Source organism: Streptomyces sp. NP-1717 (genome assembly GCF_022695985.1).
Taxonomy (GTDB): Bacteria; Actinomycetota; Actinomycetes; order Streptomycetales; family Streptomycetaceae; genus Streptomyces.
This window is the reverse complement of record NZ_JAAPBF010000036.1, coordinates 1-47,267: the sequence shown is the minus strand read 5'-3', so window position 1 is coordinate 47,267 and position 47,267 is coordinate 1. Positions and strand designations below refer to the sequence as shown.

General features: G+C 71.0%; 50 protein-coding genes and 1 riboswitch. Of the genes, 23 read left to right on the top strand and 27 right to left on the bottom strand.

Annotation, left to right across the window (positions count from 1 at the left end):
• Positions 1-295: helix-turn-helix transcriptional regulator (locus GXP76_RS11100; RefSeq protein WP_242571305.1), on the bottom strand; the 295-nt coding region annotated here is incomplete at its 3' end.
• A gap of 5 nt (positions 296-300) precedes the next feature.
• A complete protein-coding gene (locus GXP76_RS11095) occupies positions 301-747 on the bottom strand; it encodes an SRPBCC domain-containing protein (RefSeq protein WP_242571300.1) in 447 nt (148 codons plus the stop codon).
• A 142-nt stretch (positions 748-889) separates the two neighbouring features.
• Between GXP76_RS11095 and GXP76_RS11090 the strand changes: the two genes are divergently transcribed.
• Positions 890-1,690 carry an SAM-dependent methyltransferase gene (locus tag GXP76_RS11090; RefSeq protein ID WP_242571299.1) on the top strand — a complete coding sequence of 267 codons (801 nt, stop codon included), beginning with the start codon at positions 890-892 and terminating at the stop codon, positions 1,688-1,690.
• 110 nt (positions 1,691-1,800) lie between these two features.
• On the opposite strand, the gene GXP76_RS11085 is transcribed toward GXP76_RS11090, so the two are convergent.
• The 3 genes from GXP76_RS11085 to GXP76_RS11075 form a co-directional block, all read right to left on the bottom strand.
• Complete coding sequence (locus GXP76_RS11085) at positions 1,801-2,367, bottom strand: snapalysin family zinc-dependent metalloprotease (RefSeq protein ID WP_242571298.1); 567 nt, start codon at positions 2,365-2,367, stop codon at positions 1,801-1,803.
• Positions 2,368-2,503: 136 nt separating this feature from the next.
• On the bottom strand, positions 2,504-3,160 hold the full coding sequence (locus GXP76_RS11080; protein ID WP_242571297.1) for a maleylpyruvate isomerase N-terminal domain-containing protein: 657 nt from the start codon (positions 3,158-3,160) through the stop codon (positions 2,504-2,506).
• Positions 3,161-3,428: 268 nt separating this feature from the next.
• Positions 3,429-4,295 (bottom strand): N-acetyltransferase, encoded by an 867-nt coding sequence (locus GXP76_RS11075; protein ID WP_242571296.1) that lies wholly within the window; start codon positions 4,293-4,295, stop codon positions 3,429-3,431.
• A 190-nt stretch (positions 4,296-4,485) separates the two neighbouring features.
• Between GXP76_RS11075 and GXP76_RS11070 the strand changes: the two genes are divergently transcribed.
• Together GXP76_RS11070 and GXP76_RS11065 are read left to right on the top strand one after the other, a co-directional pair.
• Positions 4,486-5,778 (top strand): glucarate dehydratase family protein, encoded by a 1,293-nt coding sequence (locus GXP76_RS11070; protein WP_242571295.1) that lies wholly within the window; start codon positions 4,486-4,488, stop codon positions 5,776-5,778.
• A gap of 43 nt (positions 5,779-5,821) precedes the next feature.
• On the top strand, positions 5,822-6,808 hold the full coding sequence (locus tag GXP76_RS11065) for a 2-hydroxyacid dehydrogenase (RefSeq protein WP_242571294.1): 987 nt from the start codon (positions 5,822-5,824) through the stop codon (positions 6,806-6,808).
• Between the two features lie 30 nt (positions 6,809-6,838).
• Here the strand turns inward: GXP76_RS11065 and GXP76_RS11060 are convergent, their stop codons facing one another.
• Genes GXP76_RS11060 through GXP76_RS11040 form a run of 5 tightly spaced genes read right to left on the bottom strand, consistent with a single transcriptional unit; the run spans position 6,839 to position 13,285 of the window.
• Entirely contained in the window at positions 6,839-7,552 is a 714-nt protein-coding gene (locus GXP76_RS11060; RefSeq protein ID WP_242571293.1) for a sulfite exporter TauE/SafE family protein, read from the bottom strand.
• Positions 7,549-8,670 carry an ABC transporter ATP-binding protein gene (locus tag GXP76_RS11055; RefSeq protein WP_242571292.1) on the bottom strand — a complete coding sequence of 374 codons (1,122 nt, stop codon included), beginning with the start codon at positions 8,668-8,670 and terminating at the stop codon, positions 7,549-7,551. Before GXP76_RS11055 ends, GXP76_RS11060 begins: the two co-directional genes overlap by 4 nt.
• Positions 8,663-10,693, bottom strand: coding sequence for a dipeptide/oligopeptide/nickel ABC transporter permease/ATP-binding protein (locus GXP76_RS11050; protein WP_242571291.1), 2,031 nt, complete (start codon positions 10,691-10,693; stop codon positions 8,663-8,665). The genes GXP76_RS11055 and GXP76_RS11050 overlap by 8 nt, the downstream gene beginning before the upstream one ends.
• 14 nt (positions 10,694-10,707) lie before the next feature.
• Positions 10,708-11,637: an ABC transporter permease gene (locus GXP76_RS11045; protein WP_242571290.1), complete on the bottom strand. Its 930-nt coding sequence runs from the start codon at positions 11,635-11,637 to the stop codon at positions 10,708-10,710.
• Between the two features lies 1 nt (position 11,638).
• Entirely contained in the window at positions 11,639-13,285 is a 1,647-nt protein-coding gene (locus GXP76_RS11040) for an ABC transporter substrate-binding protein (protein WP_242571289.1), read from the bottom strand.
• 407 nt (positions 13,286-13,692) lie between these two features.
• On the opposite strand from GXP76_RS11040, the gene kdgD reads away from it, so the two are divergent.
• Together kdgD and GXP76_RS11030 are read left to right on the top strand one after the other, a co-directional pair.
• Positions 13,693-14,613 (top strand): 5-dehydro-4-deoxyglucarate dehydratase, encoded by a 921-nt coding sequence (kdgD, locus tag GXP76_RS11035; RefSeq protein ID WP_242571288.1) that lies wholly within the window; start codon positions 13,693-13,695, stop codon positions 14,611-14,613.
• Positions 14,610-15,587, top strand: coding sequence for a 2-hydroxyacid dehydrogenase (locus GXP76_RS11030; protein WP_242571287.1), 978 nt, complete (start codon positions 14,610-14,612; stop codon positions 15,585-15,587). The genes kdgD and GXP76_RS11030 overlap by 4 nt, the downstream gene beginning before the upstream one ends.
• A 55-nt stretch (positions 15,588-15,642) precedes the next feature.
• On the opposite strand, the gene GXP76_RS11025 is transcribed toward GXP76_RS11030, so the two are convergent.
• Positions 15,643-16,149, bottom strand: coding sequence for a potassium channel family protein (locus GXP76_RS11025; protein WP_242571286.1), 507 nt, complete (start codon positions 16,147-16,149; stop codon positions 15,643-15,645).
• Positions 16,150-16,278: 129 nt separating this feature from the next.
• Positions 16,279-17,187 (bottom strand): aminoglycoside phosphotransferase family protein, encoded by a 909-nt coding sequence (locus tag GXP76_RS11020; RefSeq protein WP_242571285.1) that lies wholly within the window; start codon positions 17,185-17,187, stop codon positions 16,279-16,281.
• 173 nt (positions 17,188-17,360) lie between these two features.
• On the opposite strand from GXP76_RS11020, the gene GXP76_RS11015 reads away from it, so the two are divergent.
• Positions 17,361-17,660, top strand: a complete 300-nt coding sequence (locus GXP76_RS11015) for a hypothetical protein (protein ID WP_242571284.1) — start codon at positions 17,361-17,363, stop codon at positions 17,658-17,660.
• 8 nt (positions 17,661-17,668) lie between these two features.
• Here GXP76_RS11015 and GXP76_RS11010 read toward each other — a convergent pair whose 3' ends face one another.
• Entirely contained in the window at positions 17,669-18,211 is a 543-nt protein-coding gene (locus GXP76_RS11010) for an EF-hand domain-containing protein (RefSeq protein ID WP_242571283.1), read from the bottom strand.
• A gap of 188 nt (positions 18,212-18,399) precedes the next feature.
• Positions 18,400-18,876, bottom strand: a complete 477-nt coding sequence (locus tag GXP76_RS11005; protein ID WP_242571282.1) for an Rrf2 family transcriptional regulator — start codon at positions 18,874-18,876, stop codon at positions 18,400-18,402.
• Between the two features lie 150 nt (positions 18,877-19,026).
• Here GXP76_RS11005 and GXP76_RS11000 point away from each other — a divergent pair, with 150 nt between their 5' ends.
• On the top strand, positions 19,027-19,767 hold the full coding sequence (locus GXP76_RS11000; RefSeq protein ID WP_242571281.1) for an SDR family oxidoreductase: 741 nt from the start codon (positions 19,027-19,029) through the stop codon (positions 19,765-19,767).
• A 145-nt stretch (positions 19,768-19,912) separates the two neighbouring features.
• On the opposite strand, the gene GXP76_RS10995 is transcribed toward GXP76_RS11000, so the two are convergent.
• Complete coding sequence (locus GXP76_RS10995; RefSeq protein ID WP_242571280.1) at positions 19,913-20,239, bottom strand: plasmid stabilization protein; 327 nt, start codon at positions 20,237-20,239, stop codon at positions 19,913-19,915.
• 140 nt (positions 20,240-20,379) lie between these two features.
• Positions 20,380-20,748 (bottom strand): low affinity iron permease family protein, encoded by a 369-nt coding sequence (locus GXP76_RS10990; RefSeq protein ID WP_242571279.1) that lies wholly within the window; start codon positions 20,746-20,748, stop codon positions 20,380-20,382.
• A 184-nt stretch (positions 20,749-20,932) separates the two neighbouring features.
• Between GXP76_RS10990 and GXP76_RS10985 the strand changes: the two genes are divergently transcribed.
• The 11 genes from GXP76_RS10985 (at position 20,933) to GXP76_RS10935 (ending at position 27,161) form a co-directional block, all read left to right on the top strand.
• Entirely contained in the window at positions 20,933-21,229 is a 297-nt protein-coding gene (locus tag GXP76_RS10985; RefSeq protein WP_242571278.1) for a gas vesicle protein, read from the top strand.
• 63 nt (positions 21,230-21,292) lie between these two features.
• The gene (locus GXP76_RS10980) at positions 21,293-21,769 is read left to right on the top strand and encodes a gas vesicle structural protein GvpA (RefSeq protein WP_242571277.1); all 477 of its coding nucleotides are present in this window, start codon (positions 21,293-21,295) and stop codon (positions 21,767-21,769) included.
• Positions 21,770-21,772: 3 nt separating this feature from the next.
• Positions 21,773-22,486, top strand: coding sequence for a GvpL/GvpF family gas vesicle protein (locus tag GXP76_RS10975; protein WP_242571276.1), 714 nt, complete (start codon positions 21,773-21,775; stop codon positions 22,484-22,486).
• 43 nt (positions 22,487-22,529) lie between these two features.
• A complete protein-coding gene (locus GXP76_RS10970) occupies positions 22,530-22,787 on the top strand; it encodes a gas vesicle protein GvpG (protein ID WP_078073807.1) in 258 nt (85 codons plus the stop codon).
• Between the two features lie 26 nt (positions 22,788-22,813).
• Positions 22,814-23,410 (top strand): hypothetical protein, encoded by a 597-nt coding sequence (locus tag GXP76_RS10965; RefSeq protein WP_242571275.1) that lies wholly within the window; start codon positions 22,814-22,816, stop codon positions 23,408-23,410.
• Positions 23,403-24,572, top strand: coding sequence for an SRPBCC family protein (locus tag GXP76_RS10960; protein ID WP_242571274.1), 1,170 nt, complete (start codon positions 23,403-23,405; stop codon positions 24,570-24,572). The genes GXP76_RS10965 and GXP76_RS10960 overlap by 8 nt, the downstream gene beginning before the upstream one ends.
• Before the next feature lie 36 nt (positions 24,573-24,608).
• Positions 24,609-25,040 (top strand): gas vesicle protein, encoded by a 432-nt coding sequence (locus GXP76_RS10955; RefSeq protein WP_374360545.1) that lies wholly within the window; start codon positions 24,609-24,611, stop codon positions 25,038-25,040.
• Positions 25,037-25,903: a GvpL/GvpF family gas vesicle protein gene (locus GXP76_RS10950; RefSeq protein ID WP_242571273.1), complete on the top strand. Its 867-nt coding sequence runs from the start codon at positions 25,037-25,039 to the stop codon at positions 25,901-25,903. The genes GXP76_RS10955 and GXP76_RS10950 overlap by 4 nt, the downstream gene beginning before the upstream one ends.
• A gap of 125 nt (positions 25,904-26,028) precedes the next feature.
• Positions 26,029-26,172, top strand: coding sequence for a gas vesicle protein (locus GXP76_RS10945; RefSeq protein ID WP_242571303.1), 144 nt, complete (start codon positions 26,029-26,031; stop codon positions 26,170-26,172).
• Positions 26,173-26,214: 42 nt separating this feature from the next.
• Entirely contained in the window at positions 26,215-26,604 is a 390-nt protein-coding gene (locus GXP76_RS10940) for a gas vesicle protein K (RefSeq protein WP_242571272.1), read from the top strand.
• Between the two features lie 47 nt (positions 26,605-26,651).
• Positions 26,652-27,161, top strand: a complete 510-nt coding sequence (locus tag GXP76_RS10935) for a hypothetical protein (RefSeq protein ID WP_242571271.1) — start codon at positions 26,652-26,654, stop codon at positions 27,159-27,161.
• Positions 27,162-27,185: 24 nt separating this feature from the next.
• On the opposite strand, the gene GXP76_RS10930 is transcribed toward GXP76_RS10935, so the two are convergent.
• Entirely contained in the window at positions 27,186-27,626 is a 441-nt protein-coding gene (locus GXP76_RS10930) for an Asp23/Gls24 family envelope stress response protein (RefSeq protein ID WP_374360567.1), read from the bottom strand.
• A 136-nt stretch (positions 27,627-27,762) separates the two neighbouring features.
• A complete protein-coding gene (locus GXP76_RS10925; protein ID WP_242571270.1) occupies positions 27,763-28,692 on the bottom strand; it encodes a hypothetical protein in 930 nt (309 codons plus the stop codon).
• Positions 28,693-28,848: 156 nt separating this feature from the next.
• On the opposite strand from GXP76_RS10925, the gene GXP76_RS10920 reads away from it, so the two are divergent.
• Complete coding sequence (locus tag GXP76_RS10920) at positions 28,849-29,052, top strand: CDGSH iron-sulfur domain-containing protein (RefSeq protein WP_242571269.1); 204 nt, start codon at positions 28,849-28,851, stop codon at positions 29,050-29,052.
• The gene (locus GXP76_RS10915) at positions 29,049-30,062 is read left to right on the top strand and encodes an iron-containing redox enzyme family protein (protein ID WP_374360564.1); all 1,014 of its coding nucleotides are present in this window, start codon (positions 29,049-29,051) and stop codon (positions 30,060-30,062) included. The genes GXP76_RS10920 and GXP76_RS10915 overlap by 4 nt, the downstream gene beginning before the upstream one ends.
• A 69-nt stretch (positions 30,063-30,131) precedes the next feature.
• On the opposite strand, the gene metE is transcribed toward GXP76_RS10915, so the two are convergent.
• From metE to GXP76_RS10895, 4 genes are all read right to left on the bottom strand, one after another.
• The gene (metE, locus tag GXP76_RS10910; protein ID WP_242571267.1) at positions 30,132-32,456 is read right to left on the bottom strand and encodes a 5-methyltetrahydropteroyltriglutamate--homocysteine S-methyltransferase; all 2,325 of its coding nucleotides are present in this window, start codon (positions 32,454-32,456) and stop codon (positions 30,132-30,134) included.
• 158 nt (positions 32,457-32,614) lie between these two features.
• Positions 32,615-32,818: riboswitch (cobalamin riboswitch) on the bottom strand.
• Between the two features lie 160 nt (positions 32,819-32,978).
• Positions 32,979-33,545: a 3'-5' exonuclease gene (locus GXP76_RS10905; RefSeq protein WP_242571266.1), complete on the bottom strand. Its 567-nt coding sequence runs from the start codon at positions 33,543-33,545 to the stop codon at positions 32,979-32,981.
• Between the two features lie 42 nt (positions 33,546-33,587).
• Entirely contained in the window at positions 33,588-34,361 is a 774-nt protein-coding gene (locus GXP76_RS10900) for a hypothetical protein (RefSeq protein ID WP_242571265.1), read from the bottom strand.
• Between the two features lie 2 nt (positions 34,362-34,363).
• Positions 34,364-34,978 (bottom strand): sigma-70 family RNA polymerase sigma factor, encoded by a 615-nt coding sequence (locus GXP76_RS10895; protein WP_242571264.1) that lies wholly within the window; start codon positions 34,976-34,978, stop codon positions 34,364-34,366.
• Between the two features lie 554 nt (positions 34,979-35,532).
• Between GXP76_RS10895 and GXP76_RS10890 the strand changes: the two genes are divergently transcribed.
• The gene (locus GXP76_RS10890; RefSeq protein WP_242571263.1) at positions 35,533-36,351 is read left to right on the top strand and encodes an SAM-dependent methyltransferase; all 819 of its coding nucleotides are present in this window, start codon (positions 35,533-35,535) and stop codon (positions 36,349-36,351) included.
• Between the two features lie 125 nt (positions 36,352-36,476).
• Positions 36,477-37,340, top strand: coding sequence for an acetylglutamate kinase (gene argB / locus GXP76_RS10885; protein ID WP_242571262.1), 864 nt, complete (start codon positions 36,477-36,479; stop codon positions 37,338-37,340).
• Positions 37,341-37,487: 147 nt separating this feature from the next.
• On the opposite strand, the gene GXP76_RS10880 is transcribed toward argB, so the two are convergent.
• The 3 genes from GXP76_RS10880 to GXP76_RS10870 form a co-directional block, all read right to left on the bottom strand.
• A complete protein-coding gene (locus GXP76_RS10880) occupies positions 37,488-38,030 on the bottom strand; it encodes a GNAT family N-acetyltransferase (RefSeq protein ID WP_374360536.1) in 543 nt (180 codons plus the stop codon).
• A gap of 130 nt (positions 38,031-38,160) precedes the next feature.
• Positions 38,161-39,756 (bottom strand): amidohydrolase, encoded by a 1,596-nt coding sequence (locus GXP76_RS10875; protein ID WP_242571261.1) that lies wholly within the window; start codon positions 39,754-39,756, stop codon positions 38,161-38,163.
• Positions 39,757-39,782: 26 nt separating this feature from the next.
• Positions 39,783-39,995 carry an MbtH family NRPS accessory protein gene (locus GXP76_RS10870; RefSeq protein WP_242571260.1) on the bottom strand — a complete coding sequence of 71 codons (213 nt, stop codon included), beginning with the start codon at positions 39,993-39,995 and terminating at the stop codon, positions 39,783-39,785.
• A 107-nt stretch (positions 39,996-40,102) separates the two neighbouring features.
• Here GXP76_RS10870 and GXP76_RS10865 point away from each other — a divergent pair, with 107 nt between their 5' ends.
• Positions 40,103-41,209, top strand: coding sequence for an alpha/beta hydrolase-fold protein (locus GXP76_RS10865; RefSeq protein WP_242571259.1), 1,107 nt, complete (start codon positions 40,103-40,105; stop codon positions 41,207-41,209).
• 82 nt (positions 41,210-41,291) lie between these two features.
• On the opposite strand, the gene GXP76_RS10860 is transcribed toward GXP76_RS10865, so the two are convergent.
• Both GXP76_RS10860 and GXP76_RS10855 read right to left on the bottom strand, forming a co-directional pair.
• Positions 41,292-42,995 carry an ABC transporter ATP-binding protein gene (locus tag GXP76_RS10860; RefSeq protein WP_242571258.1) on the bottom strand — a complete coding sequence of 568 codons (1,704 nt, stop codon included), beginning with the start codon at positions 42,993-42,995 and terminating at the stop codon, positions 41,292-41,294.
• Positions 42,979-47,267: amino acid adenylation domain-containing protein (locus tag GXP76_RS10855; RefSeq protein ID WP_242571257.1), on the bottom strand; the 4,289-nt coding region annotated here is incomplete at its 5' end. The genes GXP76_RS10855 and GXP76_RS10860, both read right to left, overlap by 17 nt.

Sequence of the window (47,267 nt, the reverse complement as noted above, 5' to 3'; positions counted from 1 at the left end):
GCCGCCGGTCCCAGTCGACCGCGAGCGCGGCCATCCACCGCGCGGTCGCGTCCAGCGCGGCCGGCCGTACCGCGTACCGCACTTCGCGTCCGACCCGGCCGCCCGAGACCAGCCCGGCGGCGTCCAGGACCGCGAGGTGCTTGACCACCGCCTGCCGCGAGACGGGAAGCTGCGCGGCGAGGGTGGTCGCGGTGACCTCGCCCTGCGCGGCGAGCAGTTCGAGCAGCTGACGCCGCGTCGGGTCGGCGAGGGCCACGAGCACGCTGTCGACGGACTCGCCGGCGTCCCGGTGCATGTCCGTCACGCCGACGGCTGTTCCGCACGCGCCTTGAGCGCGGCGAGTTCCTGGGGCCAGCCGACGGTGTTGTCCTTCACCGCCCGACCGCGCAGTTCCTCGGATCCGCTCAGCGCCGCGAATCCGCTCTCGACGACCCGCAGCCGCGTCCCGTCGCCTTCCGGGGCCAGTGTGAATTCCACCAGGGTGCTGTTGTTCTCGCGCAGTTCCTCGCCGGGGAACGCGCTGGCCCAGCGGTACGCGAGGTACGTCGGCGGCTCTACCTTCTCCACCCGTACCGGGTAGTCGCCGTACTCGGCGCTCTTCGCCACCATCGATTCGCCTTCCCTCGCCACGGTGCCGGGCAGGCTCGCCTTGTCGGCCACCCAGAAACCGGGTTGGGCCACCAGCGACCAGACCCGCTCCAGGGGTGCCGCGATCAGGGTTTCGCGTTCGATCCGGTCGTCGCTCATGAGGTCCTCCATCGCCGCCATTGAGTGCAACTCCAGAGTTGCACATCACCCCGCCAGGTGCAACCCGAGAGTTGCACCTGATGCCGGGTCCGGCGCAGTACTGTCTGCCGTGAAGCCGTGAGCGGTCAGGAGTGGAGTGGCGATGCGGAACCCTGCGGACCGGACAGACACCACGCGAGCGCACGCGGCGCGCGTGTACGACTACATCCTGGGCGGCGAGGACCACTATCCGGTCGACGCCGAAGCCGGTGACGCGATGTGCAGGCACTGGCCGGCGCTGCCCGTACACATGCGGGAGAACCGCCGCTTCATGCACCGCGCCGGTGACTTCCTCGCCCGCGAGAAGGGTGTACGGCAGTTCCTCGACATCGGTGCGGGACTGCCCACCTCGCCGAATCTGCACGAGGTCGTCCAGGGCGTCGCACCCGAGTCCCGTGTGGTCTACGTCGACAACGACCCCGTCGTCCTCGCGCACGCCGACGCGCTGCTGGACAGCTCGCCCGAAGGCGCCACCGCCTATGTCGACGCCGACATACGAAACCCGGACGCCGTCACGCGGAACCCGGGAGTGCGGGAACTGCTCGATCTGGACGAGCCGGTGGGGCTCATGGTCATCGGCGTCATCCACTTCATCAGGCCGCCCGAGGACCTGCCGCTCGTCCGGCGGCTGCTGGAGCCGCTCCCGTCAGGCAGCTATCTGGCGATGACGATCGGTACCGGCGACTTCGCCCCCGAGGAGGTCGGCCGCGTCGCCGAGGAGTACGAGCGGCAGAACATGCCGATGGTGCTGCGCGACCTCCCCACCGCCACCTCCTTCTTCGACGGCATGCACCTGGTCGAGCCGGGCGTCACCCAGGCGCACAAGTGGCGCCCCGGCGCCGGTCAACTGGACGTCGACGACCGGGACGTCGCCATGTACGGCGCGGTCGCGTACAAGCCCTGAGCGGAGTCCGGCGGCGGAGCGGCGTCGCGCCGCCGGACGGCGTACGCCCCGGGGCGCGATGCGCGCTCCGGGGCGTACGGTCACCTCCGCCCGGCGTCCCGGGCGATACGTCAGTCCACGATCATGGTGTTGAGCGGCACCGCTCCGGCCTTCGGCGCGAACCGTCCGCCGAAGTTACCCTCGACCTCGGCCTTTTCGGCCGTGTTCGGGTAGGCGTTCGTGCAGGAGGTTCCCGCGCTGGAACCGGACATCAGGCTGGTGCAGGGGCCGGGCTTGCGGTCCGGCAGCCCCAGGATGTGGCCCAGTTCGTGCGACGAGATGCGGATCGTGTTGTGCCCCTCGATCACCGCCTGACGGCCTATCCAGACGGTTCCGTTACCCAGTGACGTGGTGAGCGCGCGGGGCCAGCCGTTGTCCGCCAGGACTCGTATGTTGGCGGACTGACCGGACGCGACGGGCCGCAGTTCGACCGCGTCGACGCTCTCGTTCCAGATCGCGGCGCCCCGATCGACCGCGGACCTGAACTCCGCGGAACCGCTGGCGTCGTAGGTGACCACACGCGCGGCCAGGGCTCCGTCCGCGTCCGTGGTGGGAGCGGCCACGGCCTGGCCACCCAGCAGGGAAGCGGTCACGGCCAGGGCGGCGGCGAGCGCGCCGGTCAACTTACGGACGTACATGGTCGACCTCCTTACATCAGAGACAGTCGTGCACATGACATTTCCACTGCTCACTGCCCAACGGCGACTGACACCAATCCGTCAATCCGGCACACCGCGCCGACGGGCCGCCGGGAGGAGGCCCGGACACGGGTGTTCAGCCGAGGACGAGCGGGATCTCCCGGGCCAGTGGGCCCAGTTGGGCCTTCTCCGGGTCGGTCGGCGCGCGCCGTCCGGTGCCGATCAGCAGCGCGTCCTCGTCGGAGAACGACGCGGGGAACGCCGTCCCCGCGATCGCCTCCAGCGTTTCGCGCGTCCGGGCGAGCCCTTCCGCCGGCGGCCCCGCCGCGTGGGGCAGGTGGGCGACCAGGTCGAGGTGGTGCAGCGTCCACTCCAGGACGTACGCGCGGAGGTAGTCGCCCGCGGTGAGGACCATGTCCTGGGTGGCGACCCGCAGCCCCGGGTCGGCGAGTTCGGCGGCGCGGCCCGCGGCGGAACCGACGTCGTCGAGGTGGAACTTGAGCAGCGCGGGGTCCTCGTACGCCGCGGCCAGCCGGACGATCAGCGCGTCGAGCGGGTCGTCGCCGGTGGGCGGGGTCGGGGTGACGTGCCAGTACGTCACGGCGTCGTGGGTCGGTTCCGTGCCGGCGGGGGTCACGAGGGTGATCAGGACGTCTTGGGCGTCGATGACCAGATGGCACACCAGATCCCGTACGAGCCAGCCGGCGCAGCCGGACGGCTGTGCGAAGTCCTCGTCGGCGAGTTCGGCGACCGCCGTGCGCAAGGCCGCCCAGGAGCGCGAGAATTGATCCACGCCCGCAAGGTAGTGCGGTGCCGCGACGCCGTACAAGCGAACTCGAACGGCGCGCGCCGTGACGCGCGACGCCGTGGGGGGCCGCCCCGTGTGGCGGCCGAGCCGCCAGCGTCCGCCGGACAGCCTGGGCCGTATCTGACACGGCGGCTGGTGCGGTGCGTCGCGAGACGGAGGGTCGTCCTCGTACGGGGCGTATTCGGGAGATCCGACAACGCGGCGAGGTGCCGTCGCTGTCGTCGCGTGCCCGCCGGGGATTACGGGACAGCCCTCAGGCGTCCCGGTACCGGTCCCTGACCTCGGGGCGGCGTTGGAAGCCGGCCGACCTGTAGGTGGCGACGGCCCCGGTGTTGGAGCTCGGGGTGCAGACGATCGCGCTCGACGAGCCGAGGTCGCGCAGTGCCGCCGCCGCGGCGACGGTGATCGCCCGGCCGTAACCGTGACCGCGGTGTTCCCGGTGCACACCCATCGGTTCGAGCAACCCGGGCCGTCCGGGACCGGCCGACCACACCGTCACCGCCGCCACCGCGTCGCCGTCGTCGTCGTGCGCGACCAGGCACCGGGCGTCGGCGTACGGCGATCCGGCCGCCATCGCGTGCCAGCCCTCGTCCGTGAACCTCGACCCCTCGAACGCCGCCCGGTGCACGGCGACATACGCGTGCGCCCGCCGCGGCCCGACCACCTCGATCCGCACGCCCGGGTCCTCCACCGGCTCCGTGAGATCGCGGCGCAGCGGTGTCCACGGCTCGTCGGTGTTCCAGCCGTCCTCGCGCAGCAGTTCCTGGACCCGCGCGTCCATCGGCGCCTCGATGTTCACCCTCCCCCCGGGGAGCACGCCACGCTCCGGACCGGTCACGTCCTCGACCAGCCGCCGCGCCAGTTCCTCCTCCTGGTGGGCGTCCGGCGCGATCGTCAGCCGCAGCAGCCCGGGGCCGTCCAGCAGCCCGACCGCGAGGATCCGTCCTTCCCGGCTCCAGGTCCTGACCGCCGCGGCGGTCGCTTCCGCACCCGACCGCCAGAACCAGCCCAGGTCCCCCGGATGGAGCTGCGTCGGCGCCCCGTCGTCCTGCCACTCGCGCAGTACGCCCACCGCCTCGCCCAGCCCGTCGACTCCCGGCACGCCCAGCACAATCGCCATGCGCCCGATCACACACCACCGCCCCGCTGGTGCGCACCTGGTTTCCGAACGGCCGGGACCCGGGCTCCAGGCGGATCGCGTTTTCATTTGTGGGTGCTGTCTACACATGTGGACGGAAGAGGGTTAGGGTGCGGTGACAGCCCATGCACGCCGACGGCTACCGCCCGTCGTATCCACCGGAGGTCCCAGGGTGCGCGACCCACAGAACAACGAGCCGCACCGGATCAAGGACATACGTGTCACGCCCGTCGCGTTCCGTGATCCGCCACTGCTCAACACCGTCGGCGTCCATGAACCGTTCGCACTGCGGGCCGTCGTCGAGGTCGTCACCGAATCCGGGCTGCTCGGGCTCGGCGAGACGTACGGCGACCTGGCCCACCTCGAGCGGCTGCGGCTCGCGGCCGCCGAGCTGACCGGGGTAGACGTCTGGCACGTCCAGGAGATCGCCCGCCGTATCGCGGTGGTCCTGGCCGCCGACACCGGCAAGGGCGGCCACGGCATGAGCGGCATGGTCACGGGGAGCCGCACCGCCGACCGTGTGCTGTCGCCGTTCGAAGTGGCGTGTCTCGACATCCAGGGCAAGGCGCTCGGACGGCCGGTGAGCGACCTCCTCGGCGGAGCCGTCAGGGACCGTGTCGACTACAGCGCCTACCTCTTCTACAAGTGGGCGGGGCATCCGGGTGCGGAGCCCGACGAGTGGGGCGCCGCGCTCGATCCGGACCAACTGGTCGCGCAGGCACGGCGGATGATCGACGAGTACGGCTTCACCGCGATCAAGCTCAAGGGCGGTGTGTTTCCGCCCGAGGAAGAGGTCGAGGCGATCAGGGCCCTGCGCCGTGCCTTCCCCGGCCACCCGCTGCGGATCGATCCCAACGCCGCCTGGAGCGTGGAGACATCGATCCGCGTCGGCAAGGAACTCGGCGGTGTGATCGAGTACCTGGAGGACCCGACCGCCGAGATCGACGCGATGGCCAGGGTCGCGCGTGAGGTGCCGATGCCGCTCGCCACCAACATGTGTGTGGTGGCCTTCGACCAGCTCAAGCCCGCCGTCGCGCAGGACGCGGTGCAAGTGGTCCTCTCCGACCACCACTTCTGGGGCGGTCTGGGCCGCTCCCGTACCCTCGCCGGGGTCTGCGACACCTTCGGGCTCGGGCTGTCGATGCACTCCAACTCGCATCTGGGCATCAGCCTCGCCGCGATGACGCATCTGGCGGCGGCCACCCCCAACCTCAACTACGCCTGTGACACGCACTGGCCGTGGAAGAGCCCCGAAGAGGACGTCGTCGTGCCCGGCGCGCTGGCCTTCCGCAACGGCTCGGTGGCCGTACCCACCGCACCGGGGCTGGGGGTCGAACTCGACCGCGACGCCCTGGCCAGGCTGCACGAGCAGTACCTCGCGTGCGGTATCCGTCAGCGCGACGACACCGGGTACTACCGCCGTACCACCGAACCGGCCTTCGACCCGACCCCGCCGCGATGGTGACCGTGCCGACCGCCCGGCGCCGAACGGCCGGTCAGGAGGCGTCATGAGAATCGTCCTGACCGACCCCATCCTCACCCGGTTCTCCGACGAGCTGACCCGTGGCGGCACGGACGGTCACGACTGGGAGTTCCTCGCCGGCCGACCGGACGCCGACGTCATGCTCCGCCTGCCCGCCGCCGACGTACTGGTGGCGTCCCGGCTGACCGCCCCCGTGGCCGCCACCGCCGGGCGGCTGCGGCTGGTGCACGTCACCGGCGCCGGGTACGACCGGATCGCGATGGACGCGCTCCCGCCCGGCACCGCCGTGTGCAACACCTTCCACCACGGCCCCTCCATCGCGGAACACGTCGTGATGACGACGCTGATGCTCTCCCGCCGCGTGCCGCGCGCGGACCGGCTGATGCGCGAGGGGACCTGGGAGTCGGTCGCCGTGGACCCCGGCGTCGCCCTGGGCACCACGCTCGCCGGCCGTACGGTCGGGGTCGTCGGGCTCGGCGAGATCGGCCGGCAGGTGGTGCGGGCGACGACCGCGCTGGGCATGAGGGCCCGTGCGGTACGGCGCGATCCGCGGGCGCCGCTGCCGAGTGACCTGCGACTGGACCGGGTTGACGGCGAGGACGGGCTCGACGACCTGCTGGCGGGCTCGGACGTCGTCGTGCTGACCGTGCCGCTGTCGGCTGCCACGACCGGACTGATCGGCGCGGCGCGACTCGCCCTGATGCGCCCGCACGCCCTGCTGATCAACGTGGCGCGCGGCCCCCTGGTCGACGAGGACGCGCTGTTCGACGCGCTGTCCGGGCGGCGGATCGGCGGCGCGGGGCTGGACGTGTGGTGGAGCCACCCCAAGGACGGGGACGGTGCGCGCGGCTGCACCCGCCCGTTCCACACGCTCGACAACGTCGTGATGACGCCGCACCACTCCGGCCACACCCAGGAGACGTTCACCCACAGGGCGCACGAGATCGCCGACAACATCGGCCGGCTGGCCAGGGGCGAGCCCCTGACGAACGTGGTACGCGGCGGAAGCTGAGTACGGCACCGGACGGTCACCCCTTCGGCATCAGACGAACTGACGCACCGTCAGCAGCACGGCGCCCGCCACCGCCAGCACCGTCGCGACGGCTCTGGCCCGGCCGACGTTCAGCTTGTCGGACAGTGGGCGCGCCAGCAGTACGCCCGCGGCGGCGGCCGGGGCCAGCAGGGCCGAGTGGCGCAGGCTGTCGGCGTGCACCGCGCCGACAGCCGCGAGCGCGACCAGGCTCATCAGGGAGCCGGCGAGGAAGAACCCGCTCATCGTGGAGCGCAGCTCCGGCCCCGTCATCCGCTGCCAGACCAGGGCCATCGGCGGGCCTCCGATGGAGGTCGCCGTACCCATCAGTCCCGACGCCATCCCCGCCAGCGCCACGGCGCGCCGGGTCGGCGTCGGCCGGAAGCCGCGGACACTGGCGACGACACCCACCACGACCACGGCGGCGACGCACAGCGCCAGCCACCGCGCGGGCAGCAGGGCCACCAGCGCAGCGCCCGCGATCACGCCAGGTACCCGGCCGAGCAGCGCCCACCCCGCTCCGCGGAGGTTCACATGGGCGCCGTCCAGCAGCAGTACCGAGGCCGTGACCGCGGTGGAGAGCAGCAGCACCACGGGGACGAGGCCGGGCGCGACCAGCGCGATCACCGGGGCGGCGAGCAGCCCGAGACCGAAGCCGATCGACACCTGGAACACCGTGCCCAGCAGGACGACCGCGGAGAGCAGGGCGAATACCGGCAGGCTCACCTGTCCGCCGATGCCGGGCCGGCCACCGCTCCCCCGCCACTCACCGGCCCGGCGCCCAGTGGCTCCCCGTTCAGCGGGAAGTGGCACAGGCCCTCGTGCGAACCGTCACGCACATGTACCGGCGGGGCCTCCTCGGCGCACCTGTCGACCGCGCGCGGGCAGCGGGTACGGAACCGGCAGCCCGACGGCGGGTCGAGCGGCGAGGGGATCTCCCCCTTCAGCAGGACGCGGTCGCCGCGTGGCGGGGCGCCGGAGACGTCCAGCGCGGGGGCCGCCGACATGAGGGCAGAGGTGTACGGGTGGACCGGCCGGTCGAACACGTCCTCGGTGGCGCCGTGTTCGATGACCTTGCCGAGGTACATCACGGACACCCGGTCCGCGACGTGCCGGACCACCGACAGGTCGTGGGAGATGAACACGTAGGAAACCTGGAGCCGTTGCTGGAGATCGGAGAGCAGGTTGAGCACCTGTGCCTGTACCGACAGGTCCAGTGCGGACACCGGCTCGTCGCACACGATCAGATCGGGGTCAAGCGCCAACGCGCGTGCGATGCCGAGCCGTTGGCGCTGCCCGCCGGAGAATTCGTTCGGGTGGCGGAAGGCGTCCCCCGCGCGCAGTCCGACGAGGTCCAGCAGTTCGCGTACCCGGGTCTCCCGCGCCCGCGCGGTGGGTGCCACGTCCCGGTGGGTGCGCCACGGTTCGCCGATGATGTCGGCCGCGGACATCCGCGCGTTGAGCGAGGCGAACGGGTCCTGGAACACCATCTGCACCCGCCGGCGCCAGGCCAGCAGTTCCTTCTTCTTCAGGGAGAAGGGGTCGGTCCCGTCGAAGCGTACGGTCCCCGCGTCCGGCCGCTCCAGCAGGAGCAGCACCCGGGCCAGGGTGGACTTGCCGCAGCCGGACTCGCCCACCACCCCGAGCGTCTCGCCCCGGCCGAGGCGCAGGTCGACGCCGTCCAGCGCGGTCAGCCTGTTGTGTCCGGCGGCGTTGCGCGGGACGCGGAAGGTCTTCCGCACGCCGGTGACTTCCAGCAGCGGCGCGGACGTCGCCGCGGAGGTCCCGGAAGCCGCGGAGGTGCCGGAAGCCCGGGAAGCGCCGGAAATGGTGTTCTCAGACACGGGTGAGCTCCTCGGAGAAGTGACAGGCGACCGCGCGGCCCGTCCCGTCGTCGGTCACGAGGCGGGGCCGTTCCTCGGCGCAGCGTTCCCTGGCGAGCGGGCAGCGCGCCTGGAAGACGCAGCCCGGCGGCACCGCGCTCAGTTCGGGCGGGCTGCCGGGTACGGCGGGCAACGGGCCGCCCCGCTCGGCGTGTTCGGGTACGGAGTCGAGCAGGCCCTTCGTGTAGGGGTGGCGGGGATTCGCGAACACCTCACGTACCGGACCGGTCTCCACCACGTTGCCCGCGTACATGATCGCGACGTCGTCGGCGCGTTCGGAGACCACGGCGAGGTCATGGGTGATCAGCAGGACCGCCATGTCGCGCTCGGCTTGGAGATCCCGCAGCAACTGCATGATCTGCGCCTGGACGGTGACGTCGAGCGCGGTGGTCGGTTCGTCGGCGATCAGTACGTCGGGGCCGAGCGCGACGGCCATCGCGATGAGCAGCCGCTGGCGCATACCGCCGGAGAACTGGTGCGGGTACGAGCGGGCGCGGGCGCGGGGTTCGGGGATGCCGACGATCTCCATCAGCTCGATCGCCTTCTCCCTCGCCTGACGCCTGGACAGACCGCGATGGATACGGAACGGCTCGCCGAGCTGTCTGCCCACGGTCTGTACGGGGTTCATGGCGGTGAGCGCGTCCTGGAAGACGATCGACAGCACCGGTCCGGCGAGCCGCTTGCGCGCCGTGGCGCCCAGCCGCAGCACGTCGGTGCCGCCGACGCGGATCGCTCCGCCGACCACGTCGGCGACGGGCTCCAGCAGTCCGGCGATCGACTGCGCGGTCATCGACTTGCCGCAGCCGGACTCGCCGAGCAGCGCGAGGGTGCGTCCCTTGTCGAGGGTGAAGCCGACGGAGTCCAGGGCGCGGACGGTGCCGGAGGGCGTACGCAGGTCGACGCTGAGGCGCTCGACCTCCAGCGCGCGACGGCTCCCGCCGTCCTCGCCGACCGCGCCGTCGGGCCGCGCCGCTTCGGACGCCTCGGGCTTCTTCGCCGGGGCGGACACCGGCCGGGCCGGCGGCTCCATGCCGTCGCTCGCGGCCGGCTCCTGGCGCTTCTTCCTCGGCAGCGTCAGGCGCCAGCGCTGCGCGGGGTCCGTCGCCAGCCGTACCCAGGCGGCCAGCACCGTGGCGGACACGGTGGTCAGGACGATGGCGAGTCCGGGCAGTACCGCGATCCACCAGGCCGTCTGGAGGTACTGACGCCCTTGGGCGACCATCAGTCCCCAGCTGATGTCGGGCGGCTGGATGCCGATGCCGAGGAAACTCAGCGACGACTCGGTCAGCATGACGAAGCAGAAGTCGAGGGTGGCGACCGTCAGGAGCGTCGGCATGGCGATCGGCAGGATGTGCCGGTAGATCGTAGGCCAGGTGCCGGTGCCGAACGTCCGTGCCGCGTCGACGAAGAGGCGGCTCCTGAGTTCGGCGCCCTCGGCTCGCGCGGTCCGCAGATAGACCGGGATGCGGGCGAGCGCGAGGATCAGCACGATGTTGGTGGCGCTGGGCGCGAAGACGTAGAGGACGACGACCGCGAGCAGCAGGGAGGGGAAGCTGAGGATCACATCGGCGACCCGCATCGCGGCGCTCTCCCGCCAACCGCCCCGGTAGCTCGCCCACATGCCGATCGCGGAGCCGATCACCAGTGAGCACGCCACCGCCGGCACGGCGACGGACAGGGTCGTCGAGGCCGCCTCGATCAGCCGGGCCAGCACGCTGCGGCCGAGGACGTCCGTGCCGAGCAGTCCGTAGAAGCCGTGGTCGAAGGAGGGCGGGCGCAGCGAGGCGGCCAGGTCCTGCCGTGTGGCGCGGTCGCCGATCAGCAGGGGGCCGAACAGCGCGACCAGGAAGACGAGTCCGAGCAGTACGGCGGCGACGGCCGCGATCCGGTCCTTGCCGAGGAGCGTCCACCAGCGTGGTGGCCGGGTGCCGGGCGTGGCGGTACCGGTGGGTGGGTCGGCGGTGGCGGTGACGGTGGTGGTCATCGTGGCTCCTTCGGTCACGCCGGTACTGCCTGTCGTACGCGCGGGTCGAGCAGCGCGTAGCAGACGTCGATGAGGATGTTCAGGGCGAAGATCGTCAGGGCCGTCAGCAGGACGGCCGCCTGGAGAACGGCGAAGTCCCGCTGGAGAATCGAGTCGATCATGAGTTTGCCGATGCCCGGCCAGCCGAAGATCGTCTCGACGACCACCGCTCCGTTGACGAGGCCGATCGTGAGGTCGCCGGCGACGGTGAGGGCGGGGGTGATCGCGTTGCGCAGGGCGTGACCGAAGATGACCCGCTTCTCGCCGGCGCCCTTGCTGCGGGCCACTTTGACGTACGGCGCGGAGAGCGCGGCGACCATGGCTCCCCGGACCACCTGGACGAGCACGCCGAACGGGCGGATCAGCAGGGTGGCGATGGGCAGCACCCATACCTCGGGCCCGCCGGAGACGCCGGAGGTGGGGAGCAGGGCCAGGTTCACGCCGAAGATCAGTACGCCGGTGATGGCGAACCAGAAGTCCGGGATGCTGGCCGCGGCCATCGCCAGGAAGCTGGCGATCCGGTCGGCGACGGAGTTCGGGCGGTAGGCGGCGAGGCTTCCGATGAGGATCGCGCCCAGCGCGGCGATGACCATCGTGACGGCCGCGAGCTGGAGCGTCGCGGGGAAGGCGGTCAGTGCCATGTCGGCGGCCGACTGCCCGGTGCGCAGCGACGTACCGAAGTCGAGGCGTACCACTTGGCCGAGGTAGTCCCAGAGCTGGGCGCCGATCGACTGGTCGAAGCCGTGCTCGGCGGAGAACGCGGCGCGTTGGTCGGGAGTGGCGCTGAGCGGCAGGTAGAGGTTGACGGGGTTGCCGGTCAGCCGTGCCAGGCAGAAGACGCCGAACACCACGAAGACCAGCGGGATCGCGCTCGATATGATCCGTTTGCGCAGGAAGGTCGTCATGTCAGCGGCTCTTTCCCCCGGCGCGGCTGACCGCGGCCAGTCTCAGTTCGTCACCGGTGGCGGAGTTGGGCTCGTAGCGCACCGACGACGACAGACCGAGCAGTCCGCGCATGTGCGCGAGATGGACGTACTGCGCGACGGCCTCGTTCTGGTAGGCGAACACCTCGGCGAAGGCTTTCTGGCGCTTCTCGCCGGCCAGCGCGGTCGCCGCCGCGACCCGCCGGTCCAGCTCCGGTGTCCCGAAGGTCGACTGGGGGCTGCCGCTGAGCAGGTACTGGCTGGCGGTGAACGCCGCGTCGCCCGCCTGGTTGCCGTGCATGATCAGCAGCGCGATCGGTCCGACGTTCTCGGGCAGGGGCCGCAGTTGGTACTGGAGGTGCGCGGCGGTGTCGGTCATGAGGATCTTGACGTTCAGCCCGAGCCGCGCCATCTGGTACTGGAGCGCCTCGGCGGTCTCGGCGACCCGGGGGAACTGCCCGTTGCGCGCGACCAGGGTGATCTTCCGGTCGACGGGTGCGCCGTCGGCCGCCGCCGCCTTGACGAGTGCGCGGGCGGCCTTGAGGTCGGGCTCCGTCGGGGTGAGGCCGTCGTTGAAGCCCACCACACCCTTCGGGACGAGTTGCGCGGCGGGCTCGCCGAGTTCGCCGAAGAGGGTCTCGGAGATGGACTGCCGGTCGATGACCATGTCGATGGCCTTGCGGACACGTATGTCGTCGAGGGGGGCCTCCCGGCCGTCGAGCCGCAGCGCCGTCGTCTCGTTGTTCGGGTAGGCGACCGAGTTCTCCTCGGTGGCGTCCTGCGGGTCGAGAGCGGTCGCGAGGTCGGCCTCGCCCTTGGTGATCATCGCGGCGCGTACGCTCGGTTCGGACCGCCATACGTAGCGGGCACGGGCGAACGCGGGCGCCTTCCCCCAGTACGTGTCGTTGCGGTCGAGCGTGATGGACACACCGGTCTGCCAGCCGCGGATGGCGTACGGGCCGGTGCCGACCGGCTGCCTGACCTTGGCCTCGGTGCTGGTCGTGCGCGGGACGATCTCGATGAAGCTCAGCCGCAGGGGGAGGATCGGGTCGGGCTTCGCGGTGGTGACCGTCAGGGTCGTGTCGCTGGTGGCGCGTACCTCGACTCCCGAGTCGTCGAAGACATAGCCGTCGACATTGCAGGAGAGGTCGGAGTTGACCGCGCGGTCGATGGAGAACGCGGCGTCCTCGGCCGTGAACTTCTGCCCGTTCTGGAAGGTGACACCGGGTCGGGTGTCGAAACTCCAGGTGGTGGGCGCCGTCTGCCGCCAGCCGGTGGCGAGCAGCGGCTGGAGTTCGCCGGAGTCGGGGTCCCGCTCGACGAGTGGTTCGGTGACGTTGGAGCGGACCACGACACCGGTCGACGCGAGTGAGGACTCGCAGGGTTCCAGGGTCGGTGGCTCCTGATCGAGCACGATCCGCAGGGTGTTGCCGCCGGCCGCGCCGATGTCGCCGCCGGTGTCGCTGTTGGCGACCGTGCACGCACTGGTGAACAGCAGGGCCGCGGCGGCGAGTCCGGCGGCCGGTGCCCTGCCGCGCCGGCGGCGCCCGGGACGTGGTGCGGATGACTGGGGACGAGGGGGTTTGTACAGGGCGGAAAGCAGGGGTGATCGACGTACGGAAGACAGCATCGTCTCTCCGATGGGCTGAGTTGGTGCTACCGGAGTCGCAGAGCCAGCGAAAGCTGTCTATAAATGCGGACCCAGTCTGCATTTGTAGACGGAACCGTAGGCTCGCCCTCTGGGGCCGTCAAGGGGGTGCGACGGGAGACCTCGAAGGCGCCGGGGCCGGTCGCGGCGAGATCCCGCAGGGCGCTGAGCACAGGGTTGGCGTGCCCGGCCCACCACGGGCGTGGGGTCCTCACGACGCTACGGGGCCCGGCCCCACGGGGGCCGGTCGAGTCGGTTCTCGACCCGCCGCCGGTGCCCGATCCTGCCTGGTCATACTCAACGGGTATCGACTGATGCCCTTTTGGTGTTAGACAGGTATCGCTGGCGCCCATACGCTCCGGGCAGTCCCTCGACCCTGGAGCACCACCATGACGCTGTTCGACCCGGAGACCCTGCGGTCCGTCCTCGGCACGGGATTGCTGTCCTTCCCCGTCACCCACGCGCGTCCTGATTTCAGCTTCGACGAGGACGCCTATCGCGAACACGTCGCACGGCAGTCCTCGTTGCCGACGTCAGGTGTCTTCGCCGCCGGCGGCACCGGCGAGTTCTTCGCGCTCACGCCCACCGAGGTCGCCCGGGTCGTCAGGGCGGCCGTCGCGGCGACCGGCGACGCCAAGCCCGTGGTGGCACCGGCCGGCTACGGCACGGCGCAGGCGGTCGCGATGGCACGCGACGCCGAGGCCGCGGGCGCGTCGGGCGTCTTCCTGCTGCCGCCGTATCTGACCGAGCTGTCCCAGGCGGGGCTGGTCGCCCATGTCCGCGCGGTCTGCGAGGCGACCGGCCTCGGTGTGATCGTCTACCACCGCGCCAACGCCGCGTTCGGCTACGACGCCGTACGGGAACTCACCGACAGCTGCCCCAACCTGATCGGGTTCAAGGACGGCATCGGTGACGTAGACCTGATGACCCGCATCCACGCGCGGCTGCACGGGCGGCTGCTGTCCATCGGCGGGCTGCCGACCGCCGAGACGTACGCCCTGCCGTACCTGGAGATGGGCGTCACGACCTACTCCTCCGCGCTGCTCAACTTCATCCCGGAGTTCGCACTCGACTTCTACGCCGCGGTGCGGGCACGGGACGCCGCGACGGTCTACCGCAAGCTCGACGAGTTCGTCCTCCCCTATCTCGACATCCGCGACCGGCAGCCCGGCTACCCGGTGTCGATCGTGAAGGCCGGACTGCGGGCCACCGGCCGGAATGCGGGCCCCGTACGCCCGCCGCTGACCGACCTCACGGCAGCGGAACTGGACGAGCTGAGGACGCTGGTGGAGAAGGTGCTTCCGGCGTGACGTCCTCCTCCCCCGCACCGCGCGACGGAACCGTCCTCCTGGTCTGCCCGCTGCCCGCCTCGCTGGAGTCCGCGACAGCGGCACGCCACCGCACGGTGCGGCTGACGGAGCTGTCCGATCCGGCCTCGTATCTGCGGGAGCACGGCGACGAGGTGGTGGCCGCCGTGACCCGGGCGCGGACCGGGGTCTCGCACGACCTCATGGACGCGCTGCCCCGGCTCGGCGCCATCGTCAACTTCGGGGTCGGCTACGACGCGACGGACGTCCCGCGCGCCCGCGCGCGCGGGATCCAGGTGAGCAACACCCCCGATGTGCTCACCGACTGCGTGGCCGACCTCGCCGTGGGCGCGCTGATCGACGTGATGCGCCGGCTCTCCGCGGCCGACCGTTACGTACGCCGGGGCGACTGGGTTCCGGGCGGCTTCCCCCTCACCACCAAGGTGAGCGGAAAACGGGTCGGCATTCTCGGCCTCGGCCGGATCGGGCGCGCGATCGCGCGCCGGCTCGAAGGATTCGATGTCGAGCTGAGCTACCACTCGCGCACGGCGGCGAACGACGTGCCGTACCGCTACGCCGGCTCACCGCACGAGCTCGCCGCCGGGGCCGATGTCCTCGTTGTCGCGGCCGCCGGGGGCGACGGCACCCGGGGTCTGGTCTCCGCGGACGTGCTCGAAGCGCTCGGACCGCACGGTTATCTGGTCAATGTCGCGCGGGGCAGTGTGATCGACGAACCGGCGCTGGTCGCGGCGCTCGTCAAGGGCGGTATCGCCGGAGCGGCGCTCGACGTCTTCGCCGACGAACCGCATGTCCCGCCGGCCCTGCTGGAGCTCGACACCGTGGTGCTCCTGCCGCACATCGCCAGTGGCACGCACGAGACCCGCGAGGCCATGGGGGAACTCGCCTTCCGGAACCTCCACAAGTTCATGACCAAGGGCACCCTGGTCACTCCCGTACCGGAGCCGCGCACGGCGTGATGGTCCCCGGCCCCGGCACCCGGCCCCGGTACGGGTGGGGCGCCGGGGCCGGAGGTCAGGCGGGAGGCCCGGGGTTGTCGCCGGAGCCCCGCGCCAGCAGGTGTTCGAGGCGGTCGAAGCGGGCGTGCAGGGCGCGCAGTTCGCGGGCGGCGTCCGTCGTGCCCTGTGACTCCGCGTGTTCCAGGGCGAGCGCCACCCGGCGCGCCCTGCGCGCGGCGCTGCCCACGAACCAAGTGGCCAGGGAGGCGGTGACGATGCTGAAGACCGAGATCCCGACGAGCATCACGATGCCCGCGATGACCCGACCGGCCACGGTGACCGGGTACAGGTCCCCGTAGCCGACGGTCGTGGCGGTCTCGACGGACCACCACAGCGCCAGCGGGAACGAGGTGATGGTCGCCCGGGGCGCCGACGACTCGAACGGGACGATGATCCAGGAACCGATCAGAAGCACCAGGACGACACCGACGGCCGCCCACACGGAGGCCTTCACGTGCAGCCGCTGCCACCGCTCGCTGCCCAGCAGCTTGCGCAGGAGATAGAGCGGCGAGAGCGGAGGCATGGACCGAAACTAGCCGTGGCCGGAGCATGCGGGGAGCAGGACACACCCTGCGGACCGGAGCGCCGGTATCAGGCTCCCGGGTTTCGCCGCCGGCTTCCCGGACCACCGCCCGAAGGCGGGGCCGGGACGTCAGGCGAAGTCGTCGTGGTCCGCGAGGACTTCACCGATCACCTGCCAGTTGGCCGCGGCCACTTCCTCGTCCGTGTCGATGTTCTGGGACAGGACAAGCAACGCCTTCCACAGCGCCCATCCCCGGGCGCGGGCCCAGGTGCCGTCGTCCTGACCGACCGTACGCCGGAAGGCGGCCCTGCTCTCGCCGTGGAACATCCCCCACGCGATGACCAGGTCGCAGGCGGGGTCCCCGACCCCCGACGTACCGAAGTCGATGACGGCCGTCAGCCGCCCGTCCGCGACCAGCAGGTTGCCGAAGGCGATGTCGCCGTGGAACCACACCGGCGACCCGCGCCACTCGGCGGCGAGCGCGGCCTCCCACACTGCGGCGGCCCGGTCGGTGTCGACGCGGCCCTTCAGCGCGGCCAGGCAGCGCCGCGTCTCGTCGTCGTAGTGCGCGGGCGGCGCTCCCCGGTAGAAGCTGTGCTCCCCCGCGACGGGACCGCCGGTGGCGTCACAGCGCTGGAGGGCGAGCAGGAACTCCGCGACCTCGACCGCGAAGGCGGACATGTCCCCCACCCGCTCGGGCCGCGCCGTCCCGCCCGGCAGCCAGCCACGCACCGACCACGGGAAGGGATATCCCTCTCCGGGTACGCCCAGGCCGAGCACCGGCGGTACGGGGACGGAGAGTTGGGGAGCCAGCCGGGGCAGCCACCGGTTCTCCTTCTCGACGGCGGGGACGTAGCCGGCGGCGGTGGGCAGCCGGGCGGTCATGCTGTCACCGAGCCGGTACGTCCGGTTGTCCCACCCGTCGACCTCCACGGGGGTGACGGGCAACGTGCTCCACTGCGGGAACTGCGCGGCGATCAGACGTTTCACCAGGGCCGCGTCGATACCGGCGCGGCCGTCGGGGGGAGTTGAAGCCATCCCTCGATCATCGCGCCCGGCGATCACGCCGGGCAACGCATTATCGAGCGACGGCCCGCGGGGGCCGCGGCGGGACTGCCTATGATGACGGCATGTCATCCCCAGGCGTCACTTCGGCCCGAAGCCCCGGTGACGGCGCGCCCGCCGGTCCGGCTCCTTCCGGAGCGGACGGGGTGATCAGGGTGTTGTCATGGTGGTGGATGGCGTCTCCGCTCATTCTGCTGACTCCTGCGACCGCCCTGGCAATGGGATTTCCGGGAGTACGCGCGGAGTTCGGCGCGGAGTTCTTGTGGGCGGCGCTGGCCGGTGCGGTGATCGCGCCGGCAGCCGGCTTCGTCGTGGCGCTCGCCGCACACCGCCGACGGGCCCGCCGCCGCTTCACCGTCATGGGAGCGATATCGGCCGTACCGCTCCTCTATATATGGGTCTTCGGCGTACTCCTCGCCGAGTGCCCCGGCGGTCACGGCTGCTAGGGCACGGTCTAGGCGTCCGGGAACCGGCCGCAGAGCCAGTTGCCCGGCTCCGCCGGGTTGTCGCTGATCCAGAACTGGCGCCACAGGAGGGCGAATTCCTCGCGGCTGAGGTGACCGTCGCCGTTCAGGTCGAGCAGTTCGAAGACGCCCGTCATGTCCACGGGCCGCCCGTTCCACGTCTCGACGAGCCTGTGGTGTTCCTCCGGGGATATGCGGCCGTCGCCGTTGGTGTCCGTGGCGTCGAAGACGGTGTCGGCGGTCGCCGTGACGTCCGCGACCATGGCGGGCAGGCGGTCGACGAGCGCGAGCATCTCGTCCAGGTCGACCGCGCCGTCGCCGTTCGCGTCCCCGACCTCCAGGAGCGCTGTCCACCAGCCCATCAGCAGCGACTCCACCCGGGCGCGCAGTTCCGTCCCCGGTTCCACTCCCGGCATCCGGCTCCAGCGGGCGACGAGCGCCACGAAGTCCTGCCGACGCAGATAGCCGTCACCGTCGGCGTCGAACGCGGCGAACATCCCTCTGAACTTGCGCTCCTGAAACGTGCTGGCCATGAGCGGCCTCCTTCGACGCCGAACCGAACCACGAACCACGAACCGCGACGACCGCCACGACCGCCACGACCGACGTCGAGATGGCGGACAGTCCGCAACTGTAGGCGGAGGCGCGCCCGCGCATCCACGGGCACATTCGCTCGATAATTCACCCTCCGGGGGACCCCCGCCCCGGCGGCGGTCGGCGCTCAGGGGCCGGACAGCCAGGTGCGGATGCCCGCCAGCGCGGTGGGGCCGTAGTCCTCGTCGACACCCCGGGCGAGGTCCGCGACGGATATCGCCTCAAGTGCCGCACGCCAGGCGGCGTCCGCCCCGGCCATCGCCCGCGAGATGGCGCAGGGCCGGGTGCATGCCTCCGGAGGTGTCGCCAGCGGCCCGCGCTGACGGATCTCCGTGCAGACGAACGCGGGCTTCGAGCCGTCGACGGCCTCGACGACATCGAGAACGCTGATCAGTTCGGGGGCCCTGGTCAGGGAGTATCCCCCGGCGTTGCCCTGGCTGGAGCTGACGAGACCGGCTCGCGAGAGTGCTTGCAGTTGCTTGGCCAGATAACTGGCGGAGACGTCGTGCAGCTCCGCGAGCCGGGCCGCGGGCACCGGATCGGGCGCCGTGGTCAGCACGACACAGCAGTGCAGCGCCCACTCGACACCGCCCGTCAGCTTCATGACCTCACCCCTCGCTCCTCGCTCCGCACTCCCCCGTTGACTCGGACAAAGACTATCCGACTATGATTACGGACAAGAAATATCCGAGTTGAGGACGCGCCTCAACGGCAGCTCCCGCGCGCCCACGGGCCTGCGGTGAAGGGTGAAGCCATGAAGATCACAGTCGTCGGTGGTACCGGACTGATCGGCTCGCAGGTCGTGGACAAGCTGACCGCGGCCGGGCACGAGGCCGTCCCCGCGGCGCTGTCCACGGGAGTCGACCTGCTCACGGGCAAGGGCATCGACCAGGCGCTGGCCGGCGCCGAGGTCGTGGTCAACCTCGCGAACTCGCCGACCTTCGACGAGGCGTCCCTGGACTTCTTCCGGACCTCCATGACCAACCTGCTGGCCGCCGGCGAGAAGGCCGGGGTACGGCACCAGGTGATCCTCTCGATCGTCGGCGTGGACCAGGTGCCCCAGCTGGACTACTACCGGGCCAAGGCGCTTCAGGAGGAGTTGCTGCGGGAGGGTCCGACGCCGTACTCCATCGTGCGCGCCACGCAGTTCTTCGAGTTCATGGACGCCGTCCTGTCGTGGACCTCGGACGACACCACGGTGCGGCTGCCCGCCACTCCCATCCAGCCGATGGCAGCGGCGGACATCGTCGACAACGTGGTCGAGGTGTCGACCGGCGCCCCGCTCCAGGGCATCCGCGACATCGCCGGCCCGGAGGTCTTCCGCCTCGACGAACTCGGCCGGATCACACTGGCCGCGCGGGACGACGACCGGACGGTGACCACCGACGACCAGGCCGGCATGTTCGCGGTCATCACCGGCGACGTACTCACGGCGGGGCCGGACGCCCACCTCTCGTCCACGCGCTACCAGGAGTGGATCCGGCGGGACCGGTAGGCGCGGACGGCCCGGTTTCTCAACCCCGTCGCCCACGGCCGGAGTTCAGCGGCCGACTCCCGCGGCCGCCGGGACGGAGCCGCGCCCGCCCGCGATCTCCGAGGCGGGCGCGCGGGGGGTGCGGGCGGGCCCAGGACGTTACCGCTCAGCGGCCGACGGCCTTGCGCAGTTGTTCCTTGTTCATGGATGAGCGCCCTTCGACGTTCTTCTTCTTCGCCTCCGCGTAGAGCTGGTCCCTCGTCGGCCCCTGGGACCCCCGGTGGGAGCGCTCGCCCCCGCGCTGGGACGCGGACTTGGGGTCGCGCGTGGATGTCCTGCTCGCGGACCTGGCCTCACCCGACCGGGCGCGTTCCTTGTTGACCGTGCGCGAGGCGATCTCCTTGGCGCGCCCTTCGGACGTGCCGCGCTTCTCGGCGCCTTCCTTGATGTGCTCGTACTGCCGCTCACGCTTGGGGCTGGATCCTGCCGGCACGATGTGCCTCCTTGGTCGTCCTGTCCGATGGGTCCGCTATGGGTACCCCCGCGTCCACCGGTTCTCACCCGTTCTCCTCTCACGACTGACGCCGCGCGGAACGGACTGGCACGCGGGTTCGAACCCCGGCGTCCCCGGGATCAGGTGTCGTCCTCGATCCCGATGGCCTCCCTGAGGCTCTTGACGGCTGTGCCCGGCTTGCCTTCCTGCGTCTCCAGAAGCGCCGCCGCGATGGCGTCCAGCTTCAGCTGGATGGCGTGCTCCGCCCGGCGCTCGGAGTTCTTCAGCAGGGCGAGCAGCAGCAGGGTCACCGCGGTCATCGACTCGCCGGCGAGCAGCAGCCAGGTCACCTCCAGCTTGGCGAAGTGCGCGCCGATGACGATGCCGACGAGGACCATGCAGACCCCGAAGAACGCCGGTGAACTGGAGAAATTGGAGGCGTACTCGGCAAGGCGGGCGAACCGTCCGGGCCTGTCGCCACCACGGTTCGCGGGATGTTGAAGCGTCATGCGCCCGACCGTACACACGTTCTTTCCGTCCTCGGAGGGCAGCGCCGAACGCGCTGTGTTTCCTCTCACGCATACGTTCGGATCCCAGGGGCACCCGCACTGACACCACGAACGATGCCCAACCGAAATGAACCGGACAGCACGGACAGGAAGTGTCTCCGGACGACGTACGACAGGCGGGGAAATGGCTACGACGGACAGCAAGGACGGCGAAGAGAAGCAGGCGCGTATCGACATCTCCACGGCGATGCGAAAAGCCGCCGGACAACTCGCCGAACTGCTGCGCTGCGAGCCCAGTTCCGTGTCCGCTCTCAAGGCCACGGACGACGGGTGGACGGCCGATGTGGAAGTCGTCGAGATCGAGAAGATCCCCGACACCACCAGTGTCATGGCTTCTTACCGAGTCTCCCTCGACGGTCAGGGTCAACTCGTGGGCTACGAACGTATTCGCCGGTACTCACGGGGCCAGGTCGACCGCTGAGTCGTACTCGCGCCGTGACCGGGACGGACCACGCAACAAAACTCATTGGAAGGAAGGTCGACGATGAGTCTCGTGCAGCAGAGCAACGCGTCCAACACCGCAGGAAGCGGATCCGGAAATCTCTACGACGTTCTTGAGCTGATTCTCGACAGGGGGCTCGTCATCGATGCCTTCGTTCGAGTTTCGGTCGTCGGTATCGAAATCCTCAAGATCGACATTCGCGTCGTCGTCGCCAGTGTCGACACCTATCTTCGATTCGCCGAGGCGTGCAACCGACTCGACCTCGAATCGGGCCGCAAGGCCCCGACACAGCTCACCGACATCGTCGGTGACACGGCCGAGAGCGGAGCCAAGGGGAAGTCGAAAGGAGCGCTGACGGGCGCGGTGGAAGCCTTCACCGACTCGTTCCAGAGCGGCCGTTCCGACTCGGACTCCGACTCCCGCTCCAGCTCCGACGACGACAAGGAGAAGGAGAAGCGGCCGGCGCGCAAGACCGCTTCGTCCAGCAGCCGCCGCACCACCCAGCGCCGGGAGGAGTGACCGATGCCCACGTACGTCTACGCCATCACCGCGGCCGACCATCCGCTGCGGCTGGACGGCCTCAACGGTGTCGGTGACCCGCCGTCCGCGCTGCGGACCGTGAAGACCAAGGCACTTGGCGCCGTCGTCAGTGACACCCCGCCGGACTTGCGCGCCAAGCGGCGTGATCTCGTCGCGCACCAGAGCGTGCTGGAACGGCTGATGACCGACGGCGCCGCGCTGCCGATGCGCTTCGGCCTCGTCGGTCCCGACGACGACCAGGTACGCACGGCGCTGGAGGAGGACCGGGAAAGCTACACCAACCGCCTCACCGAACTCGACGGACGCCTGGAGTACAACCTGAAGGTGTCGCGGGTGGAACAGAATCTGCTGCGCGAAATACTCGCCGAATCCGATGAAGTACGCCGGCTCAGTGAGTACACGCGGCAGAATCCCGCCGCGCACGACGAGAAGGTGGCACTCGGCGAACTCGTGTCCCGCGAGATCCAGGTCCGCAACGACGCGGTGGCGGGCGAACTGCTCGGCGCGCTGATTCCGGCGGCGGAGCGCGAATCCCGGGGCGACCCCACCAAGGCGCATTTCCTGAATGTGTCCTTCCTGGTGAAGCGTGACGAGGCGGCCGCTTTCTCGCAGGCCGTCCACGAGGAGGCGGAACGCCGGGGTGACGACTACGAGTTCACCCTGAACGGACCGCTGCCCCCTTACAGCTTCGTCTGACTTCCGCACGTTCGACAGACTCCCGCTGATCGGAGGATCCGTCATGGGACTCATCACGCAGATTCTCACCCTGCCGCTCGCACCCGTGCGAGGTTCCGTCTGGGTCCTCGATCAGGTGGTGCTCGCGGCGGAACGCGAGTACTACGACCCCGATCCCGTGCGCAAGGAATTGGCCGATCTGGAGAAGGAGCTGCTGAGCGGCGGTATCAGCGAAGAGGAATTCGACCGGCGCGAGGACGAACTGCTGGACAGGCTCGATGAGATCGAGGCACACCAGCGGCGTCTGCGGGCCAATCCCTGACACGGGGAGATTGAGGTGCACGCGAGATGACAGGCAACGTCAAGATAGGTGTTGCCCTGGTGGGCGGATACCTGCTGGGACGCACGAAGAAAGCGAAAATGGCCATCGGCTTCGGGATGTTCCTGGCCGGAAAGAAACTGAGCTTCGATCCGCAGCAGCTCGGCAAACTGGTGGCGAACTCGCCCGTTCTGGGCACTCTCAACGACCAGGTACGCAAGGAACTGGTGGATGCGACGAAGTCCGCCGCCACGAACGCCCTGACGCAGCGGGCCTCCGGTCTGGCCGACTCCCTTCACCAGCGGACCCTGGGCCTCGAAGGCAGGGACGGCGGCAAGGACGGACGTTCCGAGGATCGCGAGGACGAGGAGAGCGACGCCGGGGACAGGGATGTCCGCGATGACGCAGACGGGTCGGACGAGGCGGACGAGAAGCCGGCGCCGCGCCGTAAGCCGGCCGCCAAGCGGTCCTCCAAGCCCGCCGCCAAGACCGCGTCCAAGACCGCGTCCGGTCCCCGCAGGACCGCCTCGGGCCGTACCGGAGAGGCACGCAAGAAGACCTCGTCGACCGCGCGCAAGACCGCTTCGTCGGCCGGCCGCAAGGAGCGGGGTGGCGGCAATGGCTGACTCGACCCTCACCAGGCTCAAGGACGACGTGGCGAAGAATCCGGCCACCGACCGTCTGAAGGAAGAGCTTCAGAACTACCTCAAGGCGCGCGCCACGCACGCCGTCACCAACCTCGGGCAGCGGCTCGGCGAAGGTGTCGGGAAGCTGGCCGACCCCAAGAACGGTCCCGGCGGGGCGGTGAAGTCCCTGGCCAAGGGCGGCCAGGCGCTCGGCGAGGGCAAGTCACCCGCGCAGGCGGCCATGGCGGCCGGCACCTCCCATCTGAAGGACACCATCAAGGACAAGGTCAAGGGTTTGTTCGGCAAGGGACGCAAGGGCGGCGGCGGCAAGTCGAAGAGCGTCACCATCACCGAGGACATCGACGTCGGTGTGCCGGTGCGTGAGGCGTACGACCAGTGGACGCAGTTCCAGGAGTTCAGCACCTTCGCCAAGGGCGTCGTGAGTGTCGAGAAGGCCGACGACACGAGCAGCAACTGGAAGGTGAAGGTCGCCAAGTCCACCCGCAGCTGGAAGGCGAACGTCACCGAGCAGGTGCCGGACGAGCGCATCACCTGGACCACCGAGGGGGCCAAGGGCACGGTCAAGGGCGTGGTGACCTTCCACGCCATCACCGACAACCTGACGCGGGTGCTGCTGGTTCTCGAGTACTTCCCCAAGGGGCTGTTCGAGAAGACCGGCAACATCTGGCGCGCCCAGGGCCGCAGGGCCCGTCTCGACCTCAAGCTCTACCGCAAGTTCATCATGATGCGCGGCGAGGCCACCGACGGCTGGCGGGGTGAGATCCGCGACGGGGAGGTCGTGCTGGAGCACGACGACGCCGTCGAGGAGGAAGAGGCCCGCGAGCGGGAGGAGGGCGAGGACGCCCCGGAGGCCGAGGCCGACGAGGAGTACACGGACGAGGAACAGCCTCCCGAGGAGGACCAGGAGGAGCGTGCCGAGTACGACGACGACGAGGACGTCGAGGACGAGGACGCCCCCGCCGAGGAGGCTCGCGCCGAAGAGGACGCTCCCGCCGAGGACGAGTACGAGTACGAAGACGAGTACGAGGACGAAGACGCGGCCGTGGACGAGGACGCCCCCGTCGAGGAGGCTCGCGCCGAAGAGGAAGAGGAAGAGCCGGCCCCGCGTTCCCGGCGCCGTACCGCCTCGGCGGGCCGCTGACACACTCCGCCGACAGCACAGACAGGGCTGATACCAGTGTCCGATTCACTGGCCGGCCGTATGGGGACCTCCTCCGGGATGTCCCCATACGGCCAGCAAGGGTCATCCGCCAATCTCGCCGACATCCTTGAGCGCGTCCTGGACAAGGGCATCGTCATCGCCGGCGACATCCAGATCAACCTGCTCGACATCGAACTGCTCACCATCAAGCTGAGGCTGCTGGTCGCGTCCGTGGACAAGGCAAAGGAGATGGGCATCGACTGGTGGGAGCACGATCCCTCGCTCTCCTCCCGCGCCCGGCCGGCGGCGGGGGCCGTGAACGGATCCCACGGGTCCCAGGACGTCCACGGCGTTCACGGCTCGTCGTCCGATGACGGCGACGCCGGTCCGCTGGCGCTGGAGAACGCGCGACTACGTGCCGAGCTGGCCGAGTTGCGTGCCGCGGTGGAAGACAGGAGGGAGCGGTGAACAGCACCGACACGCGCCCCGCGGCCCCGCCGATGAGCTACGTCTACGCGGTCGGCGGCGCCGGGAACGCGCTGGACTCCGCTCTGTCCGGCCGCACCGGGGCGCACGGCGGCTCGTTGCGGACCGTGCGCGCCGGAGAGCTCGTGGCCCTGGTGTCGTCGGTGCCTCATGACGCCTTCGGTACGGAGGGTCTCCGGGCACAGATGGAGGACATCAAGCAGCTCGAAGTGCTGGCCCGTACGCACCACTCGGTGGTGGAGGCCGCCTACGAGAGCGCGACCGTGCTGCCCATGAGACTGGCAACGGTGTATCTGGACGATGCCCGCGTGAGCGAGATGCTGGTCGAACGGGCCGTGGAATTCGGTGACTTGCTCTCCCGGCTCGAAGGCCGTGTCGAACTGGGCGTCAAGGTCTACGCCGACCCGCGAGAGGCCGCCTCGGCAGTCAAGGCGGCCACGGCTGCCACGGCGCCGGGCGAATCCGCGGTGACCACCCCCGGGCGGGCGTATCTGCGGCAGCGCCGCGAGCAGCGCCGTAACCACCGCGACGCCTACCAGGCGGCCGGGGCGGTCGCCGCCGAGGTGCCTGCCCGGGTGGGTGCGATGGTCCGTGCCCGGCTGGCACACCGGCCCCAGCAGGGAGACCTCGCTCCGGGAGCGGGCGAGAACATCGCCAACGACGCCTATCTGGTGGAGGCGACCCGCGTGGCCGAGTTCCACGCGGCGCTCGCGGGGCTCGCCGACGACGTTCCCGGCGTACGCGTCGAGATCACCGGTCCGTGGGCGCCGTACTCCTTCGCCACACCGCCCGCCGAGGCCGCGGGAGGCGGCGACGGCAGCGCCGGGGACGGAGGGCGACGGTGAACGGCGAACTGAACGAGGCGCTGCCGACGGTCGGATTCGCCGGGACACGGGGCCGGAGGCCGGCGGAGGGGACGGACGGTTCCGACGACACCGTCGAGTCCCTCGCCGGACGGCAGGTCGCGCTCATCGACCTGCTCGACCGGCTGCTGACCGGCGGGGCGGTCCTGACCGGAGATCTCGTGCTCTCCGTCGCCGACGTGGACCTCGTGCACATCAACCTGCGGGCGGTCATCCGCTCGATCACACCCGACGGACCGGCCCCGTGGTGAGACGCGCGGGCCCGTCGCCGCGGGCGTACAAGGAGACTGACGATGGCTGACACACCCCGTGGCGAGGACCTTCAGGAGGTCGCACGGGCGGCGGCACGCGCGTTCGATCTCGTACCGACGGGGCCGGACGAGCCCACGCCGCGCGACGGCATCGCCCAGCGCCTCGAAACCGACCCGGACACCGTGGAGCGGGACCTGATCAAACTGGTTCTCACCATCGTCGAACTGCTGCGTCAGCTCATGGAGCGCACCGCGCTGCACCGGGTCGACCAGGGCGATCTCCGGGAGGACCAGGAGGAGCGCATCGGTATGACGCTGATGATCCTCCAGGACCGGATGAGCGAACTCTGTGAGCGCTACGACCTGACCATGGAAGACCTCAACCTGGACCTCGGACCGCTCGGTTCGCTGCTCCCGCGCGATTCCGGCTGAGCCGAACGTCGGCGTTTTAGGGCGCGGCGAGCGGCAACACGAACGTCATGACTGCAGAGAGCGAAGCGAACAAGAACGCGAACGGCACGGCGGGAAAGGCGAACGCGACCGCCAAGTCGGCCGCCGCCAAGTCCCCCGCCGGCAAGGCGCGGCAGACGGCGAAGCGCACCAGCGCCCCCGCCCGGAAGACCGCCAAGGCCGCCGGCAGCCGCGCTAAGACCGAATCGGCCGTCGCGGCTTCGAAGGCCAAGGAGTCGGGACGGGCGGCCGAGAAGACCGTGGAGAGCGGTGCGCGTTCGGCAGGCGCTGCCACGAAGAGTGCCGGTCAGGCGGCCGTCAGCGGTCTGGAGAGCGGACAGCAGGCTCTCCTCGCGACGGCGGGCAAGGCGGCTGCCACGGCCTCCACCGCATGGACCGTCGTCAAGCACCGCAAGGCCATAGCGGTCGGCGCGGCGGCGGGAGTCGTCGGCCTGGCGGGCGGCGCTTTCGCCCTGGGCCGCCAGACGGCCAAGCCGCACGGAGGACCTCTGACCCGTATGACGGGCGGCCGGTTCTGAGGGACTGCCCCCCGGAATCGGCGGTCAGCGCGTGCGGGACGTTTCGGCGTTGTCGTCGTCCGACCCCGGTACGTGCACGTCGAGGACGTCGATGTTGACCTCGACGACGTCGAGTCCGGTCATACTCTCGACGGCGTCGGAGACGTCCGACCGGAGGTCGTCGGTGGTCCGCGGAATCGGATAGCCGTACTCCATGACGACATCGAGGTCGACGGCGGCCTGTTCCTCGCCGACTTCCACCCGCACACCGCGTGTGGCGTCGTCGGAAAGGGACATCTTCCCCCTCGCGGCTCCCAGGGTCCGGGACATACCGCCGCCCATCGCGTAGACCCCCGACGCTTCACGGCTCGCGATTCCGGCTACGGAGGCCACTACCGAGTCCGCGATCGTCGTCTTCCCTCTGACTTCGTGTCGGTGGTGGTGGCCGTTCGACATTGCTTTTGAGGTGGCTTCGTTCACTGTCATGACCGACCCGTCTTCCTCGGTTGTCACGGTCGGGAGGGATTCCTCTCGTACGGTTCCCCCTCATCCCACTCTGCTCCGCGCAACCGGACAACGCCATTCGGGTGAGATGCGTCCGCCGGCGGACAACCGCGGGAAATCAGCGTTTGTACGCGTCGCGGCGGCGGGCGGTTCTGGCGCTTCGCGCATCGCGCTCGTCGCCGGAGCCGTCGCCGCGTTCGTCGCGGGGTCCGACCGACTTCCGCCCGTTCTTCGCCGCCGTGGTGCCGCGTCGGCGCGGACCGCTGTCCTTCACATGTCTCCGCGTGCGTTTGTGTGCCGTGTGGGCCTTTTCGGCCGGGTCCGACGCCGTGGTTTCGCCGGTGCTCTTCGCCACGCCCTCGATGGTGCCCTCGGCGCTCCCGCCGATATCGTTCACGGTTTCGCCGACGTCCTTAACGGCCTCGTCGGCGCCCTCACCCACGTCCTCCACCGCCTCGCCGGCCCCGTGCCCGACGTCCTCGACAGCGGCTCCGGCGCCCCGGCCCACGCTCTGCGCGGCGTCTCCGGTGCCCTTGCCGATCTCCTTGGCGGCTCCCCCCGCGCCCGTACCGATTTCCTCGGCCGCCTCCCCCAGGCCTCTGCTCAGGTGCTCCAGGATCTCGGGGTTCCGGTCGATGGTCGTCAATACGCGGTTGACGATGGTCGCGACATTGTGAAGGCGGACCTTCAGTTGTGCCTGCGCCTCGACTCCCTTGATGTCGAGGTCCACCGAACCCAGCGTGACGTCCGCGCCGACATTCAGCTTGAGCAGATCGAGGACTTCGGCCTGCAGGGACACATGGGCCCGTAGATCCTGCACATCCAGTTGAATCTCTTCGATATTGAGCACCGGAACGTCGAGATACACATCCGGTTCCCCTTGGTCGACCACCTCGCCCTCGGCGTACTCGTCCGGTTCCTGTTCCGCGGCGACGACTTCCGCGTCCTCGGTATCCTCGGCGAATTCCGCGTCGTCGACGTCTTCGCCGTCCTGCGCGTCCATTTCTTCCTGGTCGTCATCGTCCCGACCTTTGTCGCTCCGGGGCATACGAAACTCCCTCACCGAGCACGGCCCCCGCCCCTCAAGTGTCATGCGCGGAATCCGTCGCCGCAATGAGGTGCGTCTTCGAGGGCACTGGTCCATCGTGGGAGAAGCATTCTCAGCAGGACGCAGGACCGAAAAGGGAAGTGCTGGTGATCGTCCGTGCCCGTCCCGCCCGGTGAGAGGCCGCGCCTTACCGTCCCGACCCGGGACGGACCGATACTCGTCGAGGGGCCCGTCGAGGTCGTACTCAACGACGGGACCACGGTGACGTCGGACCGGTTCATGGTCGCCCTGTGCGCTTGCCGGCGCAGCCGGACGTACCCCTGGTGCGACACCAGCCACCGCCGCAGGGCCAGGGAGTGAGGCCGGTGGAGAGCGCGGAGGCCCGGCGGGCGGGGCCCGCCCTGCCGACCGGCCGCGGCGAGCTGAGTGACGGCGTCGTACGGGCCCTGCTCGGCCGCCCCGGCGCTCCCCTGCCGCCGGGCTCGGCGGCCGATGAGGCGGATCCGTACGGGGAGGATCTGCACCTCGCGCTCTACCTCTGCTACGAGCTCCACTACCGGGGGTTCCGCGGCGTCGACGCCGACCGGGAGTGGGATCCGGAGCTGCTCCGGCTGCGGGCCGCACTGGAGCGGCCCTTCCTTCAAGCGCTGCGCAGGGACACCGGACGCCGGACGGACTCCGACGAGGCGTTCGCCGGGATTCTGGTCGAGCGCCTGGACACCGACGGGCTGAGTCATTTCCTCAGGGACGAGGGCGAGTTGTGGCAGCTGCGTGAGTACGCGGCCCAGCGTTCGCTCTACCACCTCAAAGAGGCCGATCCGCACGCCTGGGTGATCCCGCGCCTGCGCGGCAGGGCCAAGGCGGCGATGGTCGCGGTCGAGTTCGACGAGTTCGGCGGCGGGCGGGCCGAGCGGATGCACTCGCGGCTCTTCGCGGATCTCATGACGGACCTCGGTCTGGACACGGCGTACGGCCGGTACGTCGGCGTGGCCACGGCCGAGATGCTGGCGAGCGTCAACCTCATGTCGATGTTCGGTCTGCGCCGATCGCTGCGCGGCGCCCTGGTGGGACACTTCGCCGCCGTCGAGGTGACCTCCTCCCCCGCCTCCCGCCGACTGGCCGAGGCCATGCGGCGGGCGGGCGCCGGCGAGGCGGCGGTGCACTTCTACGCCGAGCACGTCGAGGCCGACGCCGTCCATGAACAGGTGGTGCGCCGGGACGTGGTGGGTGGTCTGCTGGAGGACGAGCCGTGGCTGGAGGCGGACGTGGCCTTCGGCGTCGACGCCACCGATCTGCTGGACACCCGCCTCGCCGCCAGGACCCTCGCCGCCTGGCGCGAGGGCGTCTCCAGTCTCCGTACACCGCTCTGACCGGTCGTCAGATGGCGGGCGCCGGCGGGCCGGGGCGGACGCTTCGGTGTCCGCCCCGGCCCTCCCGGCTCAGGAGCCGTCGGTGGCCAGTGACGCCCGGATCTCACGGGCGGCGGCGACCATGTTCTCCAGCGAGGCCCGGGTCTCGGGCCAGCCGCGCGTCTTCAGGCCGCAGTCCGGGTTCACCCAGAGGCGTTCGGCCGGAATGGCCTCAAGTCCCTTGCGCAGCAGGGCTGTCGCTTCTTCGGTACTCGGCACGCGCGGGGAGTGGATGTCGTAGACACCGGGTCCGGCCTCACGCGGGTAGCCGTGTGCGGCGAGTTCGCGGGCGACCTGCATGTGGGAGCGGGCGGCCTCCAGGCTGATGACGTCGGCGTCGAGGTCGTCGATGGCCTGGACGATGTCGCCGAACTCGGCGTAGCACATATGCGTGTGGATCTGGGTGTCCGGGCGTACCCCGCCGGTGGTGAGGCGGAAGGACTCGGTCGCCCACGCCAGATAGCCGGCGTGATCGGCGGAGCGTGGGGGCAGCGTCTCGCGCAGCGCGGGTTCGTCGACCTGGATGACCGAAGTGCCCGCCGCCTCCAGGTCGCCGACCTCGTCGCGCAGGGCGAGTGCGACCTGGCGGGCGGTGTCCGCGAGCGGCTGGTCGTCGCGGACGAAGGACCAGGCGAGCATGGTGACGGGGCCGGTGAGCATGCCCTTCACCGGACGGCCGGTGAGCGACTGCGCGTACGACGTCCATCGCACGGTCATGGGTTCGGGCCGGGAGATGTCCCCGGCGAGGACCGGCGGGCGTACGTAACGGGTGCCGTACGACTGCACCCAGCCGTGACTCGTCGCGACATAACCGGTCAGCCGCTCGGCGAAGTACTGCACCATGTCGTTGCGTTCGGGCTCACCGTGCACCAGGACGTCCAGCCCGGCCTTCTCCTGGAAGGACAGGACCTCCCGGATCTCCTCCTTGATCCGCTCCTCGTATCCGGCGGTGTCGATCCGCCCGCCGCGCAGGTCGGCCCGTGCGGTGCGCAGTTCGGCGGTCTGCGGGAAGGAGCCGATGGTGGTCGTCGGCAGCGGCGGAAGGCCGAGGCGCGCCCGCTGCGCGGTGGTGCGTTCGGTGTACGGCTGCGAGCGCCGTCCGTCCGCGTCGGTGACGGCTGCGGTGCGGGCCCGCACGGCAGGGTCACGGGTGAGCGAGGAACCGGCGCGGGAAGCGAGAGCCGCGCGGTTGGTGATGAGTTCGGCCGTGATGGAGTCGGTGCCCTGCCCGAGTCCGCGCGCCAGTACCGCGATCTCCTCCGTCTTCTGCCGGGCGAAGGCGAGCCAGCGGGTGATCTCCGGGTCGATGTCGCGTTCGGCGGTGGCGTCGAGCGGGACGTGCAGGAGTGAGCAGGAGGCGGAGACGTCGACGCGGTCGGCGAGGCCGAGAAGGGTACCGAGGGTGGCGAGGGACTTCTCGTAGTCGTTGATCCAGATGTTGCGTCCGTCGACGACGCCCGCGACCAGGCGCTTGCCGGGCAGTCCGCCCACGGCCGCGAGTGCGTCGAGGTTGGCGGCGGCCGATCCGGTGAGGTCGAGCGCGAGCCCGTCGACCGGGGCCTTGGCGAGTACGGGCAGCGCGTCCCCGAGCCGCCCGAAGTAGGAGGCGACGAGCAGCTTGGGCCGGTCGGTCGCACCGCCCAGCTCGCGGTAGGCGCGGGCGGCGGCGTTCAGCTCGGCCGGGGTGCGGTCCTGCACCAGAGAGGGCTCGTCCAGCTGCACCCAGTCGGCGCCGGCCGCGCGCAGGTCGGCCAGGATCTCGGCGTACACGGGCAGGAGCCGGTCGAGCAGCGTCAGCGGCTCGAAGTCGGCGGCCACGCCGGGGGCGGGCTTGGCGAGCAGGAGGTAGGTGAGAGGCCCGACGAGGACCGGGCGGGCGGTGAGGCCGAGCGCGAGGGCTTCCCTGAACTCGGCGAGCTGCTTGGCGGGGTCGGCGGAGAAGACGGTGTCCGGACCCAGCTCGGGCACCAGGTAGTGGTAGTTGGTGTCGAACCACTTCGTCATCTCCAGCGGCGCGACCTCCTGGGTGCCCCGCGCCATGGCGAAGTAGCCGTCCAGCGGGTCGGCGGCGACCGCCGCGCGGTGCCGCTCGGGGACGGCGCCGACCATGACGCTGGTGTCCAGGACGTGGTCGTAGTAGGAGAAGTCACCGGAGGGCACTTCGTGGATGCCGGCGTCGATGAGGCGCCGCCAGTTGGAACGGCGGAGTTCCCCGGCCGTCCTGTGGAGGGCGTCGGCGCCGACGTGGCCCTTCCAGTAGCCCTCGACGGCCTTCTTCAGTTCCCGGTTCCGGCCCTGGCGGGGGTAGCCGTACACGGTGGCCCGTGCTGCCGCGGCTGCGGACTTCGCTGTCACGGAACTCTCCTTCGCGAGATGTGTCCTTGAGTCCCGGGGACGGGACGCGGGCGCGAAGGGACGACCGATCGTGCGGGCCACGTCGCGTCGTCGCGCGAGTGCCGCTCGATGTGTACGCCGACCCGCCCACGAGGTCACCGGAACGACCGCGCGTGATCGTTCACGCACGGGCAACGGGCAGGTCTTCGGACTCGTGGGCCCGTCTCGTATCGGTCACGAGACACCTACTGGCCGTCGCTTCCCAGACCCGTCCGGGCCCAGTGCGTATGACGGCGGTCGTTCCCACTCACCGCTGCGGGGCAGTCCCGGATTCCCACCGGGTTCCCTCTTACGACGCACCTGCCTGGCGGGCAGGAACGAACCAGCTGCACCGACCAGCCTAGAGGGCCGCGCGGCGGGCGCACACGTGTTGACCACATCGCGGACGGTGAGAGGGAGCACGGGCGCGTGGTGGCGCGCCATGGGCGCCGTTCCCGCGCCGCTCACGGGGGCCGGGCCGCTCGCCGACCCCCGGCGGGCCACTCAGGACGCGGCGGGCCAGTCCCCGCGGCCCGCCAGTCGTACGACCAGGGCGGCTATGTTCCACGCGTCGTCGTCGCCCCGGTGGTGGCGGCCCTCCAGCGGGAGGCCGGCCACCTTCAGCGCCTGGGCCATTCCCGGGCGGCGGCGCAGACCGTAGGAGGCGGTGAAGACGGCCTTCGCGTTGGTGTGGCGGTGGCCGAAGGGGTACTCGGTCCCCGTCCGCCGGCACTGGCGGGTGAACTGGTTGCGGTCGTAGTCGCCCCAGCTGGCCCAGGGCAGCCGGCCCGTCCGGTGGCGGTCGGCGAGTACCCCGCATGCCTCGGCGAAGGACAGGCCCCCGGCCACCTCGGCCGGCGTCAGCCCCGTCAGCTCCGTGCAGAACGGGCTCACCTCCGACCGGGCCGGGCGTACCAGCAGCCGGTGCTTGGCGAGGCGTTCGCCGGCGCGCAGGTCGACGACGGTCAGCCCGATCTCGATGATCTCGCTCACCTGCCCCGCTGGTGGCTGTCCCTCCCAGCAGGTCGCCTCGACGTCGACCACGTTCAGCAGGTTCCCCTCGGCGTCCATGGGAAGTCAGGGTAGGAACGACCCCCGTTCCGAGTCATCCGGTTATCGGGCCGGGCACTCTCGGTCGCCGTGCGCGCTCCCGTCGGCGGCCGGGCACACGTCGTCTCCCCCGGACGACCCCGCGCACGGGGCGGCTTGGTGGCTGTGGGGCAGGTCGCGCGTGAGGGTGGGAACGGGGCGCGGGATCGTGCCGAAGTCGTGGTCCGGGTCGACGGGGAGGCGGTTGATGACCGCTTCCAGTCGGGCCGGAAGCGTGGGGCGGCTGCCGGAGCGGCACTGGGTCAGCAGTTGGTGGCGGATGCTCTCCGGCAGCAGCGGACGGGCGGCCGGGGCCGGTGGCGCGCTCTCCGGGGCGGTCAGCCTGCGGGCCTCCGCACGCCAGTGCCGGGCGTCGCTGAACTCGGCACGCCGCCCGTGGGCGAGGTAGAGACAGAAGGCGGCCGTGCGGTTGCCGCCGCCCGCGGCGAACTGCCACCAGAACTGGGCCGCGTCGTGATCACGCGCCAGGTGGAGCAGCGCGCCGAAGACGACCGCCCCCTCGGGGTCCGGCCGGTCGTCATCGGCCAGCCGTGCCAGGGCCGTTGCCGCCTGTGGGGTGTCGACGATGAGGGCGACCGCCAGGTCGAGATCGCGAGCCGCCTGCTCGTGCGCGGCGGGAGTGCGCGGCGCGCCGGTGGCGGAGTCCGTCTGTACGCGGGCGGCCTCGGCGTCGACGCGCTGCCGGGCGGCTTCGGTGTCGTAGTCGGTGTAGGTGTCGACGAGGACCTCTGCCTGGTCCAGCAGGTCGCTGATGGAGGCGTGGTCGTTGGTGCGCACGTCTACCCTTCCGTCTCGGTCGGTTCGATGGCCATGTCGAGCCCGCGTGCCAGGCGGCGGCGGGCGTGCCGCACCTGGGAGCGGACGGTGGCGAGTTCGATGCCGAGGTACTCCGCGACGTTCTCCTCGTCCTCGCCGAGGACGAACCGCAGGACGATGACGTCGTACTGACGCTCGGGCAGGCCCGCGATGGCGCCGTACAGGCCGAGTTCGCCTTCCAGGACGGTGAACTCGTCACGGGTGCCGTGCCGGAGGAGTTTCGTGATGGCCGCGTGGAAGGCGGCGGTGCCGACGAGGAGCGGTTGGAGTCCGCGTTCGTCGAGCCATCGACGGGTCTCTTCCTTCAGCAGCGACCAGGCGTACCGGGGCACCGATTCCTGGGCCAGGGCGTGTTTCCAGTCGCGTTTCAGGCGTGCGCAGGCGGTGTCCACGACGGTCTCGGCCGCCGGGCGCCCGCCGACCTGGGTGTGGGCGTAGCGCATCCATAACTCGCGGTGGTAGTCGTGGAAGGCGTCGAAGGTCAGGACCAGCCTTTCCTGCCCTGCGTCTTCGACGGGGGCGTCTCCGGGGCCGGGGGCGTTGGCACGCCACGTCTTGGGGGTAGGTGCGGCCATCATCTTCCGCTCTCGGACGTGGTGGTCGGCGCGTCCGGTGTCGGGGCAGCGCCCGACGGTGTGTGGGGGGCGTACTGCGGACTGTGGGGGTGGCACGCCCCGGCGCGTACTCCGGTCGCCGGGGGGCGCCTCGTGGGGGTGCCGGTGCGGCCGGTGAAGATCCGGGCGACGGTCGCGTCAACCGCCCGGGCTTCCCGATCGAGTTCCACGCATGTCCTTGGAGGGTGTGGGGCACCGCGCCGCTCCACGGCGGAGGGGTCGGTGGAGACGTGATGTCTCACTCGACAGCCAACCGGATGAACGGGCTTCTTGTGCAAACCTTCGATCAATTGTCTTCGCCGACGGTAATAGTATGACTACTTAGACGTTCGGGTGGCGGTTTCGGAAACGCGTTCCCCGTTCGTCCGAACAGGCCGCCACGGGCCCCGGCGGAACGATCCTGGCTCCCACGGTTGTCGCGTGCGGACGGCGGGAAGTGAACCGCGATGGCGGAGGGGGCGTCGGTGCGGCGCGTACCCGGCCGCCCGGACAGCGAACAATTCTCCTGGGGGCGAGGCATGGCGGAGCACAGCGCGGTGGACCTGAAACTGGATCAGGCGCACTCGGCTCGTATGTACGACTACTACCTCGGCGGCACCACGAACTTCCCCGCCGACCGGGAAGCGGCCGGCAGAGCGCTGGCCGCGTTCCCGTCCATCCTGGCCACCGCGCGCATCAACCGGCGCTTCATGCGACGCGCGACGCGGTTCCTCGCCGAGGAGGGCATGACCCAGTTCTTCGACATCGGCACCGGCATCCCCACCTCCCCCAACCTCCATGAGGTCGCCCAGGAGGTCACCCCCGCCGCGCGCGTGGTCTACACGGACAACGACCCGATCGTCCTCGCCCACGCCCGGGCGCTGCTGCACAGCCACTCCGAGGGCCACACGTCGTACGCGCACGCCGACGTCACGGACCCGGCCGCGCTCCTCGCGACACCGGAAATAGCGGACACGCTCGACTTCACCCGGCCCATCGCGCTGAGCCTCAACGCACTGCTCCACTTCGTCACCGACGACCGGGTGGAAGGCGGCGCGCACGGCATCGTCGAACACCTCAAGGCGGCGCTCCCCTCGGGCAGCACCCTCACCATCACCCATGTCACCCCCGACTTCGATCCCGAGGGAATCGCCCGGCTCACCGGCGCCTACCGCGCCGCAGGCACTCCCGGCCAGGCGCGCCCCCACGCCGAGACGGTCCGTTTCTTCGACGGCTGGGAACTGCTCGACCCCGGCGTGGTCCCCACCCAGCGCTGGCGCCCGGCCGAGGAGGACCAGGCCGAGAACGTCACCGACGCGGAAGCCGCCTGCTACGCGGGAATCGCCCGCAAACCCTGAACCGGACGACCTCCAGGGCGAGTTCATATCCATTTAGGTTAGGCTAAGCTAACAAGGCGTCGCGGGCTCGTCGTCGACGTGGTGGCCGGTCTCCGGACACGCGGACACCACGAGAGACGGGGACCATGACCGAACGGACCGCGACGACCGGGCGGGGCGGCACCGTCGTCGTCAAGTTCGGCGGCAACGCCATGGTGGATTCGGCGCTGCGGCGGACATTCGCCCGGGACATCGTGGAGTTGTGGCACGCGGGCCTGCGCCCGGTCGTCGTGCACGGGGGCGGACCGCAGATCAGCGCGATGCTCGACCGGCTCGGCCTGGAGACCCGGTTCGAGGCAGGTCTGCGGGTGACCACACCGGAGACCATGGAAGTCGTCCGTATGGTGCTGAGCGGCCGGGTCCAGCGGGAGCTGGTCGGCCACATCAACGCCCACGGACCCTTCGCCGTGGGCATGACGGGCGAGGACGCGCACACGCTGACGGCCGTACGGCGCTCCGCCTGGGTGGACAGCCGACAGGTCGACATCGGCCTCGTGGGCGACATCGTGGAAGTGAACCCGGACATGGTCCGCACGCTGCTCGACCAGGGCCATATCCCGGTGGTCTCCCCCGTGGCGCGCGGCGAGGGCGGACAGGTCTACAACGTCAACGCCGATCTCGCGGCGTCGGCCCTCGCCGTGGCCCTCGGCGCCGAACGGCTCGTCGTACTCACCGACGTGGAGGGGCTGTACGCGGACTGGCCGCACAGCACCGAGGTGATCGAACGCCTGACGGCCGACGCGCTGGACGGGCTGCTGCCGGGGCTGGCGAGCGGGATGCTGCCGAAGATGGAGGGCTGTCTGCGGGCCGTACGCGGCGGAGTGCGCCGCGCCCACGTACTCGACGGCCGGGTGCCGCACGCGGTGCTGCGAGGTGTCCTCGACGAGATCAGCCCCGGCACCACCGTGGTTCCCGGCAACAGCCCGGACCGCCGGCCGAGCGCCGTCTGAGCGCCGAACCCACCGAACCCACCGAATCCGCCCGGCCCGTGGGCCGGGCGGTTCGGCCCACGGGCCGGGAAGCCGGCTGCCGGTACGGCCGTCAGACCCGCTCCGCGGCGGCGACGGGAGCGCCCGGTCGCCCGTGCGGGCCGACGGTCACAGGACCCTCGCGAGGATCCGCGCCCCGCGCCGGGGATCCAGGGACGCCACCCAGGACTGGGGCGCCAGGCGCACGGTCGTGGGCGCGAAACCGTATCGGAGGAACAGGCCGCCCCCGCCGGTCGTCGCCGTGAACAGCGCACCGAGCGACTGCGCCCGGGCCACCGACAGTACGGCGCGCAGGAGCCCGGCCCCCACGCCGTGCCCCTGCCTCTGCCCGGCCACACAGAAGTTGTACAGAACGCCGACGGGGCCGCGCCCCTCCCCCGGGCCGGCCGGGTGCACGCGCAGGCCCACACAGCCGTCGAGACGGCCTCCGGGACCCTGGGCCACGAGGAAGTCAACGGCCCGGGCGGCGTACAGCGAGGCGGGCCGCTCCCGCAACGCCCCGGAGCACACGAAGGGTTGGGACAGTTCGGCGAGTGCGGCGGCCTCCTGTCGCCGGGCGGGGCGCACGGAGGTCGTCATGGAGGGCGTCGGTGCGAGGAGCGTGTGCGGCGCCTGCGACAGCGGGGCGGGGGGCGGCGTAGCCGTGATCAAGGCTTTCCTTCCTCGGTTCCACGTTCGGAGAACGGCTGGTCGCCGTGTCACTCCGACGAACAAACGAAATAAGGTTAGCCTTACCTTACTTATCAGTCCAGTACCGGAGGGTCAGCCCAGTGCTGGAAGGTCAGCGCCGGAAGGGCGAGTCCGGTGCCGTCTTCTCCGTCTCGGCACCGTCGACGAACGTCGCCACCACCTCGATGTCCCCGATGCGCGACGTGCCGACCCGCCGTGGATCGTCCCCGAGCACGACCAGATCGGCCAGCTTGCCCGGGGTGAGGCTGCCCAGGTCGTCCTCCCAGTGGCAGGCGTAGGCGCCGGCGACCGTGTAGGCGCGCAGGGCCTCGTCGACGGTGATGCCCTCGTCCGGGCCGATCGCCCGGCCGGATCCGGAGGCGCGTTCGACCATGAACTGGACGGCCCGCAGCGGGGATCCGTCCGTGACGGGCCGGTCGGAGCTGCCGACGAGAGGGATGCCGTGGTCCAGGAACGCTCTGCCGCGGTAGAGCCAGGGAGCCCGCGCCTCACCCATGACGTCCGCGTAGTCGTCGCCGAAGTAGCGCAGGAAATTGGGCTGGACGACGGCGCTGACGCCGAGCCGCGCGAGGACCGGGAGCTGGTCGGGGCGGATCAGTCCGGCGTGTTCGATACGGTGCCGGGCGCCCGGGCGCGGACGCAGGCGCTGCGCCCGCTCCAGAGCGCCCAGGGCGAGATCGGCCGCGCGGTCGCCGATGGCGTGGACGGCGAGCTGCCATCCGGCGAGATGGCCGTCCACGATCGTGTCGGCGATGGCGCCCGGCTCGTCCTGCAACTGGCCTGTGTGGTCGAGCCCTTCGTACGGGGCGCTGAGCGCGGCGGTCCGGGCCATCATCCCGCCGTCCGTGTAGACCTTCAGCGCGCCCACGGAGAGGCGGTCGTCGCCGAACCCGGTGCGCAGGCCGAGGTCGAGGGCCCGGGGAATGCCGTCGCTCTCGTGCGCGGCGGCCGGGCGCAGCCGGTCCGCGGCCACCATGAGCTGGACCCGTATCGGCAACAGGCCCTCCTCACGGGCGAGTTGATAGGCACCCAGCTCGACGGGGCTGTGGCCGAAGAGCGTGCCGCCGATGCCCGCCTCGGCGCAGGCGGTGACGCCCTCGGACAGACAGGCCCGGGCGGCGCGCCCGATCGCGTCGGCCAACTCCCGCTGGGAGTGGGGCAGACGCAGGGCGCGGGCGGCGCCCATGGCGCCCTCGGCGAGGAAGCCGTTCTCGTGCGGGAGATCCGCGGGAAGCAGGTCGAGGACCGCGGAGTTGACGACGCAGCCGTGCCCGGAGTCGTGCAGCAGGTACACCTTCCGGCCGTGGCTGACCTGGTCCAGTTCGGCGGCGGTCAGATGACGGCCCAGGGCTCGCTGGTCGTATCCGGCGACGCTCACCCACCCGCCGGGCGGGCCCGGTCGGGCGGCGGCCCGCGCCACGGCGGCGAGTACGTCGTCGATCCGCGTGAGGCCGGTGATGCTCGGGGTGTTCGCCTTGAGGCCCGTCCAGGCCAGGTGCACATGGGAGTCGATGAATCCGGGCAGCACGGTTGCGCCCCGGAGGTCGATCACCTCGTGTGCCGGCAAGGAGGTCACGGCCTCGTCCAGACCCACGATCCGGCCCCGCCAGATACCCAGGTCGTGGGCGACGGGGTGGTCCGGATCCATCGTGAGGAAGCGGGCGTTCGTCAGTCTGGTGCGGAGCATCAGTGGCCTGCCGGTCTCGGGGGAGGTCAGCCGTCCGTGGACGCCGCGAGGGACCGGGGACGCAGATCGGTCCAGTGGGTCTCGATGAAGTCGAGGCACACGTCGCGGGTGTTCTCGTCCAGGACGATGGCCCACCCTCCGGGCACCTCGGCGAAAGACGGCCAGAGCGAGTGCTGTCCCTCGTGGTTCTCCAGGACCAGGAAACGGCCTTCGGGGTCGTCGAAGGGGTTGGTGCTCATGTGTCAGTTCCTCCCAGGGCCAACAGAAGGAGAGACTAACGTTAGGTTAGGCTCGCCTAATCAAAGGGGAGCCTAACGTCTCCCTTTCCCTCTCACAAGGAGACGTCATGCGCCCCGCGGCCGACGAGGAGAGAGACTTCGCCGCTTTCGGACTGCCCGGCAGGCCCGGCAGCGACGAGTTCTGGGCGGCTGCGCGGACGCCCGCGTGGACACCTGCCGGCGAAGACGGTGCCCGGCGGGCCTTGTTCCTGTGGCGCGGATCTCCGGCGAGCATCGTCTTCGAGAGCTGGTCGGAGCCGGTTCCCCTGCGCCGGTGGCGCGACACGGACTGCTGGTACGCCGAGGTGCCCATGCCCGCGCGGCTGCGGGTGACCTACCAACTCCTCGCGGGGGACTCGGCGTTGGCCGACCCGTTGAACCCGGCGGGTACCGGCGCTGACCGGTCCGTCGCCGGGACACCGGACCTCCCGGCGCAGCCGCACTGGCCGGCCTTCGGCGCCGGCGGCGACGTCGTACTCCCGCTCCCCGGCACCCGGCTGCGCTGGAACAGCGGGCGGCTCGGCGGACGGCGGACCGTGCGCGTCCACCCGGCGGGCGGCGGCGGACCGGTGGTCCTGCTCCTCGACGGGGACGACTGGCTGTATCTGCACCCGGCCATGACCGCGTTCGACTCGGCGGTCGCCGCCGGGGAGATGCCTCCCGTCACGCTCGTCTTCCTGCCGGCCAAGGACAGGGAGGCCGAGTTCGGATGCGGGCCGGAGCTGTGGGAGGCCGTCCGGGACGAACTGCTGCCGCTGGTGGCGGAGTCCGGGGTGCCGGCCGACCCCGGCCGCCTGGTGGTCGCCGGGCAGAGCCTCGGCGGGCTGAGCGCCCTGTACGCGGCGCTGGAGTTCCCGGACCTGGTGTCCCGCGTCGCCTGCCAGTCGGCGTCCTTCTGGTGGACGCCCGGTGCCACGGCCCTGGCGGACCCGCTGGGCGGCCCGGCCGGTGGCACCGTCGCCGCGCGCCTGCGGGAGCGCCCCGGCCTGTCCGGGCTGCGGATCGCGTTCGACGTGGGGGAGCACGAGACGCGGATGCTGCCCCACTGCGAGACGGTCGAGGCCCTCACCCGGGAGGCCGGTGCGACGGTGCGGGTCTCGCGGTCGCCGTCGGGACACGACCGGGTGGGATGGCGGCAGGCCCTGCTCAGGGATGTCGCCTGGGCACTCGGCTGAGCCGGTGTCCGGTCCGGTGACGTACGCGACGTGCCCGGCACACGCGTACGTCACCGGCTCACCCGGTCAACTGGTCACTGGCTCACCGGGTCACCGCCAGGCAGTACTCCTCGTCCGTGGCCAGCAGGTTGCGGTGGGTGTCCTCGGCGGTGATGACTCCGTCGTCCAGGACGAGCACGCGGTCGGCGGCGTCCAGGAGCGCCGGACTGCTGGTGATCACGACGGTGGTACGGCCCCGGCGCAGCTTCGCGACATTGCGCGCGATGAGCTGTTCGGTGACCGCGTCGACGGCCGTCGTCGGGTCGTGCAGGACCAGGACGTCGCTGTCGGCGGCCAACGCCCGTGCCAGGGACAGCCGTTGGCGCTGGCCCCCGGAGAGGTTCGCGCCGCGGTCGCGGACGCCGTAGTCGAGTCCGTCGCGGTGCAGAGCGACGACGTCGGTCAGCATCGACGCCTCGACCGCTTCGGGGATCAGCCTGCCGGTGCCCGACGGGTCGATGTTCGTGCGCAGGGTGCCCGCGAAGATCTCCGCGTCGTACGGGTTCACCAGCAGGTGTTCGCGGACCGCCTCGACCGACAGATCCGTGATCGCCCGCCCGCCGACCCGCACCGTGCCCTCGTAGGCGTCCGGGGGGACGTTGAGGGCCAGGATCGACGCGAGGTCGGCCGCCGCGCGCGGCTGGTAGACGGCGACCGCCACGAACTCGCCGGCCGGCACCCGGAACTTGAGCTGCCGCAGGGTCCCGTACCGTACGCAGTCCACTTCGAGGTCCCCGCCCGGGGCCGGGCGCTCCGTCCCCGGGGTCGTCACCGGCGGCGCGGACAGCACCAGCGCCATCCGCTCGGCCGACGCGCGCGCGATCATCACGTACTTCGGCATCTCCGAGAAGAGCTTCAGCGGTTCGATGATGAACTGCGCGAGCCCCACGGCCATGACGAGTTCGCCGATGGAGATCCGGCCGCCGAACGCCAGCCAGCCGGCCATAAGGGTGACCGCCGCGGCGAGTACCGCGTTGAGGGCCAGCGCGGTGCCCGCGTACACCCCGTTCACCTTGGCGACGGTGATCGACTGACGCCTCGCGTCCGAGCTGACCCTCCGGTAGGAGAGGAACGCCGCCTGGTTGCCGCCGAAGCCGTGCAGCGGGCGCAGGCCGGTGATCAGGTCGGCGACCTTCGCGCCCGCCCGCGCCACCCGTGCCTGCTGTTCACGGGTGCTCGCGCCGATCCGCTTGGACATCACGGCCAGGATCGACAGGATCGCGACGGTTCCCGCGATCACCAGCAGGCCGAGCCGGATGTCGGCCAGGCCCAGCGCGACGGCCGCGACGAGCACCGCGACCAGCGAGCTGATCAGCAGCGGCACGACCTCGATGATGTCGGCGGTCTGGTCGGCGTCCTCGGTGGCGATGGTCAGCACCTCGCCGGACTTCAGGTCGACGTCCCTGGCGACCGGCTGGAGCCCGCAGGCCGCCACGCGCACCCGCCAGCGGTGCGCCTCGGTCGTGTTGGCCTTCTGCAGGGTGCGCATCCCGAACCGCCACGACAGCGACACGGTCGTGATGATCACGGCCAGCGCGCCGATCGACAGGCCGAGCGCGCCGAGGCTCCGGTCCTGCATGGTGTGCTCGACGATCAGGCCGAGCGCGATGGGGAAGGCGGTCTCCCCCGCCTGGTACAGCCCCATCAGGAGGGTGCCGGTGGTCATGGCACCGACGTTGCGGCGCAGCGCGGTGCGCAGGATGTCGGCCCCGGGGCGGGGCCGCTGGGTGTCAGGAGTTGTCTTCAAGGTGGCGGGCAATCGCTTCCGGGGTTCGCAGGGTCAGCAGATCACGGATCGTGACCACGGGTCCGTACTCGCGGCGGAGCAGCCCGGTCAGCCGCACCGCCAGCATGGAGTGCCCTCCGAGGGACACGAAGTCGCTCACCGCGCTCACCTCGTCGTCGTCCAGGTCCAGTGCCTCGGCGAAGAACTCGCACACCGTGGTCTCGGTCCCGGTCTCCGGGCCGCGCTCCCCCGCTGTGGTCAGGGCGCCGAGCGGCTTCGCCTCGGGCAGCGCCTTGGTGTCAGCCTTCCCGTTCACCGTCAGCGGGATGCCGTCGACCCGGGCGTAGTGGGTGGGGCGCAGGAAGTCCGGCAGCGCGGCTCCCACTTCGGCGGCGACCGCCGCCAACTCGGCGCCGTCCAGTACGAGATAGGCGGCCAGCCGGTACGCGCCGTCGACCTGGGGGTCGGGCTGGGCGACGGCGGCGGCGAAGCGCACCGCCGGGTGCGCCGCGAACGCGGCCTCGACCTCGCCCAGTTCGACCCGGTGCCCCCGGATCTTGACCTGCTGGTCGGTGCGGCCGAGATACGCCAGGTTCCCGTCGGGCCGCCGCAGGACCAGGTCCCCGGTGCGGTACATGCGCTCACCGGGTGCGCCGAACGGGCAGGCCACGAAGCGGTGCGCGGTCTGGGCGGGCTGACCGAGGTAGCCGCGGGCGATGCCGATGCCTGACACGTACAACTCGCCCGGCACTCCGTCCGGCAGGGGCCGCAGCCATGGATCCAGCACGTACACCTCGGTGTTGTCGATCGCCACGCCCACCACCGGGTCCTGGCATTCGAAAGTGCCGACGCCGAGGGTGTTGATGGTGTATTCGGTGGGTCCGTAGAGGTTGTAGCCGACCGTCCCGTCCGTCTCCGCGAGCCGCCGCCACAGCGACGGCGTGACGGCCTCGCCGCCCAACAGCACCAGCGCCGGGCGCCGTTCGGGGTTGTCGAGCAGGCCCTCGGCCACCAGTTGCTGGGCGTAGGTGGGGGTCACGTTGATGACGTCGATCCCGTGCTCCAGGCAGTACTCGACCAGACGGGGGGCGTCACGGCGCAGTTCCTCGTCGCAGATGTGCACCTCGTGGCCGTCGGCGAGCCAGAGCAGTTCCTCCCACGACATGTCGAAGGCGAACGACACCGTGTGCGCGATGCGGAAGGTCCGGTGGCCGTGCTCGGCCAGGACCGGTTCGAAAATCCGGCGCTGATGGTTGATCAGCATATTGGTGAGGCCGGCGTATTCGGTCACCACGCCCTTGGGCTTCCCGGTCGAGCCGGAGGTGTAGATGGTGTACGCGGGGTGCCGCAGCCGGTCCGGGTCGTCCGGCGCGAATGTCCGGTACGGCGCCGCGTCAGGCAGCGGCAGGTCCAGTTCGATCAGTTCGCCGGTCAGCCGGGGGGACACGGCGCTGACGGTGAGGGTCACGTCCGGGCGGGCGTCCGCGACGATCGCGGCGATCCGCTCGTCCGGGTGGTCCAGCTCCAGTGGCACATAGGCGGCGCCGACGCGCAGCACGGCGAACAGCGCCACGATCGAGTCGAGCGAACGCGGGATCGCGAGCGCCACGTTCGTCTCGGGGCCGATGCCCCGCCCGGCGAGCGCTCCCGCCACCGCGCGGCTGCGGTCGCGGAGCTGGGCGAAGGTCATGGTCGCGCCGTCGGCGACGAGCGCGACCCGCTCCGGAGCACTGTCCGCCGCCCGGTCGAACCGGTCGACCACGGTGTCGGTGCCGACGTCCGTACGCCCGGCGGGCTCGGGGGCCGAGGCGAGCCCACGCAGCGCGCCGACCGGCCCGGTCGAGCGGGCCAGGTCGTCGAGCACGCGCAGGTAGTCGTCCAGGAGCCGGCGGGCGTTCCCGGTGTCGCCGTCGCGGTGCTCCAGCTTGACGGTGAGCCGGTCGCCGGGCGTGACGACCCAGGTGAAGGGGTAGTGCGTGGAGTCGTCGGCCCGTACCGACTCGATGCCGTGTCTGGCGTTCATCTCGGCGAAGGCGTCCATGTCCAGGAAGTTCTGGAGCACGAACAGGTTGTCGAAGAGGGTGTCGTGCCCGCTGGCGCGCTGGATCTCGCCGAGTCCCAGATGCTCGTGGTCCATCGCCTCGACCCGGGCCGCCTGTACGGCCGAGAGGTACGCGCCGACCGTGTCGTCCGCCCGTGCCCGTGTCCACATGGGCACGGTGTTGAGCAGGACGCCGACGATGTCGGACAGCCCTTCGCCCTCCCGGCCCGAGACGGTCACGCCGAACACGGCGTCGCTCCGTCCCGTGTGCGCGCCGAGGAGCAGACCGAACGCGCCGGTGAGCACCGTGTTGAGCGTGACGCCGTGCGCCTTGGCCGATTCCCGCAGCCGCTCGGAGAGTCCGGCGGAGACCGTGTGCGTGAGCGCGCGTGGCAGGTCGTCGGAGAAGGCCGGCTCGGGACCGGCGAGCAGCGTCGGGCCGGGGAGGCCGGCCAGGTGCCCGGCCCAGAACCGTTCCGATACGGCGGGGTCCTTGGCGGCGAGTGTCCGGGCGTACTCCTCGAAGCCGGGTGTGGCCGGGGTCGCGTCCAGTGGCTCACCCGCGAGGACGGACCGGTAGGCGTCGAACAGGTCCCGCAGCAGGATCTCGCGTGACCAGCCGTCCCACAGGAGCAGGTGGTAGCTGAGCAGCAGACCGTCCCGGTCGTCGGGCAGCCGGATCACGGTCAGCCGGATCAGCGGTGGCTCGGCCGGGTCGAATCCCGTGTCGCGGTCGGCTTCGCGCAGCGCGTCGATCTCCGCTTCGGTCGACAGCGGGACGGTGCGTACGCCGACCCGCCGGCCCGCTCCGAGGCTCTGGACCGGGTTCCCGTCGTCGTCGGTGGTGAAGCCGGCGCCGACGACCGGGTGCCGCGCGATCACGTACGCCATCGCCTCGGCCAGCGCGTCGGTGTCCAGCCGCCGGTCGAAGGTGAAGTAGCTCTGGGCGACGTAGTGTCCGGCCCGGCCCGCCAGTTGGGCCTGGAAGAACAGTCCCCGCTGGAGCGGAGTGACGGGCGCCGTGCGCTCGGCCGTCGCGGAGGCGTCCGCGAGGTGTTCCAGCGCGCGCAGCCAGTGCTCGGTGATCTCGTCGGGGACGCCTTCGGCGAGGGTGAAGGCGGCGTGCAGGCTTCCGGTGGTGTCGTCGGTCCACGCGTTGACCTCGACGGCGTACGGGGCGCCCTCGTCGACGCCGGTGAGGTGGAGCGCCCGTGATTCGCCGCCCCGGCCGAGGTAGTTGAACAGCACCTGCGGGCGGGCGTTCAGCAGCGGGGCCGTCTGCGGGTCGAGGTAGCGGAGTTGGCCGTAGGCGACGTGTCCGCACTCGTCGGGCTGGCGTTCGGCGACCTCGCGGGCGGCGGCGACCGGGTCGGTGTGCGCGGTGAGCCGTACGGGTGCGATGGAGGTGAACCAGCCGACCGTACGGCTGTAGTCGTGGTGGTCGAGGGCGGGGACGCGGCCGTGCCGCTCCAGTTCGATCGCGAGATCGGTGGGCGTGGGCTGGATGTGTGTCAGGGCGGTGCGCAGGGCGCCGCAGAGCAGTTCGGTCGGACCCACGCCGAGCGCGGCCGGTGCGGTACGTGTCACGAGGTCGCTCGGGCCTGGCGCGAGGACGACGGTGGTCTCGCGCGGTGTCTCACGCGGCGTATCGGCCCCGGTCAGCAGCGCGGGCGCCTGGAGCGTGGTGATCCAGTGGCCGAGGCTGTCGAGGGCCCGGGCGGAGCCCGACGCGAGTGCTTCGGCGTACTCGGCGTAGGAGGTGGTCGGGGGTGCCAGGGCCGTTCCGCTCAGGGCGGTGGCCAGGTCGTCGAGGAGGATCAGCCAGGACACCGAGTCGACGGCGAGGTGGTGGACGGTGACGACCAGGGTGCGGCTCGACTCCAGCCAGGAGAACGCGATGACGTCCCCGGCCTCCGGGTCGAGCCGTCCTGCGGCCTCGTCCGCCGCCGTCGTGGCGTCGGTGGTGTCAGGCCGGACGACGGTGATCTCGCGGGCGGGTTCGGTGCGCAGTGCCCATACGCCGTGCTCGACGCGCAGCCGCAGTCGGAGTACCGGATGCGCGGCCACGACGGCGTTCGCCGCGCGCAGCACGTCGGCGTAGCCGGTGCCCTCGGCCACCGCCAGCGTCCTGGCCTGGGCGAACCGGGCGAGCGATCCGCCGAGTTCGCGCCGGCGCAGGATGATCGGCGTGGGTGTGAGCGGGCCGTGCTCGCGGCGGGCGGCGGCTCGTCGCCCTGGACGAGTACGCGGGC

What these genes read in the sequence shown, in the direction of transcription:
- GXP76_RS10890 (WP_242571263.1), top strand. Translation starts at nt 35,533, where the DNA reads ATGGCGGAGCACAGCGCGGTGGACCTGAAACTGGATCAGGCGCACTCG.
- GXP76_RS10990 (WP_242571279.1), bottom strand. Translation starts at nt 20,748, where the DNA reads ATGACGCTTCAACATCCCGCGAACCGTGGTGGCGACAGGCCCGGACGG.
- GXP76_RS10905 (WP_242571266.1), bottom strand. Translation starts at nt 33,545, where the DNA reads ATGGACGCCGAGGGGAACCTGCTGAACGTGGTCGACGTCGAGGCGACC.
- GXP76_RS10975 (WP_242571276.1), top strand. Translation starts at nt 21,773, where the DNA reads ATGCCCACGTACGTCTACGCCATCACCGCGGCCGACCATCCGCTGCGG.
- GXP76_RS11010 (WP_242571283.1), bottom strand. Translation starts at nt 18,211, where the DNA reads ATGGCCAGCACGTTTCAGGAGCGCAAGTTCAGAGGGATGTTCGCCGCG.
- argB (WP_242571262.1), top strand. Translation starts at nt 36,477, where the DNA reads ATGACCGAACGGACCGCGACGACCGGGCGGGGCGGCACCGTCGTCGTC.
- GXP76_RS10970 (WP_078073807.1), top strand. Translation starts at nt 22,530, where the DNA reads ATGGGACTCATCACGCAGATTCTCACCCTGCCGCTCGCACCCGTGCGA.
- GXP76_RS10980 (WP_242571277.1), top strand. Translation starts at nt 21,293, where the DNA reads ATGAGTCTCGTGCAGCAGAGCAACGCGTCCAACACCGCAGGAAGCGGA.
- GXP76_RS11025 (WP_242571286.1), bottom strand. Translation starts at nt 16,149, where the DNA reads ATGCCTCCGCTCTCGCCGCTCTATCTCCTGCGCAAGCTGCTGGGCAGC.
- kdgD (WP_242571288.1), top strand. Translation starts at nt 13,693, where the DNA reads ATGACGCTGTTCGACCCGGAGACCCTGCGGTCCGTCCTCGGCACGGGA.
- GXP76_RS10865 (WP_242571259.1), top strand. Translation starts at nt 40,103, where the DNA reads ATGCGCCCCGCGGCCGACGAGGAGAGAGACTTCGCCGCTTTCGGACTG.
- GXP76_RS11090 (WP_242571299.1), top strand. Translation starts at nt 890, where the DNA reads ATGCGGAACCCTGCGGACCGGACAGACACCACGCGAGCGCACGCGGCG.
- GXP76_RS11000 (WP_242571281.1), top strand. Translation starts at nt 19,027, where the DNA reads ATGAAGATCACAGTCGTCGGTGGTACCGGACTGATCGGCTCGCAGGTC.
- GXP76_RS10895 (WP_242571264.1), bottom strand. Translation starts at nt 34,978, where the DNA reads ATGATGGCCGCACCTACCCCCAAGACGTGGCGTGCCAACGCCCCCGGC.
- GXP76_RS11040 (WP_242571289.1), bottom strand. Translation starts at nt 13,285, where the DNA reads ATGCTGTCTTCCGTACGTCGATCACCCCTGCTTTCCGCCCTGTACAAA.
- GXP76_RS11095 (WP_242571300.1), bottom strand. Translation starts at nt 747, where the DNA reads ATGAGCGACGACCGGATCGAACGCGAAACCCTGATCGCGGCACCCCTG.
- GXP76_RS11020 (WP_242571285.1), bottom strand. Translation starts at nt 17,187, where the DNA reads ATGGCTTCAACTCCCCCCGACGGCCGCGCCGGTATCGACGCGGCCCTG.
- GXP76_RS10935 (WP_242571271.1), top strand. Translation starts at nt 26,652, where the DNA reads ATGACTGCAGAGAGCGAAGCGAACAAGAACGCGAACGGCACGGCGGGA.
- GXP76_RS10870 (WP_242571260.1), bottom strand. Translation starts at nt 39,995, where the DNA reads ATGAGCACCAACCCCTTCGACGACCCCGAAGGCCGTTTCCTGGTCCTG.
- GXP76_RS10925 (WP_242571270.1), bottom strand. Translation starts at nt 28,692, where the DNA reads ATGCCCCGGAGCGACAAAGGTCGGGACGATGACGACCAGGAAGAAATG.
- GXP76_RS11045 (WP_242571290.1), bottom strand. Translation starts at nt 11,637, where the DNA reads ATGACGACCTTCCTGCGCAAACGGATCATATCGAGCGCGATCCCGCTG.
- GXP76_RS10940 (WP_242571272.1), top strand. Translation starts at nt 26,215, where the DNA reads ATGGCTGACACACCCCGTGGCGAGGACCTTCAGGAGGTCGCACGGGCG.
- GXP76_RS10985 (WP_242571278.1), top strand. Translation starts at nt 20,933, where the DNA reads ATGGCTACGACGGACAGCAAGGACGGCGAAGAGAAGCAGGCGCGTATC.
- GXP76_RS11075 (WP_242571296.1), bottom strand. Translation starts at nt 4,295, where the DNA reads ATGGCGATTGTGCTGGGCGTGCCGGGAGTCGACGGGCTGGGCGAGGCG.
- GXP76_RS11085 (WP_242571298.1), bottom strand. Translation starts at nt 2,367, where the DNA reads ATGTACGTCCGTAAGTTGACCGGCGCGCTCGCCGCCGCCCTGGCCGTG.
- GXP76_RS10875 (WP_242571261.1), bottom strand. Translation starts at nt 39,756, where the DNA reads ATGCTCCGCACCAGACTGACGAACGCCCGCTTCCTCACGATGGATCCG.
- GXP76_RS10965 (WP_242571275.1), top strand. Translation starts at nt 22,814, where the DNA reads ATGACAGGCAACGTCAAGATAGGTGTTGCCCTGGTGGGCGGATACCTG.
- GXP76_RS10960 (WP_242571274.1), top strand. Translation starts at nt 23,403, where the DNA reads ATGGCTGACTCGACCCTCACCAGGCTCAAGGACGACGTGGCGAAGAAT.
- GXP76_RS11005 (WP_242571282.1), bottom strand. Translation starts at nt 18,876, where the DNA reads ATGAAGCTGACGGGCGGTGTCGAGTGGGCGCTGCACTGCTGTGTCGTG.
- GXP76_RS11065 (WP_242571294.1), top strand. Translation starts at nt 5,822, where the DNA reads ATGAGAATCGTCCTGACCGACCCCATCCTCACCCGGTTCTCCGACGAG.
- GXP76_RS10930 (WP_374360567.1), bottom strand. Translation starts at nt 27,626, where the DNA reads ATGACAGTGAACGAAGCCACCTCAAAAGCAATGTCGAACGGCCACCAC.
- GXP76_RS11050 (WP_242571291.1), bottom strand. Translation starts at nt 10,693, where the DNA reads ATGACCACCACCGTCACCGCCACCGCCGACCCACCCACCGGTACCGCC.